The sequence below is a fragment of the Aeromonas sp. s6 genome (genome assembly GCF_040907815.1).
Taxonomy (GTDB): Bacteria; Pseudomonadota; Gammaproteobacteria; order Enterobacterales; family Aeromonadaceae; genus Aeromonas; species Aeromonas caviae.
On the sequence record NZ_JBFOCN010000119.1, the window covers coordinates 1 to 54539 of the forward strand.

The 54539-nt window shown below is 64.1% G+C and carries 57 protein-coding genes and 1 pseudogene (1 of these 58 running past the window's edge); 24 read left to right on the plus strand and 34 right to left on the minus strand.

The window, feature by feature from the left end; translation table 11 throughout:
• From AB5Y50_RS17700 to AB5Y50_RS17720, 5 genes are all read right to left on the minus strand, one after another.
• Positions 1–298: recombinase family protein (locus AB5Y50_RS17700; protein ID WP_368163135.1), on the minus strand; the 298-nt coding region annotated here is incomplete at its 3' end.
• Between the two features lie 13 nt (positions 299–311).
• Entirely contained in the window at positions 312–524 is a 213-nt protein-coding gene (locus AB5Y50_RS17705; RefSeq protein WP_010673871.1) for an Hha/YmoA family nucleoid-associated regulatory protein, read from the minus strand.
• A gap of 450 nt (positions 525–974) precedes the next feature.
• Complete coding sequence (locus AB5Y50_RS17710) at positions 975–1373, minus strand: hypothetical protein (protein WP_043163075.1); 399 nt, start codon at positions 1371–1373, stop codon at positions 975–977.
• A gap of 269 nt (positions 1374–1642) precedes the next feature.
• On the minus strand, positions 1643–1825 hold the full coding sequence (locus tag AB5Y50_RS17715; protein ID WP_040318810.1) for a hypothetical protein: 183 nt from the start codon (positions 1823–1825) through the stop codon (positions 1643–1645).
• Positions 1826–1829: 4 nt separating this feature from the next.
• Positions 1830–2387: a hypothetical protein gene (locus tag AB5Y50_RS17720; protein WP_201883624.1), complete on the minus strand. Its 558-nt coding sequence runs from the start codon at positions 2385–2387 to the stop codon at positions 1830–1832.
• Between the two features lie 78 nt (positions 2388–2465).
• Between AB5Y50_RS17720 and pmbA the strand changes: the two genes are divergently transcribed.
• Entirely contained in the window at positions 2466–3809 is a 1344-nt protein-coding gene (gene pmbA / locus AB5Y50_RS17725; RefSeq protein ID WP_319882985.1) for a metalloprotease PmbA, read from the plus strand.
• A 74-nt stretch (positions 3810–3883) separates the two neighbouring features.
• Here pmbA and AB5Y50_RS17730 read toward each other — a convergent pair.
• The 6 genes and pseudogenes from AB5Y50_RS17730 to hemC all read right to left on the minus strand — a co-directional run.
• A pseudogene (locus AB5Y50_RS17730) lies at positions 3884–4278 on the minus strand (DDE-type integrase/transposase/recombinase); the annotation flags it as partial.
• Positions 4260–4394 (minus strand): hypothetical protein, encoded by a 135-nt coding sequence (locus tag AB5Y50_RS17735; RefSeq protein ID WP_010672691.1) that lies wholly within the window; start codon positions 4392–4394, stop codon positions 4260–4262. The pseudogene AB5Y50_RS17730 and the gene AB5Y50_RS17735, both read right to left, overlap by 19 nt.
• Before the next feature lie 58 nt (positions 4395–4452).
• Positions 4453–5616, minus strand: coding sequence for a heme biosynthesis HemY N-terminal domain-containing protein (locus AB5Y50_RS17740; RefSeq protein WP_042879393.1), 1164 nt, complete (start codon positions 5614–5616; stop codon positions 4453–4455).
• Positions 5617–5626: 10 nt separating this feature from the next.
• Positions 5627–6703, minus strand: a complete 1077-nt coding sequence (locus AB5Y50_RS17745) for a uroporphyrinogen-III C-methyltransferase (protein ID WP_280094237.1) — start codon at positions 6701–6703, stop codon at positions 5627–5629.
• Positions 6700–7434, minus strand: coding sequence for a uroporphyrinogen-III synthase (locus AB5Y50_RS17750; protein WP_048208940.1), 735 nt, complete (start codon positions 7432–7434; stop codon positions 6700–6702). Before AB5Y50_RS17750 ends, AB5Y50_RS17745 begins: the two co-directional genes overlap by 4 nt.
• Before the next feature lie 46 nt (positions 7435–7480).
• Complete coding sequence (gene hemC, locus AB5Y50_RS17755; RefSeq protein ID WP_048208942.1) at positions 7481–8410, minus strand: hydroxymethylbilane synthase; 930 nt, start codon at positions 8408–8410, stop codon at positions 7481–7483.
• Positions 8411–8732: 322 nt separating this feature from the next.
• Between hemC and AB5Y50_RS17760 the strand changes: the two genes are divergently transcribed.
• The gene (locus AB5Y50_RS17760; RefSeq protein ID WP_368163139.1) at positions 8733–11252 is read left to right on the plus strand and encodes a class I adenylate cyclase; all 2520 of its coding nucleotides are present in this window, start codon (positions 8733–8735) and stop codon (positions 11250–11252) included.
• 187 nt (positions 11253–11439) lie between these two features.
• Here the strand turns inward: AB5Y50_RS17760 and AB5Y50_RS17765 are convergent, their stop codons facing one another.
• A complete protein-coding gene (locus AB5Y50_RS17765; protein ID WP_103259395.1) occupies positions 11440–12093 on the minus strand; it encodes an alpha/beta hydrolase in 654 nt (217 codons plus the stop codon).
• Complete coding sequence (gene cyaY, locus AB5Y50_RS17770) at positions 12090–12404, minus strand: iron donor protein CyaY (RefSeq protein WP_010672698.1); 315 nt, start codon at positions 12402–12404, stop codon at positions 12090–12092. The genes AB5Y50_RS17765 and cyaY overlap by 4 nt, the downstream gene beginning before the upstream one ends.
• Before the next feature lie 73 nt (positions 12405–12477).
• Between cyaY and AB5Y50_RS17775 the strand changes: the two genes are divergently transcribed.
• The 7 genes from AB5Y50_RS17775 (at position 12478) to AB5Y50_RS17805 (ending at position 17854) form a co-directional block, all read left to right on the plus strand.
• On the plus strand, positions 12478–12678 hold the full coding sequence (locus AB5Y50_RS17775) for a lipoprotein (protein ID WP_010672699.1): 201 nt from the start codon (positions 12478–12480) through the stop codon (positions 12676–12678).
• A 20-nt stretch (positions 12679–12698) separates the two neighbouring features.
• Positions 12699–13949 (plus strand): diaminopimelate decarboxylase, encoded by a 1251-nt coding sequence (lysA, locus tag AB5Y50_RS17780; protein ID WP_010672700.1) that lies wholly within the window; start codon positions 12699–12701, stop codon positions 13947–13949.
• A 62-nt stretch (positions 13950–14011) separates the two neighbouring features.
• Positions 14012–14842, plus strand: a complete 831-nt coding sequence (gene dapF, locus AB5Y50_RS17785; RefSeq protein ID WP_029313578.1) for a diaminopimelate epimerase — start codon at positions 14012–14014, stop codon at positions 14840–14842.
• Positions 14843–14921: 79 nt separating this feature from the next.
• On the plus strand, positions 14922–15602 hold the full coding sequence (locus AB5Y50_RS17790; protein WP_041212252.1) for a DUF484 family protein: 681 nt from the start codon (positions 14922–14924) through the stop codon (positions 15600–15602).
• Positions 15595–16572, plus strand: coding sequence for a tyrosine recombinase XerC (xerC, locus tag AB5Y50_RS17795; protein WP_200163889.1), 978 nt, complete (start codon positions 15595–15597; stop codon positions 16570–16572). Before AB5Y50_RS17790 ends, xerC begins: the two co-directional genes overlap by 8 nt.
• A 95-nt stretch (positions 16573–16667) precedes the next feature.
• Positions 16668–17378, plus strand: a complete 711-nt coding sequence (locus AB5Y50_RS17800; protein WP_319882986.1) for an HAD-IA family hydrolase — start codon at positions 16668–16670, stop codon at positions 17376–17378.
• 71 nt (positions 17379–17449) lie between these two features.
• Positions 17450–17854: a hypothetical protein gene (locus AB5Y50_RS17805; protein ID WP_103858871.1), complete on the plus strand. Its 405-nt coding sequence runs from the start codon at positions 17450–17452 to the stop codon at positions 17852–17854.
• Positions 17855–18005: 151 nt separating this feature from the next.
• On the opposite strand, the gene AB5Y50_RS17810 is transcribed toward AB5Y50_RS17805, so the two are convergent.
• The 3 genes from AB5Y50_RS17810 to AB5Y50_RS17820 all read right to left on the minus strand — a co-directional run bounded on the left by AB5Y50_RS17810 (position 18006) and on the right by AB5Y50_RS17820 (position 21727).
• Complete coding sequence (locus AB5Y50_RS17810; protein WP_010672706.1) at positions 18006–18776, minus strand: gamma-glutamyl-gamma-aminobutyrate hydrolase family protein; 771 nt, start codon at positions 18774–18776, stop codon at positions 18006–18008.
• 363 nt (positions 18777–19139) lie between these two features.
• Positions 19140–19949, minus strand: coding sequence for a sugar-phosphatase (yidA, locus tag AB5Y50_RS17815; RefSeq protein ID WP_041214347.1), 810 nt, complete (start codon positions 19947–19949; stop codon positions 19140–19142).
• 113 nt (positions 19950–20062) lie between these two features.
• Positions 20063–21727: a FapA family protein gene (locus AB5Y50_RS17820; RefSeq protein WP_319882987.1), complete on the minus strand. Its 1665-nt coding sequence runs from the start codon at positions 21725–21727 to the stop codon at positions 20063–20065.
• Positions 21728–22121: 394 nt separating this feature from the next.
• Between AB5Y50_RS17820 and AB5Y50_RS17825 the strand changes: the two genes are divergently transcribed.
• The gene (locus AB5Y50_RS17825; protein ID WP_221366091.1) at positions 22122–22637 is read left to right on the plus strand and encodes a metal-dependent hydrolase; all 516 of its coding nucleotides are present in this window, start codon (positions 22122–22124) and stop codon (positions 22635–22637) included.
• Here the strand turns inward: AB5Y50_RS17825 and AB5Y50_RS17830 are convergent.
• On the minus strand, positions 22634–23809 hold the full coding sequence (locus tag AB5Y50_RS17830) for a CinA family nicotinamide mononucleotide deamidase-related protein (protein ID WP_319882988.1): 1176 nt from the start codon (positions 23807–23809) through the stop codon (positions 22634–22636). The two genes, AB5Y50_RS17825 and AB5Y50_RS17830, sit on opposite strands and share 4 nt — an antisense overlap.
• 28 nt (positions 23810–23837) lie before the next feature.
• Complete coding sequence (locus tag AB5Y50_RS17835) at positions 23838–25082, minus strand: HD-GYP domain-containing protein (RefSeq protein ID WP_319882989.1); 1245 nt, start codon at positions 25080–25082, stop codon at positions 23838–23840.
• A 144-nt stretch (positions 25083–25226) separates the two neighbouring features.
• Here AB5Y50_RS17835 and metA point away from each other — a divergent pair, with 144 nt between their 5' ends.
• Entirely contained in the window at positions 25227–26174 is a 948-nt protein-coding gene (metA, locus tag AB5Y50_RS17840; RefSeq protein ID WP_010672713.1) for a homoserine O-succinyltransferase, read from the plus strand.
• Positions 26175–26180: 6 nt separating this feature from the next.
• Here the strand turns inward: metA and AB5Y50_RS17845 are convergent, their stop codons facing one another.
• Positions 26181–26699, minus strand: a complete 519-nt coding sequence (locus AB5Y50_RS17845) for a tyrosine-protein phosphatase (protein WP_010672714.1) — start codon at positions 26697–26699, stop codon at positions 26181–26183.
• Positions 26700–26848: 149 nt separating this feature from the next.
• Between AB5Y50_RS17845 and AB5Y50_RS17850 the strand changes: the two genes are divergently transcribed.
• The gene (locus tag AB5Y50_RS17850) at positions 26849–27319 is read left to right on the plus strand and encodes an Lrp/AsnC family transcriptional regulator (RefSeq protein ID WP_010672715.1); all 471 of its coding nucleotides are present in this window, start codon (positions 26849–26851) and stop codon (positions 27317–27319) included.
• A 55-nt stretch (positions 27320–27374) separates the two neighbouring features.
• Here the strand turns inward: AB5Y50_RS17850 and AB5Y50_RS17855 are convergent, their stop codons facing one another.
• Positions 27375–29339: an LTA synthase family protein gene (locus AB5Y50_RS17855; RefSeq protein ID WP_319882990.1), complete on the minus strand. Its 1965-nt coding sequence runs from the start codon at positions 29337–29339 to the stop codon at positions 27375–27377.
• A gap of 257 nt (positions 29340–29596) precedes the next feature.
• On the opposite strand from AB5Y50_RS17855, the gene AB5Y50_RS17860 reads away from it, so the two are divergent.
• Both AB5Y50_RS17860 and AB5Y50_RS17865 read left to right on the plus strand, forming a co-directional pair.
• On the plus strand, positions 29597–29875 hold the full coding sequence (locus AB5Y50_RS17860; RefSeq protein WP_039039795.1) for a DUF2442 domain-containing protein: 279 nt from the start codon (positions 29597–29599) through the stop codon (positions 29873–29875).
• 117 nt (positions 29876–29992) lie between these two features.
• Complete coding sequence (locus AB5Y50_RS17865; protein WP_103255099.1) at positions 29993–31609, plus strand: alpha-amylase family protein; 1617 nt, start codon at positions 29993–29995, stop codon at positions 31607–31609.
• 55 nt (positions 31610–31664) lie between these two features.
• On the opposite strand, the gene AB5Y50_RS17870 is transcribed toward AB5Y50_RS17865, so the two are convergent.
• Entirely contained in the window at positions 31665–32195 is a 531-nt protein-coding gene (locus AB5Y50_RS17870) for an MgtC/SapB family protein (protein WP_039039793.1), read from the minus strand.
• Positions 32196–32219: 24 nt separating this feature from the next.
• The gene (locus AB5Y50_RS17875; RefSeq protein ID WP_319882991.1) at positions 32220–33662 is read right to left on the minus strand and encodes a RimK family protein; all 1443 of its coding nucleotides are present in this window, start codon (positions 33660–33662) and stop codon (positions 32220–32222) included.
• 187 nt (positions 33663–33849) lie between these two features.
• Here AB5Y50_RS17875 and AB5Y50_RS17880 point away from each other — a divergent pair, with 187 nt between their 5' ends.
• The 4 genes from AB5Y50_RS17880 to AB5Y50_RS17895 all read left to right on the plus strand — a co-directional run bounded on the left by AB5Y50_RS17880 (position 33850) and on the right by AB5Y50_RS17895 (position 35996).
• Positions 33850–34323 (plus strand): N-acetyltransferase, encoded by a 474-nt coding sequence (locus AB5Y50_RS17880; RefSeq protein WP_319882992.1) that lies wholly within the window; start codon positions 33850–33852, stop codon positions 34321–34323.
• A complete protein-coding gene (locus tag AB5Y50_RS17885; protein ID WP_319882993.1) occupies positions 34320–34556 on the plus strand; it encodes a DUF3624 domain-containing protein in 237 nt (78 codons plus the stop codon). Before AB5Y50_RS17880 ends, AB5Y50_RS17885 begins: the two co-directional genes overlap by 4 nt.
• Before the next feature lie 42 nt (positions 34557–34598).
• Positions 34599–35345, plus strand: coding sequence for an SDR family oxidoreductase (locus AB5Y50_RS17890; RefSeq protein ID WP_103243819.1), 747 nt, complete (start codon positions 34599–34601; stop codon positions 35343–35345).
• A 225-nt stretch (positions 35346–35570) separates the two neighbouring features.
• The gene (locus AB5Y50_RS17895; RefSeq protein WP_202041283.1) at positions 35571–35996 is read left to right on the plus strand and encodes a hypothetical protein; all 426 of its coding nucleotides are present in this window, start codon (positions 35571–35573) and stop codon (positions 35994–35996) included.
• Between the two features lie 81 nt (positions 35997–36077).
• Here AB5Y50_RS17895 and AB5Y50_RS17900 read toward each other — a convergent pair whose 3' ends face one another.
• On the minus strand, positions 36078–36662 hold the full coding sequence (locus tag AB5Y50_RS17900) for a hypothetical protein (RefSeq protein ID WP_319882994.1): 585 nt from the start codon (positions 36660–36662) through the stop codon (positions 36078–36080).
• 185 nt (positions 36663–36847) lie between these two features.
• Here AB5Y50_RS17900 and AB5Y50_RS17905 point away from each other — a divergent pair, with 185 nt between their 5' ends.
• Positions 36848–38023 carry an iron-containing alcohol dehydrogenase gene (locus AB5Y50_RS17905; RefSeq protein WP_319882995.1) on the plus strand — a complete coding sequence of 392 codons (1176 nt, stop codon included), beginning with the start codon at positions 36848–36850 and terminating at the stop codon, positions 38021–38023.
• 124 nt (positions 38024–38147) lie between these two features.
• Here the strand turns inward: AB5Y50_RS17905 and AB5Y50_RS17910 are convergent, their stop codons facing one another.
• The 3 genes from AB5Y50_RS17910 to AB5Y50_RS17920 all read right to left on the minus strand — a co-directional run bounded on the left by AB5Y50_RS17910 (position 38148) and on the right by AB5Y50_RS17920 (position 40470).
• Positions 38148–38777: a glutathione S-transferase family protein gene (locus AB5Y50_RS17910; protein WP_039039787.1), complete on the minus strand. Its 630-nt coding sequence runs from the start codon at positions 38775–38777 to the stop codon at positions 38148–38150.
• A gap of 108 nt (positions 38778–38885) precedes the next feature.
• Entirely contained in the window at positions 38886–40154 is a 1269-nt protein-coding gene (locus AB5Y50_RS17915) for an aminotransferase class I/II-fold pyridoxal phosphate-dependent enzyme (RefSeq protein ID WP_319882996.1), read from the minus strand.
• Between the two features lie 139 nt (positions 40155–40293).
• Positions 40294–40470 carry a hypothetical protein gene (locus tag AB5Y50_RS17920; RefSeq protein WP_319882997.1) on the minus strand — a complete coding sequence of 59 codons (177 nt, stop codon included), beginning with the start codon at positions 40468–40470 and terminating at the stop codon, positions 40294–40296.
• A gap of 100 nt (positions 40471–40570) precedes the next feature.
• On the opposite strand from AB5Y50_RS17920, the gene sgrR reads away from it, so the two are divergent.
• The 3 genes from sgrR to AB5Y50_RS17935 are packed head-to-tail and all read left to right on the plus strand — an operon-like array spanning position 40571 to position 43497.
• The gene (sgrR, locus tag AB5Y50_RS17925) at positions 40571–42325 is read left to right on the plus strand and encodes an HTH-type transcriptional regulator SgrR (protein ID WP_319882998.1); all 1755 of its coding nucleotides are present in this window, start codon (positions 40571–40573) and stop codon (positions 42323–42325) included.
• A gap of 35 nt (positions 42326–42360) precedes the next feature.
• Positions 42361–42756: a thioesterase family protein gene (locus tag AB5Y50_RS17930; RefSeq protein ID WP_052815623.1), complete on the plus strand. Its 396-nt coding sequence runs from the start codon at positions 42361–42363 to the stop codon at positions 42754–42756.
• A gap of 30 nt (positions 42757–42786) precedes the next feature.
• Positions 42787–43497, plus strand: coding sequence for a hypothetical protein (locus AB5Y50_RS17935; RefSeq protein ID WP_319882999.1), 711 nt, complete (start codon positions 42787–42789; stop codon positions 43495–43497).
• A gap of 53 nt (positions 43498–43550) precedes the next feature.
• On the opposite strand, the gene AB5Y50_RS17940 is transcribed toward AB5Y50_RS17935, so the two are convergent.
• Together AB5Y50_RS17940 and AB5Y50_RS17945 are read right to left on the minus strand one after the other, a co-directional pair.
• Complete coding sequence (locus AB5Y50_RS17940) at positions 43551–44291, minus strand: lipase secretion chaperone (protein WP_319883000.1); 741 nt, start codon at positions 44289–44291, stop codon at positions 43551–43553.
• Positions 44288–45199: a triacylglycerol lipase gene (locus AB5Y50_RS17945; RefSeq protein WP_029313597.1), complete on the minus strand. Its 912-nt coding sequence runs from the start codon at positions 45197–45199 to the stop codon at positions 44288–44290. Before AB5Y50_RS17945 ends, AB5Y50_RS17940 begins: the two co-directional genes overlap by 4 nt.
• Positions 45200–45491: 292 nt before the next feature.
• Here AB5Y50_RS17945 and AB5Y50_RS17950 point away from each other — a divergent pair, with 292 nt between their 5' ends.
• Positions 45492–45917, plus strand: coding sequence for a hypothetical protein (locus AB5Y50_RS17950; RefSeq protein ID WP_029313599.1), 426 nt, complete (start codon positions 45492–45494; stop codon positions 45915–45917).
• 23 nt (positions 45918–45940) lie between these two features.
• Positions 45941–46555, plus strand: coding sequence for a superoxide dismutase (locus AB5Y50_RS17955; RefSeq protein WP_319883007.1), 615 nt, complete (start codon positions 45941–45943; stop codon positions 46553–46555).
• Positions 46556–46608: 53 nt separating this feature from the next.
• Here the strand turns inward: AB5Y50_RS17955 and AB5Y50_RS17960 are convergent, their stop codons facing one another.
• From AB5Y50_RS17960 to menH, 6 genes are all read right to left on the minus strand, one after another.
• The gene (locus AB5Y50_RS17960) at positions 46609–47589 is read right to left on the minus strand and encodes a vancomycin high temperature exclusion protein (RefSeq protein WP_182935162.1); all 981 of its coding nucleotides are present in this window, start codon (positions 47587–47589) and stop codon (positions 46609–46611) included.
• A gap of 201 nt (positions 47590–47790) precedes the next feature.
• A complete protein-coding gene (locus AB5Y50_RS17965) occupies positions 47791–50538 on the minus strand; it encodes a collagenase (protein WP_319883001.1) in 2748 nt (915 codons plus the stop codon).
• Positions 50539–50714: 176 nt separating this feature from the next.
• Positions 50715–52115, minus strand: a complete 1401-nt coding sequence (menE, locus tag AB5Y50_RS17970; protein WP_319883002.1) for an o-succinylbenzoate--CoA ligase — start codon at positions 52113–52115, stop codon at positions 50715–50717.
• A gap of 3 nt (positions 52116–52118) precedes the next feature.
• The gene (gene menC / locus AB5Y50_RS17975; RefSeq protein ID WP_319883003.1) at positions 52119–53048 is read right to left on the minus strand and encodes an o-succinylbenzoate synthase; all 930 of its coding nucleotides are present in this window, start codon (positions 53046–53048) and stop codon (positions 52119–52121) included.
• The gene (menB, locus tag AB5Y50_RS17980) at positions 53048–53896 is read right to left on the minus strand and encodes a 1,4-dihydroxy-2-naphthoyl-CoA synthase (protein WP_010672740.1); all 849 of its coding nucleotides are present in this window, start codon (positions 53894–53896) and stop codon (positions 53048–53050) included. The genes menC and menB overlap by 1 nt, the downstream gene beginning before the upstream one ends.
• 4 nt (positions 53897–53900) lie before the next feature.
• A protein-coding gene (menH, locus tag AB5Y50_RS17985) for a 2-succinyl-6-hydroxy-2,4-cyclohexadiene-1-carboxylate synthase (RefSeq protein ID WP_182935163.1) crosses the window boundary here: on the minus strand, positions 53901–54539 show its 3' portion. 126 nt of this gene lie beyond the right edge of the window; the window shows 639 of its 765 coding nt (coding positions 127–765); its start codon lies beyond the right edge, outside the window; it ends in the stop codon at positions 53901–53903.

Below are 54539 nucleotides of genomic sequence, written 5' to 3' on the forward strand. Positions count from 1 at the left end.
TCGTCTCTAAGTTCTGGTCCAGTACACGCAGGGTCACGCCCTTGGCTTCCAGTTGTTCCGTAATGTCCAGCAGGTCAGCGAGAGAACGGCCCAGACGGTCCAGCTTGGTGATCACCACATCGTCCCCCTCTCGGACATACCGCAGGAGTTCGGCTAGTTGCTCACGGCCATCTGTGCTGGTCCCTGATACCTTCTCTTGGTACACACGCTCACAACCGGCCTTTGTCAGCTTATCCAGTTGAACATCCAACGATTGACCGACAGACGACACACGTGCATAACCGATAACCTGTCCCATCACTCTCTCCTACTCAATCAACCAATGCCCAAGCTGTCATAGGGACTTTCCCCGCATCAAAATGCCTTCCAGCAGCTATCTCTGCTTGCCGGTGGTCAATCGCTGCGATGACCTTCAGCTCCTCTTGGAGGCCCGTAGCAGCAGCCTTATCAAGCATCCTTGGGGCAACTCTATCCAGTGACTTCCTGTCCTTGAATCGGCGAAGCCTGATAACCAAGTCATTCATGCGGAAATCTCCTTCATCTTCTTCCTATTGCTTCAACGTGAGTCTTGTCGGTGTCACGCTGTCACATTAATGTCTTTATCCTATGGGACATAGATTATGAAACAGAAATGAGACGGTCAATACCCTATGTGAAAAATCGTCACACTGGGTATACCTAATGGGACGCAGGGACAGGCAGAGAGACACAGCAGGAGGCGATAGGAAGACGCAGGGGCTCGCCTATGTGTTAGCAATGGGATGGCTTGGGGCTAGTACAAAAAGAGGCACAGACAGACGCTCAGGTGGTGAGAGAAAGAGGACAGCAGGGCTGTCTAATGGCTGGTTCTTGGGGGGTATACGGGGGGAACTCACGGGCGCTTTATCACTGAAATAGCCCTTCAGATTTTTTCCAGAATTTACCAAGGGTCAGACTCAAAGCTGACCCTAAGTAATCTTGCGCTCAAGTCCTTCTTAGAGACTCTGGATAAATTGCATGGTCTCGAATGTATTATTGCCAGTACACAAATCCGTTACTAGCTCAGAAGGCACTTCTTTGACGCTCGCATTGTACGCATTATTTTGCTCAGCAAGCAGAAGACCAAGGTTCGAGACAAAGTAAACCGAAGTCCCCACATACGCACCAAGACGATTCTTCGCGTTAACTTCGACACAGTACCCCAACTCAGTCTTTACGATGTCGCCAAATTTCGCAGAGCCAGGATCAACAAGCGTCTTTTCAACTGCCTGCATAACATCACGGTTCTTCCCAAATAGCTTGGCAAAGCTGAATGAGTCTTGGGTAGTGTAAATCGCCAGCGCGATCATAAATCCTGCACCAAGTATTGAGTAACTAATCGCTTTAGTGTTCATGCTTGCTCCGTTTTGACTGTATTCTCAGCAATTTAACCGTCTTTATCTGGCTGGTCAAAGCTAAGCGAGAGAGTCGCTGGAGTACGCTTGAAACCTCGGGCCTGTCTTCCAGCCCTGCACACGGCCAGACCTCTTGTTGACCTTCCGGTACTCACCGCCCAACAGGATCTCCCACACGCTTCCATTCTCTCCCAGCACAGGGAATACCAGCCCTTCAGCAACCCCCAGCCCAGCCTCCACGCATACCAGAGTTTTACGCTCGGTCATCATTACGTCCTCTCAAGGTATTCACACAATCGACAGTCCAGACAGTCAAAGGGGATGCCACAGGGCGACAGAGGGGCGTCCTCTCCATCTTCCTCGAACTCTTCCAGTTCATCCCACAGGAAGGGCAGCAGGATCTCCTGTAGCCACTCCTGCTTGATCGCTGGTCCTATCCCCCAAGCATCCATAGGGTCATCCCTTCATCATCGCTATGAGCTTCTGTAGGGCGCTCCTGTTGTGCTCTTGGCTGGCCTTCTGACTGGCCTCCCACTCTTCCGGTGTCTTGGTGACTCGCTTGCGGTCGAATAGGGCGAACTTATTCACAGATGAAAGAGAGGAGGCTTTATTCTTGTTGCTTTGTTTCTGTTTAGAAGAAGTCAAAGACTTACCCCGACTCCCGTGACAGGGGGTGGTGACAAGTTGATTGAAAAGTGAACGAAGGGCAGGCCCTAGCTTATACACAGAGGCAAAGTTGAAGTCCTCAACCGTGGCGTGTTTCCGGCGTATCACTTGGAAGAGGCCAGACGTCTCCAGCACCTTCAAGGCTCGTTGGACGGTACGGGGAGAACAGAACGCCTTCGCAGCGATTGTCTTGACGCGCATCACGATTGACCAGCCTTGGGCTTTGTTCAGGCTCTTGGCGAGAACTAGGGCTACCTCTTTGACTCGGGGGGTCCCGAAGGTGGACATCGGGAGCTTGGCTATGGTGGCGACAAGCTGATCGCTGTGTTGTAGAATGGGGGATGCCATTTGGTCTGCCTCATGGTATGAAAAACACTATGAGCAGTCACTTAACCAATTGATTTATAAGGTTTTACGTAAATGGTAGTGGATCAGCAAGATCAAATCCGCCAGGATCAATCCCATCTCGAGGCCGTGGTCGCCGAGGCCCTTGAGATAGCGAAAGGGCTGGGCGCCGGGCTTGCCGAAGTCTCCATCAGCAAACAGACCGGCCTCTCGGTGAACACCCGGGGCTGCGAGCTGGAAAGCATCGAATTCAACAAGGATGGCGCACTCGGCATCGCCGTCTATCGCGATGGTTGCAAGGGGTCCTCCTCCACCACGGATCTGACCAAGCCGGCCATTCGCGCCGCCGTGGAAGCGGCCATGGAGATCGCCCGCCACACCTCTCCCGATGACTGCGCCGGTCTTGCGGATGCGGATCTGCTGGCCTGGGATGCCCCGGACCTGCAACTGTGCCACCAAATCGAGCTGGATCCCCAGCGTGGCATCGCGCTGGCCATCGAGTGCGAGCGGCTGGCCCTGGGACGGGATGCCCGCATCAAGCACTCTGACGGAGCCAGTTTCTCCAGCCACCTGGGCGTCAAGGTTTATGGCAACAGCCACGGCTTCGTCAAAGGCTATGCAGCGTCCCGCAACTCCCTGAGCTGCGTACTGATCGGCGAGCAGGATGGCGACATGCAGCGCGACTACGGCTACTCCTCCAGCCGCTCCCTGGGCGGGCTGTGGAGCCCCCAGCGCATCGCTGACGAGGCGGTGGAGCGCACTGTTTCCCGCCTGGGGGCTCGCAAGATCAGCACCCGCCATGCCCCTGTGCTGTTCCACCCCGATACCGCTGCCGGTCTGTGGGGCCATCTGGTGATGGCCATCAGCGGGGGCAACCTCTATCGCAAGTCGAGCTTCCTGCTGGACAAACTGGGCAAGCAGATCCTGCCCGAGTGGCTCACCATCCAGGAGTTCCCCCACTTGCCGGGAGGACTTGCCAGCACCCCGTTCGACGGGGAAGGGGTTCGCACCCGCGACATGGACATCATCCGCAACGGCGAGCTGATGAGCTGGCTGCTCACCTCCTACTCCGCCCGCAAACTGGGCCTGACCACCACGGGCCATGCCGGGGGTATCCATAACTGGCAGGTTTCCAATACCGGCCAGGACTTCCAGGGCATGCTCAAGGAGATGGGTACCGGCCTGCTGGTGACCGAGCTGATGGGGCAGGGGGTCAACATCGTCAATGGTGATTACTCCCGCGGCGCAGCCGGTTTCTGGGTTGAAAATGGCGAGATCCTCTATCCTGTGGAGGAGATCACCATTGCAGGCAATCTAGCCGACATGTTCAGCCATATCGTGGCGGTGGGCAGTGATGAGGATGAGCGTTCCAGCCTCAAGACCGGCTCCGTACTGGTCGAGCAGATGAAACTGGCGGGGCACTGATCCCCTCCGTCCGATCTGGAATATGGTGTCTAGTCCTGAGATAGGTCTACACATTTTCAGCTAGCTTTTAGCACTCAGAACCCCCGATGCGTCACATCAGGGGTTCTGTATTTCAATGCCTGATGCGGTTGCTCCAGGTTATAAGTATCCACTGCCTTTCGCACTTTTCCCTGCCTGCGCCAGCCTCTGCAGGCTTTGCAGCAGTGACTCTCTTTTCAAGATCTCAGTGCATTTTGGTGACAGTTATGAGTATCTGTCATCAAGCATTTGACCCCGTGTTGTTCATGCAATGACTGATACAACCCCGAACAATACTGCACCTGGTGGTCCGAATGATGAATAAGCTCTCCGTGGTCACGTTGTTGCTTCAGTGTTTTCTCGATCACCATCGACTCGGCATTCATCTCTTAGTTGCCACTATTTTGCGTGAGCAGGTGTCCGTCACCTAGCTCAGGTAGAGCGGCCCTGAGTGTCATAACGCGTCTGCGTCTGTTTATAGGTGAGCTTGCCTTCTTCAATCTGCTCGACCAGGGCCAGTTTAAAAATCAGAGTAATTGTGTTGTGTTCGTTTACGCCCTGTCCCATCGAGATCTCCATCTATTCGGAGGAGAAGATGCAAACCATATTCAGGCAGATGCGCCGATCAGACGTCGGCCAGCTGCAATGCCTGGCGGTAGTACTCGTTGGCCTTGTTGGTCAGGCGGCGCTTGTCCATCACCTGGCCGAGGGCGTGGTAGAGGGCGGCATCCGGCGCCTTCGCCACTTCCTGCTCCAGCAGCCGCTGGGCTTCGTCCAGTTGACCGGCCAGCAGGCAGACCCGGGCCAGCGCCGCTTCGGCGCCCGGCTGATCCTGGATCTTTCTGAGCAGGGTCAGCATGGGCTGGTAGTCGTCCAGTTTGAGCTTGGGCAGGCGGGCGAACAGCTCGGGGGAGGGATCCTTGCGCAGGGCCTCCAGCCAGAGATCGGCGGCTTCGGCATCGGCCCCCAATCGGCGCAGGCGATCCCCGTAACTGGCCAGCAGCACGGGATCCTGGCGCTGTTTGCGGGGCAGACCCTGCCAGACCGTGCGCAGGGTGTCGAGGGAGCCGCTGGCGGCCTCCAGACGACCGCACCACGCCTGGTGCAGCAGGGCCTCTTCCTGCTGAGCGGTCAGCTTGCCCACCTTGCGCAGGGCAGGGGCGAGATCGATGAGGGCCGCCCAGTCTTCACGGGCCAGATACACCTGACGCAGCTGATCCAGCACCATGGGGTGGCGCGGGTTGAGGGCATAGATGGACTCGAGGCGACCGAGGGCGCTGTCGTACTGGCCCTGCTCAATCTGCAACTGGGTCTGGATCAGGGTCAGTGCCAGCTCTGCCTTGGGGTTCTCTTCCTGAGCTTTCTGCAGGTAGTGATCCCGGCGCACGTCATCGCCCCGGGCCTGGGCCACCCGGGCGGCGCTCAGGTAGTTGAGCAGCGGGGTGTCGCTGTTGTCTGCGCCCTTGATGAGAAGCTTCTCGGCCTGGTTGTAGTGCCCCTCGGCCATGGCCAGGGTGGCATTGACGGTTTGCAGGTTGGCCTTGCGGCGGCGGCGGGAACCGAACCAGCCCTGGGTCTTGCGGCGCAGGCCGAACAGGCGGGCCAGCACCCATTCCACGATGAGCAGGGCGCCGTAGAACAGCACCGCCAGGATCACCGCGCTGGTGACCGAGGATTCCACCGTGTAGTTGCCCAGCGAGATGAGCACATAGCCCTTGTTGCCGGAGGCTTCGGGCCCGAAGATGAGGCCCGCCACCATCACGGCGACTATGACGATCAGACGAATCATGGTCTCCTCCTCAGTTGCCGGCCAGGATGCGTTGCAGGCGTTCGGTCAGCACCTGTTCCAGCATGGTCTGGGTCTTGAACTGATCCGGGTAGTCAAACTGGATCTGCTCGCCTTTGAGCTTGTCGAGCTCGGACTGCATGTACTGGGTGGCGCTGTTGTTGGCATCGAAATACTGGGTCAGCCAGCGCTGGGCCTTCTCCAGGCTGTCGACATAGAGGGACTGCTGTTCACGATAGACGGCGAGCTGGGCCTGCAGCAGCTTGGTCTTGAGGTTCTCCCGCAGGAAGATCTCCTGCTGTGGGGAGAGCAGGGCTTCCACGGCGCCATCGCGGCGACGGATGGTGATGAAGTTTTCGGTGAACTTGACCCAGTTCTTCTTCAGGTTGCTCTGCCACTCGTCCGGGTTGGTGCTGACGGTCTGGTCGGGCTCGCTCTTGGCTTCCGGCATGCTGACGGTGGAGAGGGGCAGCAGCTCGATCTGGTCCGAGAGGGCGGCCAGCTTCAGGGTCAACCCTTCGCGATCGACCCGCGGCATCCCCTTGAGCTTGGCGATGTCTTCCGCCAGCGCCTTGCGAATGGGCATCAGGCTGGGGTCGTTGAGCGCCTTGATGCGCTCGTCGGCGTTGCCGAGCAATGTGATGGCGGAGACGATGTCGTGTTCGAGCCACAGCTTGCGGCCCGCCATGCGCACCAGGTATTCGGATTCGGCCAACATCCAGTCATTGGGGCGCTTGTCGTCCAGATCCAGCACCTTGGTCTGCAAGGCGTCCAGCGCCTCCTGCAACTGCTGCTGGCTCTTGCCGAGGGCACCGATCTGTTCGGCATCCTTGCTGCTGCCCTGCTCAATCCTGGTCATGGCGTCGGCCAGTTGCTGCTTGAGGGCTACCAGTTCGGCCTGCTGGGCAACGGCGTTCTGGTGTCCGTGCACATAGAGACCACCGGCCAGCCCCAGGGCCAGCAGGATGGCGATGCCGCCAAGCACGGTGCCAGAGCTGCCCTTCTTGCTCCCTGTCGTTCCGGGAGCGGGCTTGTTGTTGTCGGCCACGGTGGCCGCGGCACTCGGCTGGACTTCTTGCTGTTCAGTCATTCCATCTTCCTCAGTTCCAGGGCGGCCACCAGAGCCTGGTTGGATGCACCTTGGGCAATCACGATACGGGTAAAACCAGCCCCTTCTGCCATCTCGGCCACCCGGGGACTGGGCACCACCAGCAGGCGGTCATAAAGCCAGGGGTGCTGCGGGCCGGGCACCAGGGCCAGCAACCGCTGCAACAATTCGCCACTGGTGATGAGCAGGCTGTCGAGCCCGGCTGCCTGCCAGTGGCGGGTCAATGCGTCCCCGTCAAGATCGGGGTAGTGGCGCTCGTAGGTGGCACAATAGTGCACCAGTGCGCCCCGTGAGGCCAGCGTCCGGGCGATGAGATCCCGCCCGTCGTTGCCGCGCAGGATCAGCACTCGGCGGCCACTCACCCCTTGCAGTGCCGGCAGGGCCAGCAGCCCTTCACTGCGGGGATCGGCCGGGCACAGGGCCTGGATGCCCGCCTCGGCGAAGGCATCCGCACTCGCCTGGCCGACTGCAAAGTAATCAATATGTGGCCAGGTCTGACCAGTTTGCAACAGAAAATGATGTGCAAAATGAACGGCATGCATGCTGACGGCGATAACGAGGTCCGCCTCCCGCAGCATGTCACTCAGGTGAGGGAGGTCGCATCCCGGCCGGGTTTCCAGCAACGGACAGCAGAGCGGTGCATGACCCAACTGGTGCAGCATCTGCACCAGCTGGTTGGCCTGGGCGGCCGGGCGCACCACCAGGGGGACCATCAGGGGGCGCTCCGGGCAGATGACCGCGAACCTGGCTGTGCTGCACTCATGCCCGGTAGACCTCGGCCAGGATAACGTCGGCACCGGCGGCCAGCAGGCGCTGGGCCAGGGTGTGGCCCAGTGCCTCGCCCTCTGCCAGGGGGCCGCGGATCTCGTCGCGAATGACGCGGGCACCGTCCGGGCTGCCCACCAGGCCACGCAGCCATACCTCTTCTCCCTGTACCAGGGCATAGGCCCCGATGGGCACCTGACAGCCCCCTTGCAGGGCGCGGTTCATGGCGCGCTCGGTCAGCACCCGGATGCGGGTTTCGGCGTGCTCGAGCGGCGCCAGCAGGGCATGCAGCTCGTGATCGTCGAGGCGGCATTCGATGCCGACCGCCCCCTGGCCGTTGGCGGGCAGGCTCTGCTCGGGCTCGATGAAGGCGGCGATGCGATGGGCCATCTCCAGTCGTTTCAGGCCGGCGGCGGCCAGGATGATGGCGTCATATTCACCGGCATCCAGCTTGGCGAGGCGGGTGTTGACGTTGCCCCGAAGGTCGCGGATCACGAGATCAGGGCGGGCAGCGCGCAGCTGGCACTGACGGCGCAGGCTGGAGGTGCCGACCACGGCCCCTTGAGGCAGCTCGTCTATCTGGTTGAAATGGTTGGAAACAAAGGCATCACGCGGGTCTTCGCGCTCACAGATGGTGTGCAGGCCGAGTCCATCGGGGAACTCCACCGGTACGTCTTTCATGGAGTGGACAGCGATGTCAGCACGCCCTTCCAGCATGGCAGTCTCCAGCTCCTTGACGAACAACCCCTTGCCGCCGACCTTGGCGAGGGGGGTGTCGAGGATCTTGTCACCCTGGGTGCTCATGGGCACCAGTTCGACCTGCAGATCCGGATGGAGTGCCTCCAGCCGATCTTTCACAAAATTGGCCTGCCACAGGGCCAGTGGGCTCTTTCGAGTGGCAATTTTCAGGGTTCGGGCTGCCATATCAATCAGTTGTTTCATCTTTTGAGAGGAAAACGATCTTACCACCCTTTGCAGGGGCTTTCATGGCGCAGCCCGCAAAAGCGGGGCCAAGCTCAAAAACGGGGGCTGAAAATTATTTTCATTCAGCCAATAATTGATTTTAAATTATTGAAAATAAGCAATTTTATTGCTTTCCACTGATACCGTTACGAACGGGGTCAGAAATAATCCGGTGATTGTGTGCGGGCTTGTTTACCACTGCTGTTTGCATTGTTAACATGATCACACTTTTTTGACGTCTCCCCGTTTTGGTGCGTCATTTCTCTTCCCCATAGGTAGGGCATTGCTGGTTAAACTCGACACGCTGGTGGCGCGCTACGACGAACTCAATCGTCTCAAGACGCAACGAGCGCTGGATCTCATGAGTCGCTACGGGCAGCAGGTTTTCCACTTGCTGCCTGTCATGCTGCACTTCAATCACCCCCTGTTGCCCGGTTATGTGGCAGGGGATGTGCCTCATGGTATCTGGAGTTTTGTCGCCAACGAGGCCCAGCAGGCCTTCATCCAGGATCTCTGCCAGAACGCCAACTGCCAGGGCGGTCTCAGTACCCACGACAAGTCCATCCAGGGCCTCTACTCCATGGGGAGCACCTCCTCCATCGGTCAGTGCTGCCACTCGGATCTCGACATCTGGGTCTGCCACGTGGCCGGTCTGTCAAGCGAGCGCCTCGCCCTGCTGGAACAGAAGTGCCAGCACCTCTCCATGTGGGCCGAGCAGCGGGGGGTCGATCTCAACTTCTTCCTGATCCCCGAAGACAAGTTCCGTCAGCGCAACGATGCCCAGATGCAGGGGGAGAGCTGCGGCAGCGCCCAGCACCTGCTGCTGCTTGACGAGTTCTACCGCAGTGCCATGCATATCGCCGGCAAGCGGCTGCTCTGGTATCTGGTGCCGGCCGAATATGACGATCACTACGACGACTACGTCAACGGCCTGTTTGCCCACGGCAAGTTGAGCCAGGATGACTGGCTCGATCTCGGCGGCTTTGATCGCATTCCTGCCGAGGAGTATTTCGGCTCCGCCCTGTGGCAGCTCTACAAGGGGATCGACTCCCCCTACAAGGCGGTGCTCAAGTCGGTGCTGATGGAGGCCTACTCCCACGAGTATCCCAACACCCGGCTGCTGTCGGTCACCAGTCGCGACTGGTTCCAGCACAACGAGGGGATGCACTACCGCCTCGACAACTACTGTCTGATGCTGGACAAGGTGACCAACTACCTCAAGTCCATCGGCGACATGCAGCGCCTCGATCTGGTGCGTCGCTGCTTCTATCTGAAGGTGTGCGATGGGCTGAGCCATCCCAAGGAAGATCACTCCCCGGACTGGCGCCGGGAGCAGATGGCCCAGCTGGTAGCCTACTGGGGCTGGAGTCCGGAGCGCCTTTACCACCTTGATCACCGCCAGGAGTGGAAGGTCGAGGACGTCAAGGTGGCCTACGCCGAGTTGCTGGAGGCCCTGATGCAGAGCTACCGCAATCTCATCCAGTTCGCCCGGCGCAACAACATCAGCGAGTCCATCAACCCGGAAGACATCGGCATCCTGTCGCGCAAGCTCTATGCCGCATTCGAGAGCCTGCCGGGCAAGGTGCAGCGCATCAACCTCAAGATTGCGCCGGATCTCGGCGAGCCGGATCTCAGCCTGGTACAGGTACCCCACGGCCGCCTGAATCGCGCCGGCTGGTATCTCTACAAGCATTCCCTCGAACCCGCCGACATCATCGGCCGGGCGCCGCTCGAATATAACGGCTATATCAGCAAGCTGGTGGCCTGGGCCTATTTCAACGGCTTGCTGACGCCCCAGTCCCGGGTGCACCTGTTCAACCAGGGTTCGGATCTGCACATCGACAACCTGCATCAGTTCTGTCGCGATCTCTCCGGCACCTTCCCGGTCAAGTATCCCCGCGCGACCAACCTGGCTCTGAGCCGGCCGTGCGAGATCCGCCAGCTCTCCATCTTCCTGAACCTGGAGACGGACCCGTCCAGCCACTGGGTGGGGCAGGTGATCGAGTTCGATGCCAACGCCGCCGATGTCTTCTCGTTCGGTCGCAACCAGGAGTGTCTGGTGGGATCCGTGGATCTCGTCTATCGCAACTCCTGGAGCGAGATCCGCACCCTGCACTTCGAGGGAGAGGAAGCCGTGGTGGACGCCCTCACCACCATCCTCGGCAAGATGCACCAGGACGCCGTGGCCCCCGAGATGATCGAGGTGTTCTGCTACAGCCAGCACTTCCGCTCCCTGGTGCGCACCCGCTTCCAGCAGCTTGTGGCTGAATGCATCGAGCTGCGTCTGGCCCGGGACAAGCAGCAGCTTGTCAAGACGCTGGCGCTCGGCAAGGAGAAGTACGGCATCTTCTTCGAGCGGCGCGGGGTGTCGGTCAAGAAGCTGGAAAACGCCATCGACTTCTACCGTCACATCTCCCACAACAAGCTGGATCACCTGCCGCTGCGCCTCGACAAGACTCACAGCCAGCATCTGCCCGGCATCGTCGACGCCTACGCCAGCGAAGGGCTGGTGCAGTTCTTCTTCGATACCCGGGATGCAGGCACCAACATCTATATCCTGGACGAGGCGAATCGGGTGGAGATCTACCAGCACTTCGCCGGCAACAAGGACGAACTGGTACAGGGGGTGAACCGGTTTTACACCTCGGGTCACGAGCGATTCAGCAATGCGGGTCAGTTCAGCAACTTCAACCTGCCCCAGTACTACGAAATCGTGCAGGTGGGTGACAAACTCGATGTGATCCCCTACCGCAGCCAGAGCCCGCAGCGGGACACCCCAGGAGCGGCGCGGGAAGTAGGATGATGCGCTGATAACAGCACCGGCAAGATGGCAAACGGCCTGCATGATGCAGGCCGTTGTCGTATCCGTGGTGCGGGAATCAGGCGTGGAGGGGGCGCAGCCAGTGGGGGGATGCCGTCGAGCATCGTCGTCAGGGATGAAAGCAAACGGCCTGCTGATGCAGGCCGTTATCTTACCCGTGAGCCGACAATCAGGCGCCGAGGCGGGCCAGCAACCAGCTGCGAATGTCGCCCAGCTGGGGGCGGCAGATCTCGTGGCGCATGGGGTATTCGTGCCACTCGGGGCTGAGTCCCACCGCTTCCAGCCGGTTCTTGGCGTCCCAGCCCATGGAGAGGTTCACCACGTCGTCATAGATGCCGTGCATGTAGCAGATGGGCAGGGCGCGGGCCGCCTCGCTCATCTCGCCGGGCAGGGTGTTGGGCGCAGCCAGGTAGGTGGACATGCAGAGCAGGCCTGCCAATGGCACCGGATGGCGCAGGGCGGTGAAGGAGGCGATGACGCCCCCCTGGGAGAAGCCGGCCAGCACGATGCGCTCGGGGGCGAAACCCTCGGCCACCAACTGTTCGATCAGCGAGGCGATACGGGCCGCTGACTCCCTGACATGGGACTCCACGGCGCGATCCGCCGGATCCTCGAAGCTCTTGATGTCGTACCAGCCGCGCATCCGGTAGCCCATGTTGATGGTGATGGGGCGTTCGGGCGCATCCGGCAGCAGATGGCGGACGGGCAGGTCGGCGGGCAGGGCCAGCGCCTCCACCAGGGGGGCGAGGCCTGCGCCGGAGTCCCCCAGCCCGTGCAGCCAGATCACCGCATGGCGGGCACCTTCGGGATGCAGATCCGTCATGAGAAGACCACGGGCTCGCCGGCCTGGGTGGTGCAGGCCCGGGTCAGCAGGGCCTTGAGCTCGTCGCCGAAGCGGTTGTCGATCCAGCTGTCACCGCGCAGCTCGAAGTGGAAGCCGTTCTCCCGGGTGGCGACCCAGATCTGATGCAGGGGCTCCTGCTTGTTGATGATGACCTTGGTCTTGTTCTCGAAGCTCAGGGTCAGCACCCCGCCGGCGCGTTCGCAGTCGATATCCGGATACCCCTCGTCGATGGTGTCTTCCACATACTGGAAAAAGGCGTCGGTCAGGGCGTGATACTCGTGATCCTTCATCGGTTTATCCTGTTGCTTTTAACAATGTGAGTGCGATTATAGAGGGCCAAAAATTTTTTCGCAGCGAACCATTATGATTACCCAGTTCACCAAGTGCCTGTTTGCCGCGTCGCTGTCGCTCGGGTTGGCCGCCTGTGGCCTGACGGGGCCGCTCTACATGCCGCCGGCCGAACAGCCCGCACCTGCAGAGCAGACACAGCCCAAGACAGAGAGTACACCGCAAGCCGCCTCGCCTGCGACCGCTACACCGGCCTCAGAGGCCGCGCCGCAATAATCTAGGAAGGAACCGCCCCCTTGGATCACTTTAACTACGACGCAGACGGTCAGCTTCAGGCCGAACAGCTTCCCCTGCAACAGCTTGCCGACCAGTACGGCACTCCGCTCTATGTCTACTCCCGCGCCACCCTGGAACGCCACTGGCATGCCTTCGACCAGGCGGCTGGCGACATTCCCCACCTGATCTGCTACGCGGTCAAGGCCAACTCCAACCTGGCCCTGCTCAATCTGCTGGCACGTCTCGGTTCGGGCTTTGACATCGTCTCCGGCGGCGAGCTGTCCCGGGTGCTGGCGGCGGGCGGTGATCCGGCCAAGGTGGTCTTCTCCGGTGTCGCCAAGAGCGAAGCCGAGATGCGCCTTGCGCTGGAAAAAGAGATCCTCTGCTTCAACCTGGAGTCCGAAGCCGAGCTGGAGCGCCTCAACCGGGTCGCAGGCAGCATGGGCAAGAAGGCGCGGGTCTCGGTGCGGGTCAACCCGGACATCGACGCAGGCACGCACCCCTATATCTCCACCGGCCTCAAGCAGAACAAGTTCGGCATCCCCATCGAACAGGCGCCCGCCATCTACCGCAAGGCGGCGACCATGGCCCACATCGAGATCAAGGGGGTGGATTGCCACATCGGCTCGCAACTCACTGAATTGAATCCCTTTATGGAGGCGGCGGACAAGCTGCTCAAGCTCATCGACGAGCTGGCGGCGGAAGGCATCCACATCCATCACCTGGACGTGGGCGGCGGTCTGGGGGTCAACTACGGCGCCGAGCAGCCGCCGCACCCCACCGAGTATGCCGAGGCGCTCAAGCAGAAGCTGGCGGGCCGGGATCTGACCCTCTTGTTCGAACCGGGCCGCGCCATCGTCGCCAACGCCGGTGTGCTGTTGACCCGGGTCGAGTTCCTCAAACCCGGCGAGACTCGCAACTTCGCCCTGATCGACGCCGGCATGAACGATCTGCTGCGCCCCTCCCTCTACGGCGCCTGGATGAACATCATCGAGGTGGACAGCCGGGCGACCCACGAGAAGGCACTCTATGACGTGGTGGGCCCAGTGTGCGAGACCGGCGACTTCCTCGGCAAGGAGCGTACCCTGGCGATTGCCGAGGGCTCCCTGCTGGCGGTGCGTTCCGCTGGCGCCTACGGCTTTACCATGTCCTCCAACTACAACACCCGACCCCGTGCGGCCGAGGTGCTGGTGGACGGTGACCAGGCGCACCTCATCCGTGAGCGGGAGCAGTTGGCGGATCTCTGGCGTGGCGAGCACCTGCTGCCGTGATGGATGGATTTTCAGCGTTCCTCCATGTGAGAGCGTGATTAACGGTGAGACAGGAACGCGCGATGTTGATTGAGTTTTCCAAAATGCACGGCCTCGGTAACGACTTCATGGTGGTGGATGGCGTCACCCAGAAGGTGTTCTTCAGCAACGACATCATCAAGAAGCTGGCGGATCGTCACTTCGGTATCGGCTTCGACCAGCTGTTGCTGGTGGAGCCGCCCTATGACCCCGAGCTCGACTTCCACTACCGCATCTTCAATGCCGACGGCAGCGAGGTGGAACAGTGCGGCAACGGGGCCCGTTGCTTCGCCCGTTTCGTGCGTCTCAAGGGGCTGGTCAACCGGGATCGCATCGCGGTCAGTACCGCCCGGGGCCGCATCACTCTGCAGCTGGAAGGGGAGAACCAGGTCACGGTCAACATGGGGGTGCCCCAGTTCGAGCCGGGCAAGATCCCGTTCCGTGCCCAGAAGGCGGAGAAGACGTATCTGCTGCGGGCCCAGGATCACACCGTGATGTGCGGTGCCGTCTCCATGGGCAACCCTCACTGCGTCATCGAGGTGCCCTCGGTGGCCGATGCGCCGGTGGAGACCCTGGGACCCATCATGGAGCGCCACGAGCGCTTCCCCGAGCGGGTCAACGTCGGCTTCATGGAGATGGTCAACGCCAGCGAGATCAAGCTGCGGGTCTTCGAGCGCGGGGTGGGCGAGACCCTGGCCTGCGGGACCGGGGCCTGTGCGGCCGTGGTGATAGGCATCAGCCAGGGCAAGCTCAAGGAGCGGGTCACCGTCACCCTGCCGGGTGGCAAGCTGACCATCGCCTGGAAGGGACCGGGTCAGCCCGTCTACATGACGGGACCGGCCGAGCACGTCTTTGACGGCCAGATAGAGTTGTAGACAAGGAGCGGGTGATCCCGCTCCATCAACGGATCATATCGGGGCCCTTGGCCCCTTTTTCGGATGGATCAACCAAGTTATGAGCGAACTCAAACGGCAGGAATCACTGGTGGATGAAGCCACAGTGCTGGAGTACCTGGCCCGTTATCCCGAGTTTTTCCTGCGTCACGGGGCCATGCTGGACAAGATCCGCATTCCCCATGGGCAAAAGGGCACCATCTCCCTGGTGGAGCGCCAGCTGGACAGACAGCGGGAGCGCATCGAGCAGCTGGAGCAGGAGATCACCGAACTGATGGGGGTCGCCAGCGAGAACGAGCGGATCTTTCGGGTTTACGCGGATCTCTACGGGGAGATCTACGGCTGCCAGACCTTGTTCGAGCTGAGCGCCGTGATGGGCAAGGCCTTCGTCCAGCGGCTGCGACTCACCGGCCTGCGGCTCTGGCTCAATCCCAGGCATTTCCAGCTGAGCGGCCCCGAGCAGCGTTTCCTGGCGCAGGGCAAACAGCTCGAACAACTGCTGGGGCAGCGCCTGCCCGGCACGGACTACTATTTCGGCCGCCTCAACCAGAGCGAGAAGCAGGCGCTGTTTGGCAATGATGTGCTGGTCAACTCGGTGGCCCTGATGCGGCTCGGGGAGCTCGGCGTGCTGGCCTTCGCGAGCTCGGATCCCAGCCACTTCACCCCCCACAACGACACCCTGCTGCTGGGTCAGCTGGGGCGTCTGCTGCAGCTGCGTCTGCCCGAGCTGGCCCGTGGCTAAGGCAACGACCCGATCCGCTGCCAGGACGCCCCCTGCCGCCGACCCCCTGCCGGTCGCACTGGCGGGGGAGCTGAACGCCTTTATCGAATACCTGAGGGTCGAGCGCCAGCTCAGCCCCCACACCCGCAGCAACTATCAGGCCCACCTGGAAGCCATGACCGCCGAGCTGGTGAAGCTCGGGGTCGACGACTGGGCCCGGCTCGAGGCGAGCCAGGTGCGCAGTCTGGTGACCCGGATGCACAAGGGGGGGCTGGCGCCCCGTTCCCTTGCCACCAAGGTGTCGGCCCTGCGCAGCTTCTGCGACTGGCAGGTTCGCCAGGGGCGGCTCACCGCCAACCCGGCGCGGGGCATCGTCACCCCCAAGCAGGGGCGGCCCCTGCCCAAGAACCTGGACGTGGACGAGATGTACCAGCTGCTCAACATCACCGACGAGCAGGATCCGCTGGCGGTGCGGGATCGCGCCATCATGGAGCTGATGTACTCCTCCGGCCTGCGCCTTGCCGAGCTGGTGGGGCTCAACCTCGCGGACGTGAAGCTCGACGAGCGCCAGCTCAGGGTGATCGGCAAGGGCTCGCGGGAGCGGGTGCTGCCCATCGGGCGGATGGCGGTGGAGTGGTTGCACAAGTGGCTCAAGGTACGCCCCCTGCTGGCCGGTGACGAGGGGGAGGCATTGTTCGTCTCCAAGCGCAGGCAGCGGCTCTCGGCCCGCTCTGTACAGGAGCGGCTCGACGGCTGGGGCAACAAGCAGGCGCTCAATGCCCACGTGCATCCCCACAAGCTGCGCCACAGCTTCGCCACCCACATGCTGGAATCCTCCGGCGATCTGCGGGCGGTGCAGGAGCTGCTGGGGCATGCGGATCTCTCCACCACCCAGATCTATACCCACCTCGACTTCCAGCATCTGGCCAAGGTATATGACAGTGCCCACCCGCGGGCGAAGCGGGATCCGGAAACGCCGGAGGATGAGTGATGTGGTGTGCGATCTGCGGGGATGACAATCTCCGCGTCGCCCCGGTCAGGCGGGAGCTCGCAACGCCAGAGGATGAGGAGTAAAGAGGAACAGCCATGCAGTTTTACCGTCGCTGGCAGCCGGTGGCCGCCATCTCGTTCGATCTGGACGACACCCTCTATGACAACGGCCCCGCCATCGCGCGGGCGGAACAGTGGATGCTGGACCACCTGCGCAGCGAATACCTGGCTACCGCCATGCTGGACAAGCCGCGCTGGCTCGCGCTCAAGCGCCAGTTGCTGCTGGACCACCCGGCGCTGAGCCACGACGTCAGCCTGGCGCGCCAGTGGGGCATTCGCGAGGCCCTGGTGCAGGGGGGCATGGAGCCCGGGCTGGCGGAGCAGCAGGCCCGGGCGGTGTTCACCGGCTTCATGGCCGAGCGCTCGAAGATAGAGGTGAGCGAGGCGACTCACGCCCTGCTGGCTCGTCTGGCGGCGCGCTACCCGCTGGCGGTGATCACCAACGGCAACCTGGATCTGGAGCAGGCGGGTCTGGTTGGCTACTTCACCCTGGTCTGCAAGGCGGGAGCGGGAGCCAGAATGAAACCGGCGCCCGACATGTTCGTGCAGGTGCAAGAGGCCCTGGGGCTGACCCCCGGCCGCATCCTTCATGTGGGGGATCACCCGGTGACCGACGTACTGGGGGCCAGGCTGCACGGCTTTCGGGCCGCCTGGCTCAACGAGAGCGGTCAGTCCTGGCAGTCGTTGTCGCTGCTGCCGGATGTGGAGCTGGGGCAGCTGCAGGATCTGGCCACCCTGCTGCTCTGAGCTGGGGGTGAGGGACAGATTCCGTGATCTATATCTGGCAATAACAACAAGGGAGCAAGGGCGTGAAGGGAATGAAGGGTGTCATCTGGCTGGCGATCCCCATGATGCTGGCGGGATGCGATCTGGTGCAAGACCGTTACCGGATGGAGTTCAGGGACGGATCCTGGCGGGAGATCGCCATCTCCCCGTTTTCCGACGAGGCGCGCTGGCGCGAGGGGTGTGCCACCGGCGAGATCCAGGTGGACATGACCCTGCCCCTGAAACGGGGCAAGGTGGTGAATGGCCGGGAGCAACTGCTCATCGGCGGCGAGCTGTTCGAGCTGGAGGATGCCCGTCTCTATCGCGGCAACGGCATGGTGCTCGGGCAGGCCCCGGACCATATCCAGCGGGGCCTCAAGGGGCTGGATGTCTGCCGAACCCTGCGCCCTGATCGCGGGGCCCTGCCCAAGCTCAAGGGCAAGGGATTTGGCGACTAGCCCGTCTGCTGCCTGAGCGGGCGGCAGGCGTCGCCGAAGGCAGTGGGCAGCTTGATGGCGTGTGGGTTTCACAGGCCCGCCACGTCGGATGCCTCTGGGCAGCCCCCGATGTACGGGGCCCTGTCCAGGCTCAAGGGCAAGGGGTCGGCGACTAGCCGACCTGCTGCCTGAACCGGCGGCAGGCGTCGCCAAAGGCGGTGAAGAGCTTGATGGAGTGGGGGTTCTCGCTGGCTTTCCACTCCGGGTGCCACTGCACCGCCAGCAGGAAGGGGGAGAGGGCGGGTGCGTGGATCGCCTCGATCAGCCCGTCTTCGGCATGGGCCAGGGGGGCCAGCCCCTTGGCCAGCGTCTTGATCCCCTGCCCGTGGAGGGAGTTGACCGGAATCGACGGCTGCCCCATCAGCTCGGCCAGCCAGGTACCGGGCACCAGCTCGACCTGATGGCTCTCGCCATACTGCTCGTCCACCGGGTCATCCGCATCCTCCCGATGATCGTCATAACCCGGCTCGCAATAGACCTTCTGGTGAATGTCGCCTCCCAGGGCCACGTTGATCTCCTGCATGCCGCGGCAGATCCCGAGGATCGGCAGGCCACGGTCGAGGGCGGCGCGCACCAGGGGAATATCAAACAGATCCCTGTCCCTGTCCTGGGGCTTTTCCGGGGTGAGGTTCTCCTGGCCATAGAGGGCAGGATCGATGTTGGAGCCAGCACCGCTCAGATAGACCCCGTCGGCGAGGTCCAGATACTGCTCCAGATCCTCGGTGCCACAGCAGGTGGGCACCAGCAGCGGCACGCAGCCGCTGATCTCCACCAGAGGCTTGATGTATTTGTGGGTCATGACCTGGTAGGCGTGGCCACTGCGGGTCTGGGCCCCCATGGTCATCAGCACGACGGGTTTGTTATGGGAACTGGGGTTGGGCATAGGTCACCTTGGCTATCCTTGGCGGTCTCATCCTGCGCCTTGGGAAGGCCCTTGCCGCCTCGGCTCGCAAGGGCATGCCTCAAGGCATGGTCGTGGGATCAGGGTCGCGCCAGCGTGCCAGAATCGTCGGTCAGCCTTGGCAACGACAGCCTGGATCCTGCCTCCAGTCTGCCAAGGCCGTTCAATATGTCAAACAAAATGATGCGATTATGTTAACCGTTGATGCCGGGATACGGCTATGAGTCCCATTTAAAGGGGCTTGAGGGGGGATACATGGTGCGGAGAGAGATTTGATGGTGGATATATTAAACATCTGGCCGGGCGGCCGGATAGCAGAAGGGGCCCACAGGGCCCCTTGTCGACTCAGGCGTTCAGGATGAAACGTTCGATCACCTGGGCGACCCCGTCTTCATCGTTGCGCCCCGTGGTGTGCTGTGCCAGCGCCTTGATCTCGTCGGTGGCGTTGCCCATGGCGACCCCGAGTCCGGCGTAGGCGATCATGTGGTGATCGTTGCCCGCATCTCCCACCGCGATCACCTGGGAGGCATCCAGCCCCAGGTGCTCGGCCAGGGCGGCGACGCCGGTGCCCTTGTTGCTGCGCTTGTTCATGAACTCGAGGAAATAGGGTGCGCTGCGCACCACGGTATAGCGCTCGTGGAGTTCGGCGGGCAGCTGGGCGATGGCACGGGAGAGCAGGGGCTCGGGGTCAATCATCATCACCTTCATGATCTGCTCGTCGTCGGGCAGGGTGGCGAAGTCCACCAGGTTGATGGGTTGACCGATGAGGCGGGATTCGTGCTCGGTGTAGGGGCTGATCCTGGGGCTGATGAGCCCCTGGCGGACGGAGAAGCCGTGGATGTTCACCCCCAGCTCACAGGCCAGGTGGGCGATGGCACGGGCATCGCTGCCGGTCAGCAACTGGCTGCGGATGATGCGTTGCTCGGACACCTGCTGCACCAGGGCGCCGTTGTAGCAGATGACGTAGTCATCCTGGCCGGTGAGGCCCAGCTCGGTCAGGGCGGCGGTCATGCCTTCCAGCGGGCGGCCGGAGGCCAGCACCACGGTCACGCCCCTGGCGCGGGCTGCCGCGATGGCGGCCTGGGTGCGGGGGGAGATTCGGCCCTCTGGGGTCAGCAGGGTGCCATCCATATCCAATGCGATCAGCTTGTACATCTTCTCACTACCTGAGTCTGGCCGGCCCGCCCGATGGGGCCATGGGGAGGCCGAGTGTAGCGAAAATCGCCGCCGGGATCACGCCGCCTGCCGACGCGGGGGCACGTTGCCCCTCAGCGCTGGCCCTGGTAGGGGGTCAGTTGCAGCTGATCTTCCCGGATGGCGAAGTGGATGGGGCCGTGCTCGATGTCGACCCTGTTGTGGTGGTGGGCCATCTCCACCTCGACGCCGGGGAAGAGGCGCTGGGTGGCGATGATGTCCATGTTGGCCATGAGCGCCTGCAGTTCCCGCTGCGCCTCGGCGAGCTGCTCGTCCAGGCTCTTGCTCTCGTCGAACTGGCGGGTGCGCAGCGCCTTGATCTTCTGCAGGGTCTCGGGATTGCGCTTGTCACGGGGCAGTTGCAGCAGACGCAGGATGAGATCCTGCAGCTTGTCTATCTGCTCGGCGCAGGTCTGTTTGCGCTGGCGCAGCGCCAGCTCCTGCTCCTTCTGGCTGAAATAGCCACCGAGGATCTGCAACCGGGTCCGGTTGGCCGCCGAGGCTCCGAGCACCGGGGCCATGATGAGCCGATTGGCGATGTTGATGCCGCCGATGAGGTTCCCCTTGCGCATGGCGCTGTCCCCCACCTTGAGATCCTGGCCGCTGCGGCAATAGCAGTGACTGAGCTGGCTCAGGATATGGATGTCGCCATCGGCCTCCAGCCTGGCGTACTGGGCATAGCTGGCGTGGATCTCCCCCCCGGCGTTGAGGTGGCAGAGGTATTCGTCGTCCGCCAGCTTGCGCCCTATGATGCCGTTGCGCACCGTGATGGTGCCGCCGGATTCGATGTAGCCGCCCTCGACGAAGCCGCCGATCACCACGTCACCGCTGGTCTTGACGCGCATGCCGGGCATGACGTCCCCGGTGACCAGCAGGGATCCCTCGAACTCGACGTGACCGTGGCGGATGTCGACCTGCTTGACGTTGAGCACCTCGTCGACCCGCATCCCGGCACGCTCCTGACAGGGGAGCCCCGGGCGGGTCGCCAGCAGCAGGTCCGGGTCCTCGGGGGAGAGGCAGGTGCCGTCACCCGGCGTCATGGCGCTCTCCTTGCCGTGGCGGGCGGTCAGGGTCTGGCCCGTCACGGTGAAGCCGTCGATGCCCTGGGTGGCGGGGTGCCTGCGCATCAGCAACGCCCCCGCCTTGACGGTGAGCAGGGTGCCGAGGTCGCGCATGTCCACCTTGCCGTGATCCCGCTCCTGGGGTTTGAGGATCCGCTCGGCTGCGGTCTCCACCAGCCGCTCCAGGCGGGTATCCAGGCCGTGCCTGGCGGCCTTGCCGAGGGCGATGACGGGATTGAGCTGGGCACCGGGGGCCGCCTCACCCGCTGCCTGGATGGCGGCGGCAAGCAGTCGCTCGCTCACCCCCTGCTTGACCGTGCTGGCCGCCAGGGCCTCCTGCAACCGGGCCAGGGTCAGGGGCTGGCCGCCCCAGTCCGCGGTGATCTGCGCCCTGGCGCTCATCTGGTCCTTGTCCACCTGGATGAGCAGCCTGGCATCCTGGCGCCGGGCAATGGGGACTGGCGGATGCGCGGGGGCATCCGGCTCTGCGATGAGGGCGTTGAGCAGGGTGACGGCTTCGCGGATCCCCTCGCCGAGGGGTTCGTAGCGCCGACAGTTGGAGAGTCGCAGCAGGGCCAGGACGTCGCTTTCCTGGATGGGCTCGGTGAGGCCCGGGGTGATGCGCAGGCAGACATAGCTCATGTCGGCCGACAGCTGAAACCACGCTTTGCTTAACACCGGGCCCTCCTTCGTTGTCCCTGTCCGGTTTGCCCCATGCTGGGGCCTCTCCTTGCCGGCATCCAATGCCGCCGGGGCGGATCCAACGCGCAGTATTCGGGTATTTTTCCTTCCGGGTCAACGATCTGAATGCAAATGGGTGAGCCGGGTTGAGGAAATATCGGCTGACGGGAGAGGGGCAGAGCCGGCCATGCCATGGGCTCCATTGCAGTTTTTTAGCGCAATATGCTGACTTTTTGTGCTTTCGCTATCCAGAGTGTCCATCACGTTGAGGGAGGCGATGCAAATCACCTTGCCAGGCAGGAAGAGAAGGATTTTAATCTGCCGCCGCCCCAGGGCGAGGACTCTGGTCGCCACCGATCAGCCCCTTTTTCTGTCCAACCGAACGAGCCCCATGACCGCCCAAGGCCACCTGCTGTTTTCCGTCACCTGCGTCCTGCTTGCCCACAAGGTTGAACTGACTCCGGCCCTGGCCGATGCCAGCCTGTGGCACATCGTCCCCATGGCCCTGGCGAGCGCCCTGCTGCCGGATCTCGATCACCCCCGTTCCCTGCTCGGGCGGCAACTGCCCTGGATCTCGGGGCCGCTCTCCCGGCTGTTCGGCCATCGCGGCTTCACCCACAGCCTGCTGGCGGTGGGGATGGGGGTCTGGGGGCTGGCCCAGGTGGAAGCCCCCTGGTTGCTGTCGGGGGCGGTGAAGGATGCCCTCATCGTGGGCTATCTCAGCCATCTGCTGGGGGACTGGCTCACCCCCATGGGCATTCCCCTGCTCTGGCCCTGGCGTCGGCGCTTTCGCCTGCCCTGCCTGCCCCTCAAGAGCGGCGGGGGTTACGAGAGGGCCTTCTGCCTGCTGACCCTGGCGCTCGCCGGGTACTGGGTCCATGGCGGTGCAGGCTTGGCTCACTTCTAGTCCCGGGCGCCCTCCTGGCACTTGGCCGTTCGGGTCAGGGTGAGGTAGTCGGCGAGCACCGGCAGCCCCAGCAGGTGGCGGCGCAGCATGTCGAGGGCGGCGAAGGCGAGGATCCGGCGACCGCTCGCGGGATCCGGGTGGCTGACCCTGAGCGTCTGGCCGTGCAGTTGCCCGTCGGCGCAGAGCAGCAGCGGCACGCCGTCCGGCCCGGCACGGCCTATGGTGAGGCTCAGGGGGGCGGCGGGCACCGCCAGTTGAGTCAGATCGTCGCTCAGGGTGTGGCTGAAGCCGGCGGTCAGGGCCGGGTGCCCGTGACACATGGTCAGCAGGGCGCCCCTGCTCTCCCCTTCTTGCAGGTGCAGCGACCGCTCCCCCAGCAGGGCCAGGATCTGGCTGGCAGGCGCCTCGTTGCCACGTCCCACCAGCCAGGGGACGATGGCCGCAAGCAGCCTCGCCTCGGCGGCGTCCATGTCGGCGGTGCTGGCACCGTGGCCGATGAGCTTGAGCTCGATGAGAGGCATGGAGGAGCGGTAGCCCAGCTCGATGCCGGCAGGCCAGGGGGCCGCATCCAGCATGTCGCTGAGGGCGGACTCCGAGACGCCGAAGGTGTAAAAACGGCGCAGCTCGGTGTCGGTCTCTTCCCCGGCCAGCGCCTTGAGGCGGGGCATGATCTGTTCGCGCACCATCTGCTTGAACTCGAACGGCACGCCCGGGGTGAAGAAGAGCCGGCTCTGGCCGTGGCTGGCCGGGTGGCGGACCACAAAGCCGCAGGCGGTGCCCACCGGGTTGTCGAGGATCTCGCAGTCCCGGGGCAGCCAGGCCTGCTTGGTGTTGCTCCGTGCCATGGTGCGGCCCCGGCTGGCATAGCGTTCGGCCATGGTGGCGAGCCAGTCCGGGAACAGGGTCAGGGGCTGGTCAAACGCCTCGGCCGCGGCCTGGGCGGTGAGGTCGTCCGCCGTGGGGCCGAGCCCCCCGCACACCAGTACCACCTCGGCGCGGTTGGCGCTCTCCTGCAGCACGGCTGTCAGATCCGCAAGGTTGTCCCCCACGGTGGCGCGGCGGCGCACCTGCCAGCCCTGCTCCAGCAAGAGGGCACTGAGCCAGGCGGCATTGGTGTCCACCACCAGGCCGGTCACTATCTCGTCGCCTGTGCTGATGATCTCGATGCGCATGGGGACTCCTTGGGTGGGGCCAGCCCTCTCAGGGCTTGCCGTGTTCGAAGTAGTAGCTGATCCGGGTGCGGGGGTTGAGGTATTCGAACACCGCCGGGGGCAGGCGTTTGGGCTGGATCACCTTGGCGATGGTCAGCCCGGCCGCGTCGAGGTCGATGATGGCCGCCTCCTGGCGCGGAATGCGGGGGTCGTATACCAGCACGGCGGGGTAGAGCAGGCGGGAGGCGTTGACCGACATCACCAGCCCCACCTGGCCGTTGGAGAGCTGCACCACGCTGCCCGGGGGATAGACCCCCATCAGCCGGATCAGCATGCCGAGGTGATCGGCGTTGAACTGGGACTTGCGCTGCTTGTAGAGGCTGCCGAGGGCCGCGTAGGGCACCTTGGCCTCCAGGTGGCAGAGGTTGTCGTACTCGTTGATGAGGGAGACGATCTGGGTGAGGGGATCGAGCTGATCGCCCTTGAGCCCCTGGGGGCCGGTGCCGTCCAGGTACTCGTGGTGGTTCTGCACTATCTGCTTGGCTGCTTCCGGAAAATCGCTGACCAGCCCCAGCAGTTCCAGGCCGTAGCGGGGATGCTGGGCCATCAGGTTCTGCTCCGGCTTGGTCAGCGGCTCCGTCTTGCGCAGGATCTGGCTCGGGATCCTCAGCTTGCCGATGTCGTGGAACAGAGCCCCCATGCCGACCTGGCGGATTGCCTCGGCCGGCAACTTGCACTCCCGGGCGAGCAGCATGCTGAGCACGCTGACGTTGAGGGAGTGAAACTGCAGGCTGTTGCCATCATCGCTGTCAGAGACCAGGTGCAGCACCATCTCGTCCACCGAGAGGAGCTGCTCCGTCATGGCGTTGATCAGCTCCTGGGCCTCGCTGATGGCGTTGAGGGGGCGGGACTGGATCTTGCCCATGAGGTTGCGCACCTGGGCCAGGGATTGGCGGAATTGTTTCTCGCACTGCTGCAGGTCGCGGCGATAGCGCTGCAACTGCTCGATGCGCCGCAGTTTCTCCTGCTGCATCTCCTCCTGGCGGGCGACAAGACCTTCTCCCTCAATCTCATCTGCCTGGGACTGGGTCTGGCCGAGGGGCTTGGGCGGCGTGTCGCTCTTGTCGGGAATGATGGTCACCAGCTTGAGGCCAAGGCGACGAATAAGCTCGATCTCCTCCTCGCTCTTGAGCTTGAAGCTGGAGAACAGAAACGGGTGCTCGCGCCATCCCAAAGGCAGGGAGACATAATTGCCGACTTGCAGCCGTTCTACGGAGATCTTGATTCCTGTCATGGGGTTGGGCACGAGGGACACACTGAGCCGTATGCTAGTCAAAGGGCGGGGTGAATACAAAAGGTATCTGATGACAGCGGGAGCGCTTTATTATAGGCTTCTAGATGTCCAGACATATTTACCGATGCAGTACAGGGAGTCAGCATGCCGATCAAGATCCCGGACCAGTTGCCCGCCGCCGAAGTGCTGGGGCAGGAGAACATCTTCGTGATGACGGAATCCCGGGCCGTCACCCAGAACATCCGCCCGCTGCGGGTGCTCATCCTCAATCTGATGCCCAAGAAGATAGAAACCGAGATCCAGCTGATGCGGATGCTCTCCAACTCGCCCTTGCAGGTGGACGTGGATCTGTTGCGTATCGACGATCGGGAGTCGAAAAACACGCCCCAGGCGCACCTGGAGAACTTCTATCACGACTTCGAGCAGGTGAGAGGCAACAACTACGACGGCATGATCATCACGGGGGCGCCGCTCGGGCTGGTGGAGTTCGAGGAGGTGGTCTATTGGCCCCGCATCGTCGAGATCATCGAGTGGTCCCATCAGCATGTCACCTCCACCCTCTTCCTCTGCTGGGCGGTGCAGGCGGCGCTGAAAGCCTTGTACGGCATGGAGAAGCAGACCCACGGCGAGAAGCTCTCCGGGGTCTATCGCCACCACCGCCTCGACGAGCACGAGGCGCTGCTGCGCGGCTTCGATGACGAATTCGTGGCGCCCCACTCCCGCTATGCGGCCTTCGACGGGGATCTCATCCGCGCCCACACCGATCTGCAGATCTTCGCCGAGTCGGAAGAGGCGGGCGTCTATCTGGCCGCCACCAAGGATTGTCGCCAGGTGTTCGTCACCGGCCATCCGGAATATGACGCTCTGACCCTGGATGGGGAATACCGGCGGGATCTGGCGGCCGGGCTCACCCCCGTCATTCCGGTCAACTATTACCCGAACAACGACCCAAGCCAGACCCCGCGCGCCACTTGGCGTAGCCACGGTCACCTGCTGTTTTCCAACTGGCTCAACTATTACGTCTACCAGTTGACCAGCTACAAGGTGGAAGACATCGGCAAGGTCTTTACCTACCAGCAGCCCAAGGGATAGAGCCCATCAGTCCGCCCCGGCCAGCCGCCGTCCACGGGTATCGAGCCAGTGACGGTGGCAGGCCAGGGTGAAGGCCCGTGGCCGTCTGGCCCGGATGAGGGTCATGGCCTCCTGCTGGGGCAGCCCCTGGGTCATCAGCAGCAGGGCGGCCGCCAGCCCGGTACGCCCGCTTCCGCCGTGGCAGTGAATGGCAAGGTGCCGTCCCTCGCGCAGCAGGGCGAGCAGTCGGGGTTGCACCCCGGGCCAGGCCTGTTCGAAGGCGGCATCCGGAGCCTCGTCATCCGCAATGGGCAGATGGAACCAGCTCATGCCTCTGGCCTGCACCAGCTGCCCGAGAGAGAGGGGCCCGCACAGGGCCAGCTCCTCCACCGTCATCAGGGTCAGCACCCCGCCGGCACCGGCCAGCTGCAACTGGGCAAGGGCGTCGGCCATGGGGACCTGCTGGCTGCCGGGGCAGGGGGTGAGCAGGAGCTGGCCGTCGAGCCGTGGAACGTCCAGGCTCCAGAAGGGATGGGCACTGAGCATGGGGTTCCTCGTGGTGGCCGGGATCAACGGGATGGGTATCCCGCGGGTGCGGCACAGCATAGAGGGGCCGGAGGCGATGTCAATCTGCGTTGTGTTCGGCCCGGTTTACGGGCAGAGTCTAAAAAAATCGAGCGATGCAAGGAGTAGAGATGAGAAACCTGGATCAACTGGACTTGGACATCCTGGCCCATCTGTTTCGCGATGCGGGCATGACCAACAAGGATTTGGCGGCCCTGGTCGGGGTGGCGCCGTCCACCTGTCTGGAGCGGGTGCGCAAGCTGCAGCAGGATGGCGTGCTCAAGGGGGCGCACTGCGAGGTGGATTACCAGGCCCTGGGCGGTCACATCCAGGCCATGGTCTCCCTGCAACTGGCCCGTCACAGCCGCCAGATCATCGATGCGTTTCGCGACGCCATCCTGGCCCTGCCCGAGGTGATCAGCCTGTTCCACATGGGCGGCAAGGATGATTTCCTGGTGCACCTGTGCGTCTCCGATACCGAACACCTGCGCAATTTCGTCTTCGATCACTTCACCTCCCGGGAAGAGGTGGTCCATCTCGAGACCTCCCTGGTGTTCGAGCACAGGTTCAGCCGCTCGCTCCCCTGCTTCCCCCACCCCTGACGGGGCGAGCCGCAAGAAAAAACCGCCCGAGGGCGGTTTTTTTGTGGGCGGTTCCTCAGTTGAGAGCCAGCCGGCTGTCCTGCGCCGTCCGGTATAGCCCCTGCTGATAGGCCAGGCTGCCCCACAGGACCAGCCCCAGGGCGGCATCCTTCATGGCGCCCGGCTGCGGCGCCGGGGTGAGCGTCTCGGTCGCATCCTCGTAGGTGAAGCCTTCCGGCGCCCGCTCGGGCTGCAGGATCACCACATCCTTACCGCGCATCAGGGCGAAGTTCTTGTCGTATTGCATGATGGCGCGCCCCGGCCAGTCGGCGGGCATGCGGGTGAGATCCTTGCCCAGCATGGGGTAGTCGGCACTTATGCCCATGAGGGAGAGCAGGGTCGGGGCCATGTCGATCTGGCTGACGATGCGAGGGTCCTTTCTCGGTGCTATGCCGTCCCCCAGGATGACCCCCGGGATGTGGAAGCGGGGGATGGGCACCAGGCTGGCTCCCCCGACCCGGCTGTCGTGATCGGCGATGACCAGGAACAGGGTGTCCTGCCAGTAGTCCGATGCCCTGGCCTTCTTGAAGAACTCGCCGACGGCGTAGTCCGCGTACTTGGCGGCGTTGTTGCGGGTCTGCTTGGGCTGCTCGTACAGGGCGATGCGGTTGTCGGGGAACTCGAAGGGATCGTGGTTGCTGGAGCTGAACACCAGGCTGAAGAAGGGTCTGCCCTCCTTGTGCAGCGCCGCGAAGGTCTCGTTGGCCTTGGCCATCAGATCTTCATCCGAGGCGCCCCAGGATCCCTCGAACACCGGGTTCTTGAAGTCCTTCTGCTCGACGATGGTGGTGAAGCCGTTGCCGAGGAAGAAGCTGCGCATGTTGTCGAAGTGGCTCTCGCCACCATAGATGAAGCTGGTGTCATAGCCTCGCTGCTTGAGCAGGTCGGCGATGGTGAAGAAGTTGGTCTGGCTCTTGCCGAGCTTGACCACGGCCTGGGCCGGGGTCGGCGTGAAGCCGGTGAGCACCGCCTCGATGCCGCGTACCGAACGGGTACCGGTGGCGTAGAGCTGCTCGAACGCCCAACCCTCTTTCGACAAGGCATCGATGTTCGGGGTGAGCGGTAGGCCGCCGAGGGAGCCGACGAACTGGGCCCCCAGGCTCTCTTGCAGCAGGATCACCAGGTTTTTGGGCTTGCCCTGGTAGCTGGCCGTGTTGAAGGTCTGGCTCGGCAGATCGGCAGAGGTAAAATCGCCGAGAGGGCGACCGCTCTCCTCGCGGACTATGTCGAGTACCTGATGGTCAGCCATCTTGCCGTAAAACTGGCTGGCATCCTCCTCGGCCCCCATCTGCTTGATGGCAAAGAAGAGGGAGTAGGCGGAGTTGACGGTGAGGGCGTTGACCAGGGGATCGTCGGCAAAGGCCACCATGGCCGGATTCAGGGCGCGATGGCCGAGACTGGAGCGGGCGCCGAGGAAGCCGACAGCGAGGATCAGCAGGGCGAAGGCGGGGCGCCAGTACCAGCGGGGGAAGCTTAGGTCACGCACCAGGCGGCCGCTCAGCCACCAGCCACCGCCCAGTACGGCGCCGCTGAAGATCACGGCCAGCAGCAGCTCGCCCTTGCGGCCAGCCCACAGCATGGAGAGCACCTCCTTCGGATAGATGAGGTACTCCACATAGAGGCGGTTGGGGCGCACCCCGTATTCGGTGACGAAGGCGGGAGTGGAGATCTCCAGAAAGAGCATCAGCCAGAGCCCCAGGGTGAGCCAGATCCGGATAAGCTGCATCCAGAGCCGCCCCGGCGCGTGGGGTCCGGCCAGCAACTGGGTCAAGACGGCGGGTACGCCCCAGACCCAGCAGAGGGTGGCAACGTCGACGCGAATGCCTTGCAGCAGCATCTCCTGCCAGCCAGAGACGGCATCCACCCGTTCCAGTTGCCAGAGCCCCAGGCCAAGGCGGCTGACGGTCAGGGAGATGAGCGCGATCAATGAAAAAACGGCGATGGGCCAAACCGGTCCCAGCCATTGTCTGATGGTGGTCATATTGTTCCTGCAAACCTGTTTGCGCCCAGTCCCCGGGCGCATTGTTGTTATGGTGCAGGAGTATGACAGTGGCACCTGGCAAAGGTTGCATGGGCATGGGGTATAAATGGAGAGGTTGGCACGTTTTATGATTTTTTGTGACGGGATGCAGGGTTCGAAGAGAGCATAAAACGCTGGGGAAACTGTGATCCTGCTGGCACATCGAGACAAGGGTCGTGCCTATAATGGCGCCGGATTTCTCAATCGGAGCCGAAGGGATGCCGGTCTTCATCGATGTGGAATATATGCAGGGCTGGTCTCTGTTCGTGGTGCTCTCCGACGGCACCACAGGCGTGCTGGATCTCACCCCCTGGCGCGGCCAGCCGCTGTTTGCGGCCATGGAGACCGAGCGTCGCTTCGCCCGTGTCTTCATCGATGATCGCCATCAACTGGCGTGGCCCTCGGGCTTCACCCTGGCGGCCCACGAGGTCTACCACCTGATCCTGCCCATCGACGAGCGCGCCGCCTTCCCCGATCGCAACATGCATCGCTTCTGACATGCTAACTCGTTGAGTCAGGTAACGTTTTCAGTCACAGACCCGCGTCGGTCAGGTCGTTATCATGACCCCAGTGCGGCGCTTTGGGCGCCCATCCACCACAGCGGGAACATAACAATGAAACAAGGAACGTTGCGTCGTGGCGGCCTCATCGGGGCCGCCCTGTTACTGACGGCTTGCGGCAGCGGGGGAGGCGGTGGCAGCAGTGACCCCCAGCCCCCGGTGGTCAATCCGCCCCCCGCGTCGGCCAGCCGCGCCTGCTACGGCAATGATCAGCCAGCCTGCAACCTGCGCACCTACCAGGTGATGGTGGAGTCCTTCGTCGACGGCGACGGCAGCGCCAACTACGGCGTTGGCTACGGCCCCTCCCGGCACAACGGCGATCTGCAGGGGATCATCGACAGCCTCGACCACATCAAGAGCCTCAACGTCAACGCCATCTGGCTCACGCCGGTGTTTGACTCCTGCGCCGGCCAGGCCGGGGACGACCGGCTGGATGCCACCGGCTACTTCGCCTGCGACTTCTTCAACGTGGATCCCAACTTCGGCAGCAACGCCCAGCTCAAGCAACTGGTGGACGGGGCGCACCAGCGCGGGCTCTATGTCTTCCTCGACGGGGTGTTCGGCCACGTCAACAAGGTGGGGGTGAGCAAGCCTTCACCAGAGGGGCGGCTGCCTGCCCTCAAGAGCGGCGGCGCAGGCTACCCGGGCCAACTGGTGGATTACGGCCAGCCCGAGAGTCTGGCCTACTTCAAGGAGGTGGCCCGTTACTGGGTCGAGCAGTACGGCATCGACGGCTGGCGCCTCGATCAGGCTTATCAGTTGGGGCTGGATGACTGGCGCGCCATTCGCAGCGAGGTGGCCCAGGCCAGCGCGGCGCGCAAGGCCGCCGGCCAGCAGTGGGGCACCCTCGGCTACATGGTGGGGGAAGTGTGGAAGGGCGCCGACGAGATCCGCGCCCAGGCCTATGGCCCGAGCGACAACCCGGCGCTCTCTTCGGCGTTCGACTTCCCCCTGCGCTACGGCCTGGTACAGGCGCTGGCGGTGGAAGAGTCCGGCAAAGGCGGGCAGGGGGCCAGCGTGCTCGACGCCAGCTGGAACAAGGTGGAGAACTACCCGGACCACGCCATGCCCAACCTGATGCTGGGCAACCACGATCTGGTGCGCTTCGGCGATCTGCTGGAGCGGGGCAACTTCAATGGGGCGGACTACTGGCAGCGCCACAAGGCGGCCTTCAGCTTCATGGCCGCCCGCTCAGGCCCCATTACCTTCTACTATGGCGAGGAGTTTGGCGACGAGGTGCCTGGCTTTGCCAGCCAGGTGGGGGGCGACTGTGCGGCCCAGGGGCTCTGCGATGATCACGTGGCCCGCAGCGATGGCAAGGTTCCCGGTGTCACCGGCTTCGTGCCGAGCAGCGAGCAGGCCGAGCTCAAGCAGTGGCTGAGCGCTCTGCTGGCCCTGCGCGCCGCCCACCCCGCCCTCTATCAGGGGGAGCGGGTCAAGCTGGTGGCCGAGGGGAGCGTCTATGGCGACATCAAGCAGACGGCGGGCGAGCAAGTAGTCTACCTGCTCAACGTCTCCACCACGCCCCAGAGCTACGCGGTGCCGGTCGGCAAGCTGCGCAGCGGCAGCGCCCTGGTGGATCTGCAGAGCGGCGAGAATCTGGCCATCGGTGGCAGCAGCGTGACGGTGGACTTGCCACCCCTCACCGGCCGCTTCCTGCTGGTGCGCTGAGGGAGGCAGGCAACAGAAAGGGCTCCATGATGGAGCCCTTTTTCATGGTGGCGGCTTACTTCTCGATGCCGCTGCCAAGGTCGTCCCGGCGGGAAGAGACCGAGGGCTCGGCCCCGTGGCGCCAGTGTTCCAGCCGGTTGTGCACCCCGCGGCGCAGGCTCTTGAAGCTGGCTTCCAGATAGTCCACCCCCACCAGGATGGAGAGGGTGACGACGGTGAGCAGCAGCGCCTGATGCAGCATGTCCATGCCGATGAGGGCGCCGAGGGCGGCCAGCATCCAGATGGCGGCGGCGGAGGTCACCCCCAGCACCTGACCATCCCGGGTCATCATGACCCCGGCCCCGAGAAAGCCGACCCCGGTGATGAGCTGACCCAGCACCCGCGCCTGATCGGCGCCCTGAGGACTGACGGCGGCACCGATGGCGAGAAAACAGTAGGTGCCGAGCACGATGAGGGAAGAGGTGCGGATCCCCACCGGCTTGCCGCGAAGCTGCCGCTCCAGCCCCACCAGGGTGCCACACACCAGACAGACCAGGATGTTCTCCCAGCCAAGGGGCGCGATGTCCCACCACTGCATTGTCATCATATCCACCTCTGCTCGCGATGCTTGTTATCCTGTCGCGCTCTGCCCCCGGTTCTCCAGCCGCTGGCGGAAGGCCCGGGCGAGGCGCTCGTAGAGGTCCTTTGCCTCCCTGTCTTCAATATCGCCACGTATCCAGGGGTTGTCGATGATTTCCAGCAACACGCAGCCCTGACCCTGCTGGCGCAGATCCACCCCGAACAGGCCGTTGCCGAGCTGGTGCACGGCGCGGCGGGCGGTTTGCAGCACCCGCTCTGGCACGTCACTGAGGGGCAGCGCCTCGATGCGGCTCATGTCGAGGGGGTGTTTGCGGCGACGGATGCGGTTGCCGGGTTCGGGTCGGTAGCGACGGCAGGCGAACAGCGGCGAGCCGTCGAGAAAGCCGATGCGCCAGTCGAACTCGGCAGGGATCCGGCTCTGGACCAGCAGCAGGGCGGAGCGGGCCAGCCCCTCGTCCAGCAGGCGAGCGAGCTGGATGTCATCGCCGGCCATGGCGAGGTCGCGCCCCTGGGCGCCGTCGGGGATCTTCACCATCAGCGGCAGACCGAGGCGCTGCACCAGTTCGTCCACATGCTGGCGGCCGCGGCGGGTCACGACGGTGGTGGGGGGCATGGGCACGCCGCTGCGCACCATCAGCTCGTAGAGATAGAGCTTGTTGCTGCAGGCGAGGATGGCACGGGAGCTGTCGATGACCGGCATCTTGAGCTGCTCGGCACGGCGGGCAAACTCGAAGGTGTAGTGGCCGACCGCGGTCTCGGCGCGCAGCCAGAGGGTGTCGAACTCCGGCAACCGCTCGATGGCCGAGGGGGGCAGGATCTCGGCCTGGATCCCCTGGGCAGCGGCCGCCTTGATGAAACGCTCCAGCGCCAGAGCATCGCTGCTGGCGCGGCCGTCGTTGGGGTCGACCAGGATGGCGAGCTGGTAGCGTGGCGCCGTCTGCTCCTCGTCCCCCGTGCCCACCAGCGCCTGGGCGTGCTGCACCATCAGCGCCTTCTCGCTCGGGCTCAGCGCCAGCGGTGACAGGCTCTCCTGCTGACGCACCGACCAGCCGTGGCGACCGCGCTTGAGGGTCAGCTCCTGCAGCGGCAACTGGCTCAGGCCGTAGTAATAGCGGGCGAGCCCCGCCAGCTCGCTCTGTTCGCACTGGCCGAAGATGGTGCGCACCCGGATCCTGTCTTCGCTCTGCTGGGCCAGCCAGCCCTGCAATTTGCGCCACAGCTTGGCGGGAGGCTGCTGGGGCTGCAGCCGGCTGATGGCCTGCAATCCGGGCAGGCAGTGGTGGCCGCGGGCCTGGGCCAGCAGGGAGCAGTAATAACCGGCCCCCAGGTGTTCCAGGCTGCGGCAGAGGTTGATGATGCGCGGACGCCCCCCTGTGGTGGGCAGACCGTGTTGCAGGTAGGTGCGGGCGGTCAGCAGATAGTCGGCATGGCAGGGCCAGTCGCCCGGCTCCTCGACGATGACATAGGTACTCATATTTTCAGGCTCCACAGAAAGGACTGCCAGAAACGGCAGGATCCCCAGTGGGCTTCGATGCACCGACAAGCACGACAATGGCGCGAGGGGAAACAAGAGGTTACAGTGCCTAATATTCTGCCTTGGTAACTTGTGATACAAGTCGCATTTCTGGTGCTGAGGATAAATAACCGAACAAGGACTCCCCGTGTTGACCGTGCGCGCCGCCCGAGCCGATGATTTGGGCGCCATCGTGAAGCTGGAACGCTACTGTTTTCCCCCCGAGGTCGCCTTCGGCCGCAGCCGCTGGCACTATCTGCTCAATCAGGCCAAGGGGCGCACCCTGCTGCTGCAAGACGAGAAGGCGCAGGTGATGGGCTATTTGAGCGTGCTGGAGCACAAAGGCTGGGATCGTCTCATCATCCAGACCCTCGCCATCCGCTGGACCGTCCGCCGTCAGGGGTGGGCACGCCGCCTGCTGGAGCAGGTGATCCGGGAAGGGCGCGAGGCTGGCTGGGGGGCGCTTCGCCTCGAGGTCGCCGACGCCAACCCAGAAGCCAGGACCCTCTATCAGGGGCTGGGGTTTCGCCCCGGGGTACGGCTGCCCGATTATTACGGGCCCGGACAGCATGCCCACCGCCTGGTGCTGGCGCTGGGGGATGAGCGGCAGGAGCCATCATGAGTTGCGAGGATTGCCTGGCCACCGCCATCAGGGCCAAGCTCGGGCGCTGCCCGGTCTGCGCCGCCCAGACCTTTCTCATCGGGGCCGTCGGCTGGCTGGTCTGGTGGTGGTGCGGCGCCGATACCTCGGTCAACGCCCTGACCGGCCTGCTGTTTGCGCTGGGGGGCTCGGGTCTCTTCCTGCTGCATCTGGCGGTGTTCGTATGGCGAAAGCTGGGCAAACGCGACATATAACGTGCTGATTTTTCAAGAAGACAAATAACAATGGAGGTTCACATGATTGCAATGGTAACGGGCGCCTCGTCCGGCTTTGGTGAGGCCATCAGCCGCCTGCTGGTGAGCGCTGGCCACCGGGTGATCGGCACTGGGCGTCGCGCCGAACGGCTGGCCGCCCTGTCCGAGGAGCTGGGCGAGCAGTTCCTGCCGCTGGTGTTCGACGTCCAGGACAAGGCTGCCACCCGCGCCGCCATCGAGGGGCTGCCGACCGAATGGCAACAGGTGGATCTTTTGGTCAACAACGCTGGCCTGGCACTGGGGCTGGAGCCTGCCCACAAGGCAGACCTTGAGGACTGGGAGCAGATGATCGCCACCAACATCAGCGGCCTGACCCTGATCACCCGGTTGCTGCTGCCGGGCATGGTGGCGCGCAACCGCGGCCACGTCATCAACATCGGCTCCATCGCAGGGACCTATCCCTATCCGGGCGGCAACGTCTACGGCGCGACCAAGGCGTTCGTGAAGCAGTTCAGCCTCAACCTGCGTGCGGATCTGGCGGGCACGGCGGTGCGTGTCACCAACGTGGAGCCCGGCCTGTGCGGTGGCACCGAGTTCTCCAACGTGCGCTTCCACGGCGACGACGCCAAGGCGGCCACCGTCTATCAGGGGGTGCAGGCCATCCTGCCGGAAGACATCGCCAATACCGTACTCTGGATCAGCGAGCAGCCCGCCCACGTCAACATCAACAGCATCGAGATCATGCCGGTGGCCCAGACCTTCGGTCCGCTCCACATCAGCCGTCGCTGATGTCATGACGAGCCAACTTCTGTCCACAAGAGGCGCCTTCGGGCGCCTTTTTTTGATGGGTCTGGTCGCACTCGTCATGGAGTGCAGAAGGAGGCGTGCTGCGACCCCGTGCTGAACCGTCGAAAGAGGGGGGTACTCAAGTTGGCCTGCATTTTGCTGTCTCCGGCCCATGGTGGGGAAACCATCCCCGGAGCCGGCGAGGCCGGCAGTGAGCGTGGAGCCTTCATGGATATCAAACCCTATGGTCATCAACTCGCCCAGAGCGCGTCCCAGAACCGTGCCCTGGCGACCCTCAGCGACAGCGACGACAAGCAGAGCGGCTGGTCTCAGCAGGTCAGCCTCTCCAGTCAGGTGCTGACCGGCAAGGCGCAGCAGACGCTGACCTACGAGCATCTGGCCAGGAACGGCAAGAACACAGTCCTGACCGGTGGCGTCAAGGATGCGCGGGTGCAGCAGATGGTGGACAAGGCCCTGGGCTTTGATCGCAAAAAATTTGACGATCTCGAGCGTCAGCTCAAGGGGATAGCGGATGACAAGACGCTCTCTGCCGAGGAGCGCGAAACGCAGAGCAAGGACCTGGCCGCGCAGCGCGATGCCATGCTCAAGGAGGCCATGGATCGCCTCACCGGCAAATCCGCCTCCCAGGCATGATGTGATTCAAACGGCAATCTTTTGGCGTTAAAGGCAAGGGGTTGCCCCCTTGCCACGGGGCTGGCAGGCCGTGGTCAGGGCTCAGGGACTCTGGGGGGCGATGCCGATGGCGATGGCGGTGGTCTGCACGGCCTTGATCTGGTCCCCCTTGGCGATGAGGGCGAACTGGGCCGGATCCTGCACCTTGAGGGTCAGGGTGTGGTCGACCCCCTTGACCCGGATGGTATGGTGCGCCTTGTCCACGTCGATGACGTCGGCATAGATGGTTACCTGCATGCCGGCGCCGGCTGCGGGTTTCTCCCCGGCGGCCGCCTTGCCCCCTTCCACTTCCACCACCCGTTTTCTCACCCCGGCGGTGCCCTTGAGCAGGGTCAGGTCCAGCAGTTGCAGATATCTCAAGGCCACGACATCTCCCACCTTGAGCTGGGGAAGGTTGGTCACCTCCTCCCCGGCGATCAGATCCAGGGTCTGCCCTTCGGCATTTTTCAGGCTGACCTTGCGGGTGGCCAGGTCGATGGCGGTGACGGTTGCCCTGGCCGTCAGTTCTTCGGCGAGACTGGCTTGACCGGGGGCCACGGCCACATGGGTGGTGACCTCGGCGGCATAGAGCAGGGGAGGGGCACAGAGGGTGAGGGCACCCGCAATCCAGGCGTGCTTCAGTTTCATGATAGAGACCCTGTGAGTGGGAAAGGGACCCCGGGAGGGGCTTGAGGGGGCGACGAACTCGTCTTCCCGCTATCACCATAGCAAAGCCGGGCAGGAGCGCCCGGCATCGGCAGGCTGGCATCGTATTTTTGACGACAGGCTCCCGTTTTTGACCTGATGGCACGGCAGGCGCACAATTCCCCGGCATGCAATCAACCGAGGGCTCTGCCGTGTACAACTTCCAATATGCCAATCCCACCCGCATCTGCTTTGGTGAAGGCCAGATAGCCACTCTGCCCGAGCTGATCCCGGTTGGCAGCCGTCTGCTGGTGCTCTACGGCGGCGGCAGCATCAAGCAGAACGGGGTCTATGACCAGTTGACCCAGGGGCTGGCAGGTCGGGAGTGGCTGGAATTTCCCGGTATCGGCGCCAACCCCCAGTACGACCAGCTGATGGAGGCGGTGGATCTGGTCAAGCGCGAGCGTATCGACTTCCTGCTGGCGGTGGGTGGCGGCTCCGTGGTGGATGGCACCAAGTTCGTGGCCGCCGCTGCCTGCTTCGAGGGGGACGATCCCTGGGAGATCCTGCGGGACAAGGCCCCCATCAAGGGGGCGCTGCCGCTCGGCTGTGTGCTGACCCTGCCGGCCACCGGTTCGGAGAGCAACCCCGCCGCCGTGGTGAGCCGGGGAGAGGCCAAGCTCTCCTTCTACAATCCGCTGGTGCAACCGGTGTTTGCGGTGCTGGATCCCGCCACCACCTACAGCCTTCCGCCGCGCCAGGTGGGCAATGGCGTAGTGGATGCCTTCGTCCACATCCTCGAGCAGTACCTCACCTTCCCGGTGGGGGGCGAGGTGCAGGACCGGCTGGCGGAAGGGCTGTTGCAGGTGCTGGTGGACAACGGTCCGCGGGCGCTGGCGGAGCCCACCAACTACCAGGTGCGTGCCAACCTGATGTGGGCGGCCAGCCTGGCCCTCAACGGCCTCATCGGTCGCGGCGTGCCCCAGGACTGGTCCACCCACGCCATCGGTCACCAGCTCACCGCCCTGCATGGGCTGGATCATGCCCAGAGTCTGGCGGTGGTGCTGCCCTCCCTGCTGCGGGAGCAAGCGGCCCAGAAGCAGGAGAAGCTGGCCCAGTTCGCCGAGCGAGTATGGCACTCCAGCCGCGAGGACAAGGCACTGCGTATCGAGGAGGCGATCATCCGCACCGAGCAGTTCTTCCAGCAGATGGGGGTGGGTACCCGTCTCGCCGACTATGGCCTGGATGCGCGCTGCATCCCGGGGATCTGTTCCAACCTCAAGCTGTTCGGCCTGACCGCCCTCGGTGAGCAGCAGGACATCGACCCCGACAAGGTAGCCAGGATCCTTTCCCACGCGCTGTAAGTCATCCTGGCAACCATAGTGGCGCGGATCCTTTCCCTCGCCCTCTGATCACCGGCTGGCCAACGGAAAAGAGAACGCCCCGATCATCGGGGCGTTTTGCAGGGTGTCACCGGGGCACCGCCGTTTATTCGGCGCTGCGGTCCAGCTCGCGCTCCAGCGCCGCCGCCTTCTGGCGTGCCGGATAGGTGTTGAGTCGCTGCCAGTAGGCCTCAAGGTGCGGGAACTGGGCCAGCTGGCCGCTCTGGGCCAGCAGATCCACCAGGAAGGAGTTCAGGATGTCGGCGCCGGTGAGGCGATCGGCCACCAGGTAACGGCGGTTTGCCAGCACCTCATCGAGATAACCCAGCACCTTGGCGCACTCGGCTTTGGCGTAGTCCGGCAGGAAGCGCATCGGGCTGCCATCCTTGCGCACGAACATGTCGAGCAGCAGCGGCAGAATGCCGGAGCTCTCGGCGAAGTGGAGCCACTGCAGGTATTCGGGATACTCCGGGCTGTCGGCGGCCGGTGCCAGCCGGTCCGGGGCGTGGCGGGCGATCAGGTACTCTGTGATGGCACCGGATTCCGCCAGCACCCGCCCGTCAAACTCGATGACCGGCGACTTGCCGAGGGGGTGGACGGCCTTGAGCTCGGGCGGCGCCAGAAAGGTGGCGGCATCGCGCTGGTAGGCCTTGATCTGGTAGGGCAGGCCCAGCTCTTCAAGCAGCCAGATGATGCGTTGGGAGCGGGATTTGTTCAGGTGGTGCAGGACTATCATGAAAACCTCGACGCAGTGACGGAAGGCGGTGATACGCAGCGCCCCGGCAGCCGGTTCACTTATGGATGAAAAAGAGCGGGCGTGGTGCCCGCTCCTTCGTCGATTGACTCAGGCCTCCAGCGCCTGATCCAGATCCGCCAGTATGTCCTCGATGGCTTCGATCCCCACCGACAGTCGGATCATCTCAGGTTTCACTCCAGCCTTGGCCTGCTCCTCTTCGCTCAACTGGCGATGGGTGGTGGAGGCGGGGTGGCAGGCCAGGGACTTGGCGTCGCCGATGTTGACCAGCCGCTTGAAGATCTTGAGGGCATCGTAGAAGCGCACACCCGCCTCGTAGCCCTCCTTCAGGCCGAAGGAGAGGATGGCCGAGGGGCGACCGGCCATGTACTTCTCCGCCAGCGGGTAGTGGGGGTGACCCGGCAGACCGGCGTAGCTGACCCAGGCCACCTTGGGGTGGTGCTTGAGGTGGTGGGCCACCCGCAGAGCGTTGTCCACGTGGCGCTCCATGCGCAGGCTCAGGGTTTCCAGCCCTTGCAGCAGCAGGAAGGCGTTCATCGGCGCCAGCGCTGCGCCGGTATTGCGCAGCGGCACGGTGCGCACCCGGCCGATGAAGGCCGCCGGGCCGAAGGCCTCGGTGTAGACCACCCCGTGATAAGAAGGCTCGGGTTGGGTCAGCTGGGGGAAGCGCTCGGCGTGATCCGCCCAGGGGAACTTGCCCGAGTCGACGATGACGCCCCCCAGGGAGTTGCCGTGGCCGCCGACATATTTGGTCAGGCTGTGCACCACGATGTCGGCGCCGTGTTCGATGGGTTTGCACAAGACCGGAGTGGCGACCGTGTTGTCGACGATGAGCGGCACGCCGCGGGCGTGGGCGGCCTTGGCCAGGGCGGCGATGTCGACGATGTTGCCCGCCGGGTTGCCGATGCTCTCGCAATAGACCGCCTTGGTCTTGTCATCGATGAGGGCGGCGATGGCCTCGGCGCTGTCATCCTTGGCGAAGCGCACCTCGACCCCGAAACTTGGCAGCATGTGGGCGAACAGGGTGTAGGTGCCGCCATAGAGCTGGGGGGTGGAGACGATGTTGTCACCGGCGGCGGTCAGCGCCTGGATGGCGTAGGTGATGGCGGCGGAACCTGCCGAGACCACCAGGGCGGCGATCCCCCCTTCAAGGGCGGCCATCCGCTGCTCCAGCACATCGTTGGTGGGGTTCATGATGCGGGTGTAGATGTTGCCCGGTACCGCCAGATTGAACAGATCCGCCCCGTGCTGGGCGCTCTCGAACTCGTAGGCCACCGTCTGGTAGATGGGCACGGCCACCGCCTTGGTGGCGGGATCGCTGGAAAAGCCGTGGTGCAGGGCCAGGGTCGCATCTTTCATCACACACTCCTTGTTGGATGTCACCATTATGGATGGATAGACGTCCAATCTAGCAGTCCTGGCGCCGATGTAAACCACCCATTCCGGCAAAGCAATGCCGGGGGATGGGGGTGACCGGATGGCGTCGGTGACGGCAACCTCAGAGACGGCGGCGATACTCCCTGTCGTCTATCTGGTGCATGTCCCATTGCATCAGGCGGTTGAGCTGCACCATGGGATCTTCGACCAGCGTCAGAGGGCGGGGCAGGATCCTCAGGAAGTAGCGACGGAGGATTTGCTGGATCCGGTTCGGTTTGAGGGGGTTGGCGTGGCTCATGATGGTGCTCCTGTGCTGTGGTGTTCACGTTCGCCAGCAGTATTGAGCTAAAATGCGGAAGTAAAAACTGATGACTTTCAGCCAAGGGATTTCCTCTTTTATGCCTACTAGCCGCCTTTATCAGCAATTTCAACGGCTCGCCCAGCAGCTTGGCTGCGACGAGCGGGAAATCAGCCTCGCCGAGGTGGCGGACTTGCTCTGCTGCACCCCCCGCAATGCCCGCCTGCTGCTGCGCCGCATGGAAGGGCAGGGCTGGCTGTGCTGGACGGCGGAGGCAGGGCGGGGGCGGCGCTCCCGCCTCACCCTGCTCGACAACCAGGAGAGCCTGACCCGGCGCCGATTGCGGGATCTGCTGAGTCAGGGCCAGCTGGCGCAGGCGGTGCGGCTGGCCGAAGATCGCCTCGATCTGCTCACCCCGCTGCTGATCGAGCAGCTCGGCCAGGCCACCCGGGAGGGGCGCCAGATCCTGAGGGTGCCCTACTACCGGCCCCTGCCCGGTCTGTTGCCCACCGCGCCCTTGCGCCGCTCCGAAATTCACCTGAGCCGCCAGATCTTCAACGGTCTGACCCGGCGAAACGAGGAAAATGGGGAAATCGAGGGGGATCTCGCCCACTACTGGGAGTGTCTGGGCCCCTGCCATTGGCGCTTCTACTTGAGGCCGGCGGTGCGTTTTCACCACGGCCGCGAGCTGGTGGTGGAGGACGTGGCGGAGAGCCTGCTGGCCTTGCGGGATCGCCCGCTGTTCGCCCATCTGGCGCGGCTGGAGAGCCGCTGGCCGCGCACCCTGGACATCCATCTCGACAGCCCGGATCCTCTGCTGCCGCACCTGCTGGCCGAGCCGGTGGCGGCCATCCTGCCGCGGGAGCTCAAGGGGGAGGCGAATTTCGCCCTGCAGCCGGTGGGCACCGGCCCCTATCGGGTGAGCGCCAACGACCCGCTGCACCTGTGCCTCGAAGCATTTGACGACTATTTCGGGCTGCGGGCCCTGCTCGACGAGATCGACATCTGGATGCTGCCGGAGCTGGCGGAGCGGCTGGAGAGCCACGTCAGGCTGGGCAGCGACACCCCGGAGCTTGGCTCCATGCGCGGGGAGTCCGAACTGGAATCCGGCTGCTACTTCCTGCTGCAGGACGACAGATCGGCCCCTCTGCAGGACCCGGCCCTGCGCCAGTGGCTGACCCGGCTGCTCAACCCCATCGCCCTGATGGCCCGGGTGGCACCCGAGCTGCAGCGGGGCTGGACCAGCGCACTGGGCCTCCTGCCCCACTGGCGCGAGAGCCTGCCTCTTCCCGAGTCCGGCCCGGTCAGCCTGCCAGCGCGGCTGGTACTGGCCTGCTTCAACCAGCATCTGGAGTTCAACGAGTGCGCCAGCGCCATGAGCAGCCTGCTGGCAGAGCAGGGGATCCAGCTCGAGGTGCGTACCCTGGACTACGGGCGCTGGGTGAGCGGGGAGGATGAAGATGTGGATCTCTGGTTCGGCACCCTCAACCTGGAGCATGAGCACGCCTTCGCCCCTTACGCCTGGCTTCAGGGCACCCCCTTGCTGCGCCGGGTGTGGGGCGGCCAGCAGGCCCTGTGGCAGGGATTGACGCAGTGGCGCGCCCATGGTGAAGAGCCCGGCCCCCGCGCCCTGCTGGCCGAGGTGCAGCGCCAGAGCTGGTTCGTGCCGCTGTTTCACCATTGGCTGGAGCTGGAGAGCCGGGTCGGCGTGCACGGCGTGCGCATGACGGCCCTTGGCTGGTTCGATTTTCGCAGCGCCTGGTTAAAGCCCGAGCAGGTGGCGCAGGAGCCGGAAACCGGCGGTGGCTCTCACCCCCAGGCAGGGACGCTTGAGTCGGACGGGTTGGCGCGCTAGCCTGTGCGCGGTCCTACGACAAGGAGTCGACATCCATGCTGGAAATGCAGATCCAACCCCGTTTTCAAGAGACGGACGCCCTCGGCCACATTAACAACACGGTGCCGGCGGTCTGGTTTGAATCGGCCCGTGATCCCCTGTTTCGCCTCTTCTCGCCCGAGCTGGATGTGCATGACTGGCATCTGATCATCGCGGGCTACACGGTGCAATTCAAACGGGAGCTGTTCTATGGCCAGATGGTGTCGATCAAGACCGGCGTGCGGCGTATCGGTACCAGCTCCTTCACGCTCTGGCAGGAAGCCTGGCAGGGCGGCGAGCTGGCGGTGACCGCCGAGACGACCCTGATCCATTTTGACTACCGGACCCGGCAGTCCATCCCTTTGAGCGAGGCTCACCGGGAGGGACTGAGGACCTGGCTGGTAGAGAGTTAATCCGGCCTTCGGGCCCACCACAGGACACTTATGCGCACAACCGCGATCGCCCTGAGCCTCGGCTTGGGACTGGGACTCTGCTCCCTGCCTTCATTCGCCGCCTCCCTGGCCGAGCAGTTCACCCTGATGGAGAAGGGGGCCGACAGCGCCCTCGATACCCGCTTGTTCAGCCACGATGGCGTTGACATCAAGGCCTGGGTCGACGGCACGCCTGTCATCATCGCCGTGCCCATCCTGAACGAGCAGGGCAAACAGGAAGGGGAGAGCCGTTACTACTTCAAGGGCGGCAAGCTGTTCGGGGTGAAGGAGCCCGCCGCCCAGTTCGCCTTCGATGACAGTGGCAAGCTGACCCAATGGCTGGACGACAAGGGGCAGCCTGCGGAGTTTGTCAGCAAGATGAGCATGCAGCAGCGGGAAGCCTGGCTGACCAGACGGGCGGCCGAGCTGGGCGGGTTGTTTGCACCGAGCACCGCCGAGGAGAGGGCTGACAAGGGCGTCAAGCTCAAGGGGGCCGAGCTCGCCCAGTGGCTCTGCAATGGCAAGCTGATGGCGCTCGCCGGAGGTGACAAGGTGACCTTCGAGCCGGCCAAACTCAAGAGGAGTGCAGAGGGCATCAAGGGAGAGGTCTCCCTGCGCCAGGAGAAGGGGTGGCAGGATCTCTGCCTCACCTGCGAGGTGCAGGGCAACCGGGTGACTCGCCTCACCTGGCAGCCACTGCCGGGTGCCAACAAGCCGCAGTAAGGGTGGCAGCGTCAAAGAATGGGGCCCACTTGCGGGCCCCTTTTTCATGCCGGTTACTGCTCGCCCAGGGTGAGCCGGGTGAGGGTCTCCACCCGTCGCCACTGACCGGGCTCGAACCAGTGTGCCAGGATCTCCGGCTGCTGGCTGGCCCGGGCCTCGGCAGGCAGGGGCCTGATCTCGGCCAGATAGCCGGCCAGCTGCTGCTCGAACCCCTGCTGGCTCTCTGCCAGCTGGAGCAACCGGTCTGCCGCCTCCGGTCCCAACTGTTCGCGCAGTGCGGCGTCACGCCCGGCTGCGGGGAGTTGTTCCAGAGCCTGCAGATCGCCCAGCAGGCGGCTGTTGGCCTCCGCCTCCCGAAACCACTGGGGCTGCTCCGCCAGCCAGAGCTCCAGCTCGCTCGCCAGCAGCGGCTTGTCGGCATCGCTGGCCTCCGCCAGCGCCTTGCGGCGCAGGGTCCACTGCTCCATCAGCCTGTCCTCGGCAAACAGCTGCTCCTGCTCGACCGGGGTGAAGCGCTGCCTGCGCAACTGTTCGCGCTCGTCGAACAGTTTCTGCAAGCTGGCCAGGCCCGGATCCGTCGGCACCGTCAGGCTGCCCTCAGCCGCGAGAAAGGCTTCATGGCGGGCCTGCAGCGAGCCCTTGTCCGACGGTGGTGCAGCCTGCCTGACCAGAGGGGAAGCGGGCCCGGCATGTTGCGGCGAAGGGGCGGTTGCGTCAGCGGAGGGCCAATACTGCCAGCCCCCCAGCAGCAGGGCTGTCGCCAGCGGAGCAGCCATCAGCCATGCCCTGTTCATAGTCCCAGCCTCTGCAGGCGGTTGGCGTGCTGGCGATAGAGGTTGACCGGGTCGGTCTCGAACAGGTGGCGAATGCCGAACGACTGGTTCACCTCGTCCAGATGGTTCATGCGGTAGTGGGTGCCGATCACCTTGCCGAGGTGGCTGCTGCATACCCCGACCAGACCGTCACTGGGCTCCTTGAAGAAGCTGCCGGTCAGCGCCAGCGCGGGATCTACCGGATCCAGGATGTTGGTCATGGTGCCGCGCCCGCTCCAGGAGAAGTAGTAGACCCCGTTGGCGGCCTGCATGGGCCCTTCACCGCAATGCTGGCTCGGCAGCCCTTCCGGATAGCGCTGGTTGAAGCGCTGGGCGCCGGTGCTGGTGAGGGCGTCGAGGGCGGCGAGGGGATCCTGCGGCAGCTGGCTGCCCCCGGAGAGCAGCGAGATGACCCCGGACAGGGCCGAGGCGGCGGCCACCGCCAGACCTTCGGCCGCCGAGCCCGGCGTCACCTTGGCCCGCACCAGGTCGGCGATCTCCGAGCCATGGTTGACCCCGCCCACGCTGGTGGCGGAAGCGACCAACTCGGGGGCGACCGAAGCGACGTAGCGAATGGTGGGGCCACCGTGAGAGTGGCCGATGAGGTTCACCTTCTCTGCCCCCGTGACGGCGAGCACCTGCTGCACCTGCTTGAGCAGCTGTTCACCGCGCAGCTCCGAGCTCTGGGTGGCGGAGACCTGGGCCACGTAGACCTTGGCGCCATCCCGGGTCAGGGCCTGGGGGATGCCGTAGAAGTAATCGACTCCGAGCAGCTTGTCGAAACCGAACAGACCGTGCACCAGCACTATGGGGTAGCGGGTCTGGGTATAACCGGCCCCCTGACCCAGCATGGGCAGGGCGCACAACAGCATCAATAGCCATCTTTTCATCTTCACCGTCCTTGTGAAAAAACCGGCTGCATTCTGGTCGTCACCGGGCAGCCACCGGCCTCATGCCAGTACCGGCAGCATGGTGGCTGAACTCAAATGTATCTGTGGATGGGATCACTAAACCGGGGATTGCAGAAAAACCCTACCCATATGGGCAAAAAAGGCGGCACCAACTATTCCTTGTGTCTGCTCATCAAATAAGTTAAATAATAATTATTATCATTTGAGTGGTCGAGTCATGACGGGAACCTGGGTGAAGGGGTGGGTCAGTACCACCGGAGCGGACAGCAGCATGGCGCACTGGAAGGCGCAGACCCTGAGTGGCAACCGTCATTTCGATGCGGGGGAGTACGCCAGGGCGCTCGACTGCTATCAGCAGGCGCTGTGGCTTGCCCGCCAGCAGTTTGCCGACTGGCATGATGCCGACGAAGCGGTGGCGGCCCTGGTGGTGGCCCATCACAACCTGGCGGATCTGCTGGTGGCCATGACCCTGCCGGATCGGGCCGCCGACCTGTTGTGTCACATCCATGATTGCCTGCTGGCCACCAGCCAGTCCCCCACCAGTTCCGCTGCCCTGCGGGAGGCGGCTGTTCGCCACGCCCGCAGCACCCGTACCGAGCTGCTCGCCTTTCTGGGCAAACACGGTCATCACGACGGCATCCAGCGCAGCCTGGGTCAATGTCTGTGTCAGACCGGCTCTGCCCATCAACTGCATTGAGCCCAACAGGAGAGACAATGAACATGAGCCATACCCTGCCAGCCCTTCCTTACGCTTATGACGCGCTGGAACCCCATATCGATGCAAAGACCATGGAGATCCATCACAGCCGTCACCATCAGACCTACATCAACAACCTCAATACCGCCCTGGCCGATCTGCCGGAGCTGGCTGCCCTGCCGCTGGAGGCATTGCTTGCCCGTATCGACAGCCTGCCGGCCCAGGTGCAGGGGGCGGTGCGCAATCACGGCGGCGGTCACGCCAACCACAGCCTGTTCTGGCAGGTGATGAGTCCGCAGGGCGGCGGCGAGCCGGACGGCGAGCTGGCCGCAGCGATCGAGCGGGATCTGGGTGGGCTGGAATCCTTCAGACAGGCCTTTACCCAGGCGGCGTTGAGCCGTTTTGGCAGCGGCTGGGCCTGGCTGGTGGTCGATGGGCGCGGCAATTTGCAGGTGGTGAGCAGCGCGAACCAGGACAGCCCCCTGATGGAGGGGCTCACCCCCATACTCGGGCTGGATGTGTGGGAGCATGCCTACTACCTCAAGTACCAGAACAAGCGTCCCGACTACATAGCCGCGTTTTACAAGGTGATCGACTGGAGCGAGGTGGCACGGCGTTACGTGGCGGCGCTGGCCTGATCACCGGAAATACCGAGCCCAATGAAAGAGACCCGCCTGTTGGCGGGTCTCTGCTATTGAGGGGTCGGCGCACTGCCGGTTGGCGGCGCCACACTGGCGGCAGCCGGATTATCCACGGGCGTTGCCTCGCTCGGCACGGCTGCGCTGGTGGCCGGGGCACTGCTGGTTGGCATTGCTGCACTGGCGGCAGCCGGGCTATCCATGAGCGTTGCCTCGCTCGGCACGGCGGCGCTGGTGGCCAAGGCTCCGCTGGTTGCAGCCGCCGCACTGGTGGCGGTTGCCGCGCTCACTGCCGCTGCCGGTTTGGCCTTCGGCTTATGAGGGGGCGGTGCAATGGGCAGGCAGGGCTGGCTCGCGCCTATGGTGCTCAGCGCCTGGCAGGGGACCGGGCCGCCGATGACGATGGGCTCGCCGAGGAACTTGGGACCCTTGTCCAGCACGTAGAGGTCGAGCAGCCCCATCAGGCGGGCGAACACCTCGCGCACCCGGGTCTTGATGCCCTGATAGGCGCTGGGATCCACGGCGTTGAAGCCGACCGCCTCGATGCCGAAATGGCGGGCGATGAAGATGGCTCGCTCGTTGTGAAAGGCCTGGGAGACCACGGTGAAGTGGGCCTGACCGAACACCTCCTTGGCACGCACGATGGAGTCCAGGGTCCGAAAGCCGGCGTAGTCGCTGTAGATGGCGTTGGCCGGGATGCCGGCCTGGATCAGGGCCCGCCGCATTTGGCGCGGTTCGTTGTACTGCACGGTGGCGTTGTCGCCGGAGACCAGGATGTAGTCCACCTTGCCGTTGTTGTAGAGCTCGGCGGCGGCCTTGATCCGGTATTTGAAGTAGTGGTTCGGGCTGCCGCCAATCAGGTATTTGGAGGTGCCGAGCACCAGGGCGACCCGGTTGTAGGGCACCGCGTTGACGTCGTCGTAGGTGTAGTGACGGGCGTCCGAGACGGTCCACTCGCTGTAGCCAAGCAGGGCGGCGATGGAGGCCAGCAACAGGCAGAGGCAGGCGAGCAGGATCTTGGCAAACTTCTTCATGCGCGGTGCGGTTCGGGTCTGAAGTAAGAGAAGACAGGGGGTCATTCTATTACAAGTTGTTGTGGCGCGTCAGGTTTGATGGCGGCGCAGGGGCTCACTCGGGCAGAGGTTGTCGCAGCGCGCGCCAGGATCCCGGGCTTATCAAACGGCGCCATCAACAAGGGGCGGCCATGGCCGCCCCTTGTCATAGCCGTCTCGTCCTCAGTGGGAGGAGTCGTTGGCCTTGCACTCGTCGGAGTCCTTGTTGGCTTCCCACCAAGGCAGCAGCTCGCGGCCGAGCCACTGCTGGTAGGCCTCGCTGTCATTGGCAATCAGCTGGTCCAGCTCGGCTTCGAAGGTGCTCATGGCCTGCTCTCGATCCGGGTTGCGCAGGGCCTGGGCCATGGCCAGCCAGCTGGCGCTGCGACCGGTCTCGTTCAGGAAGCGGTGCACGGTGTAGGACCAGGAGTAGACCATCTCGCCGCCCTTGTCGTAATCCAGGTGCAGGATGTCGGCCAGGGCCGGGCGATCGCTGGCCGGGCGGCCGGCGACGTTGTCCAGACCGCGGGCGAAGCACTGGCCGTGGGCGACGAACTCCGCCAGCCCTTCCGACCACCAGGTGGTGCGGTTGAGCGGGTAGTGGCCGAAGCTGCCGTACTGGTTGAAGCGACCGTCCAGGTAGTGGACGTACTCGTGGCGCAGGTTCCACACCTGGAATGCAGGGCGCTTCCACTCCGCCTCGTAGGCGAAGAAGCGGGCCTGGTTACCGGGGCGAGCCGGATCCCCTTCGAGGTAGATACCGCCGTTGTCGGTGGAGACGCCGCCGAACAGGGCACTGCCGTAGCGTTTCCAGTCGGCGGAGGAGTTGAAGACCACCAGTTCCAGCGCCTCGTTGTGATCGTCCGCCACCGGCTGCCAGCCGGTTTCCATCTGCTGGTGGAACTGCTGCTCTTCGGCACCCAGTTCACGGCAGATCCCCTCGGCCTGAGCCATGGTCAGATCCTGGGCCCGCAGGCGCAGGGTCGGCGAGCAGGTGTGCTCGAACGGCAGCACGTCCTCCACCCGGACAGGGGTACAGAGCTCGGCGAAGTCACCGCTGATGCAGGCTTCGCTGGTGCGGTCCGTGTAGGTCAGGTAGTAGGTGGAGAGGGTCAGTGACATGTCTTCCAGCAGCTCCTGACTCTGCTGGCCACCGGGGATCAGGTCGTGGTGGCGAACCAGTGCGATGACGGAGTCATCCAGAAGGGTGCGATAGCCGTCGAGCTCGTTCGGGCGGGTATAGCGGGCGACCCGGTAGAGGCGGGTGTAGGCATCCAGCACGTTGTTGAGCAGGAACAGATCGGCGCCATCCCTTCCTTGCCACAACGCGAGTTCGCTCATGCCGAGGGCGTGCAGTTGCTTGCGCAGCTCGCCATCCTGCTGGCGGAAGTCGTTGGCGAAGGGATCGCTGTAGTCGCTGGCGAAGTCGAGGAAGTTGAGCAGATCGAACAGACCGGTCGCCCAGGCGTGCTGGCCGTTGATCTCGCTGGCATGGCGGGTGCTGTAGGCCAGCATCTGGTTGAACTCGCCGAGCAGGGTGCCAAAGCGGCTTTGCACTGCCGGGCTCTTGAACTGGCCGTGCAGGGCGATGCTCCAGGCACCCATGACGGCGCCTACTTCGTCGCTGGCCTGCTCCGGGAAGAGCAGCGGATGGGCGCCTAGCGCGGTCAATGCCTCGGCCAGCGCCTCGGCAGCAGCCGGGCCGTCTTCCTTGTGCTTGCCGTAGTTGTGGTAGTTGTGGGCACGCACGTATTCCAGCAGCAGCTTCATGGCCGGATGGGCCGGCTGATTGGCCGCCAGCAGGCTCTGGATGCCGCGGGACACGGACAGCAGCTTGGTGTCATCGTGACCATAGTTCTCCTGCCAGACCGGTGCGGGCTGGCCACTGGCATCCTGCACTATCTTGGCCGCGTCGGCGTCCAGCAGTTCGGTGCCCGGCAGATCCGGCTCGGAGCAGGTGCGGCCGTCGGCACGGCGACAGTCGATCTGCTCTTCCTTGCTGGCCAGCACGATGGGGCGGTTGAGCACCCGGCTCTCCTGCCACTCGGTTGTTTCCGGCAGGGTCTGCCATTCGCTGCCCCCCACCGGGTATTGATAGCCGGTGTCCTTCAAGACCACCTGCACTTCGCTGCCGGCGGGCAGGGTCTGACGGCACACCCGATAGCTGATGGTCTTGTCCCCTTCCTGACGGGTCTGGGGTTCATTGCACTCCTGCTGGGCCTTGATCTCGTCCAGCAACCAGGTGTACTGGCGCCAGACGTGCAGCTCGCTCACCTGCTTGGCGGCCTGGCTGCCCGCGATGGGCTGCAGGCGGAAGAAGATCTGCTCGAGGCGACCATCCCGTTCGTTGGGGGTCTCTTCCAGCACCTTCAATTGCTGCCAGTTTTGCGGCTGGTACTGCCATGCCTGCTCGGCGCAGCGACCTTCGGCGTTGAGCTCACAGCGATCCAGCTCCTGCTCGCTGTGACCCAGGATGACCCGCTCAGCCAGCGGCAGACGATCCTGACGCGGCGCGGTGGGGGTGCCCGCCAGCGGCTCCCAGCGGCCCTGCTTCATGCCGTAGCCATAGTCATAGCTGCTGGCCGGGACGGCCTTGCCGGCCGGTACCACCTCTTCACAGCTGAGGTAGCGGATCTGCCAGCCCTGCTCGATCTTGAGTTGCGGCTCGCCGCACTGCTGCTCTGCCAGCGCAGCCAGGTTGGCATCGCGCCAGTCGAAGCGGCGATACACCCTCAACTGCTGATAAGGGCCGTCGCTGCTGTGGGCGCTCAGTTCAAAGGTCACTTCGGTGAGACGATCCCCCAGCTGACGGCTGGATTCACCGTTGAGTTGATACTGTTGCCAGTCGGAGGGGGAGTAGTTGGCCAGCGCCGAAGTGGCGAGCAGGCTTGGGGCTGCCAGGAGCAGCAGCCGGGGAGAGAGGTGCTTCATCATGATCCCTTTGGTGGATGGAGAGGCGTGGGGACCAGAGAGGGTATTGGGCTCCAAAGGAATATCAATTGGCCAGATGGCGCAGCGAAATGATGCATTCGGGAGCAAACAACATAAAAACAGCCCCAAAGGGGGCTGTGTTGATAGCAAGGACTCCGCCCCATATGGGGGAGGCGTCACTCCTCTTGTCGCAAGCTGCGGGCGAGCAGGGTGCGGGAGGGTTTCAGATTGCCGCCGAGATCCGGCCAGGGATGCCACTGGTCCGGCACCATGAAGCTGGGTAACGACAGCCTGATCCAGGCGGCCAGTTCGGCAGGGGGGGCCGGTTCGCCGTGCCAGTCGATGAAGGCGGCGGGCCTATGCCCCCACTCGTCGCTCGGCACCGGCACCACCAGGGCCTGGGCCACGGCGGGGTGATCCACCAGCCGCTGCTCTATGGTCTCGGGCTGGATGTTCTCCCCTCCCGAGATGAAGAGGTTGTCGAGCCGCCCCTCCACCACCAGATCGCCCCCCGGAGTGAGGCGGCCCTTGTCCCGGGTGTGGAACCAGCCCTCTTCATCGAGGGGGCGCACCAGCTCGCCTTCCCTGAAATAGCCGGCAAACAGGGTCTCACCGCGCACGCAGATCTCCCCCTGGCGGATGCAGACCTCCCGCCCCGGCAGCGGGCGGCCCACCACGCCGGCGGCACAGGGTTGCCCGGTGCAGACCTGGCTGCCCATCTCGGAGAGGCCATAGCTCACCTTGGGCTCCAGCCCCAGAGCGGTCAGCCGGTTGACCAGGGGCGCCGGGATGGCGGCTCCCCCGAGCAGCAGCTCTCGCACCCGGGTGCGGGATGGGTCGAATCCCTGTGCCAGCAGGCGCCAGAGCTGGGTCGGCACCAGCGAGAGGTGGGTGATGGGCTGATCCTCGAGCCGCGCCTTGAGGGGCCGGGTGCGATCGTCCAGCACCAGGGCGGCTCCCGCCAGGAAGACCCGGAACAGGATGGCGTAACCGCCGACGTGAAACAGCGGCAGGGAGAGCAGCCAGCCGCAGGCTTCGTCCAGGGGGATCAGGGTGGCGGAACCCCGGGCCGAAGCGAGGTGGTTGGCGAGGCGGTGTACCACCGCCTTGGGGGTACCGCTGGATCCCGAGGTGAGGATCATGTTGTTCGGCTGGTCGGGTACCAGCGGGGACTCCCCATCTGCGGCCAGCTCGCCCGTGAAGTCGAGGCTGAGGGCTTGCCAGTCGCCCGCCGGGATCTCGCCTGCCGACCAGAATGCCCGGGCCTCGAGCTGGCTCGCCAGTTCGCTGTGTCTGGTTGCCGGAAAGGCGGGATTGAGGGGGCAGAAGACGATGCCGCTGCGCACGCAGGCCCAGGCCAGCAACACATCCTCCAGGGCGCCGCGCACCACGGCGGCGAGATGATCTCCTCGTTCCAGCCCGGCCCGGGCGAGCTGATTGCACAGGTTGTTGAGGCGCAGGTCGAGGCGCTGGTAGCTAAGAGGCTCCCCGCTGTGGATGGCAATGCGATGAGGGGCCTGTGTCGCCCAGCGTCGTACCGGGCAGGTTTCCTGCCGTGGGATCTGACGGGTCACCATGGGTCAGTCACGGTGAAACAGGGGGTCCACCCTGCCCGGATCGGGTTGCCCTTGCTTGTCCAGCAGATCCCTGGCCAGCCAGCGGCGGGTATCGAGGCCAGGGGCCTGATCCGGCGCCCACTCCCCTGCGAGGCGGGCGAGCTGGCCGAGGCCGAGACCGGACTCGAAACAGGAAGAGACGATCACCTTGAGCTTCAGTTCGCGAGCGCGGGCCACCAGGGCCTCGCTGTTGGCCAGGGCGCCGAGCAGGGTCGGCTTGAGCACCAGGGCGCGCAGTTGCGGGATGGGCTCCCAGGGCTTGCCCTGGGCCAGCAGTTCGTCCAGCGCCACCGGCATGCCGGTGCGGCTGGCGACGAAGGCGATGTCCTCGAAGTCGGCGCACAGATCTTCGAGGTATTCGATGCGATTCGGATCCAGGTGGCCGCAAAAGGCCCAGGCCTCCTCGCGGGTCCAGCCCTGGTTGGCGTCCAGGACCAGCTTGAGGTTGGGGCGCCGATCGAGCAGTAGCCGGATTAGCGCCAGCTCGTCGCGCATGGGGTAGCGGGCCACCTTCAGCTTGGCCTTGAGGGGGGTCTCGTGCAGCCACTGCTTCCAGTTCTTGAGCAGCTCCTGGGGGGAGCCCTGGATCAGCGGATAGGGCTCGGGCAGGGGGGCACCCTGCTCGGGCCAGCTACGACGGGCGCAGTCGAGCCCGAACTGCACCGAGGGCAGCTGTGGCGTCGGGGTCTGTCCCCGCGCCAGCTGCGCCAGACAGTCGAGGGCCTCGGCCTGGGCGTCGGCCAGGGTCTCTTTGGAAAATCCTGGCAGGGGGGCTATCTCCCCCCAGCCATCGTCGATGCGTACCAGCAGGCCCTCGCGCGCTACCTGCAACTGACCGTGAAAGGCCAGGGGCTGGGTAAAGGGCAGTTGGTAGCGGTAGAGGGCGAGTGTCATCAGGGATTCCGCTTGTATTTGGAGAAGTCGGGACGGCGTTTCTCGTTGAATGCATTGCGCCCTTCCTGACCCTCTTCGGTCATGTAGAACAGCATGGTGGCATTGCCTGCCAGCTCCTGCAAACCGGCCTGGCCGTCACAGTCGGCGTTGAGGGCCGCCTTCAGGCAGCGCAGAGCCATGGGGCTGTGTTGCAGCATCTCGCGGCACCAGCGCACGGTTTCACGCTCCAGCTCGGCCAGGGGCACGACGGTGTTGACCAGCCCCATGTCGAGGGCCTGTTTGGCGTCGTAGAGGCGGCAGAGGAACCAGATCTCCCGAGCCTTCTTCTGGCCGACGATGCGGGCCATGTAGGAGGCGCCCCAGCCGCCGTCGAAGGAGCCCACCTTGGGGCCGGTCTGGCCGAACTGGGCGTTGTCGGCGGCGATGGTCAGGTCGCACATCATGTGCAGCACGTGGCCGCCACCGACGGCGTAGCCAGCCACCATGGCCACCACGGGTTTGGGGCAGGTACGGATGTCACGCTGGAAGTCGAGCACGTTGAGGTGATGGGTGCCTTCATCGTCCTTGTAGCCACCGTAGTCGCCGCGGATCTTCTGGTCGCCGCCGGCGCAGAAGGCCTTCTCGCCGAAGCCGGTGAGGATGATGGAGCCGACCTTGTCGTCGTAGCGGGCATCGGCCAGGGCTTGCAGCATCTCTTTCACGGTACGGGGGCGGAAGGCGTTGCGCACCTGGGGACGGTTGATGGTGATCTTGGCAATGCCCTCTGGGGACTTGTGATAGAGGATGTCCTCGTAACCGGCGGAGCAGTCGTGCCACTCGACAGGGGCATAGAGCTCGGCTTCCGTCATTGCTTCAATCATGGATCTTCTCTTCTGGTTGGTGAGCCCACTCCCGCAGGAGCCGGGCAAAGGTATCGGGCTGGCTTGTGTGCAGATTGTGTCCGCCATCCAGAGCCAAGTGTTTGATATTGCAGCCTTGCTTTACCAACTGGCAAGCGAGGGCATGGAATTTGTGATCCCGGTTGCCGGAGACCCACTGCACCGGCAGCCGGGTATCCCGAAGCCAGGGGGCGAGATCCGGCTGCCGCCCCAGGGACGTGGCCCTCAGCATGGCGGCCACGGCCTTGCCGTCGTTGCCAAGGCGGCGTGCGGCCTGGCGGGTGCGGGCATCGTCGTCCAGGTCGGCGAAGACGCCCTGGCGGTACCAGTCGGCAAGCACCCGGGTCAGGGGCTCGCACTCGAAACGCTGGGCCCAGGCTTCATCGTGAGCGATGCGGGCCGCACGTTCATCGGCAGGCAGCCCGGGGTGGCAGTTCTCCAGCAGCAGGGCCTGCAACCCCGCCGGGGAGTGGCTGGCGTGATGAAGCGCGAGCCGCCCCCCCAGCGAATACCCCACCAGCCGGTAGTGGGCGATATCCCGCGCGGCCAGTTCGTCGCAGAGCCAGCGATGGGCCTCGTCAAAGCCGCTCACCCGCAGTGCCCGGTTGCGGCC

What these genes read in the sequence shown, in the direction of transcription:
- AB5Y50_RS17750 (WP_048208940.1), bottom strand. Translation starts at nt 7,434, where the DNA reads ATGGTCCCCCTGGTGGTGCGCCCGGCCGCCCAGGCCAACCAGCTGGTG.
- AB5Y50_RS17800 (WP_319882986.1), top strand. Translation starts at nt 16,668, where the DNA reads ATGCAGTTTTACCGTCGCTGGCAGCCGGTGGCCGCCATCTCGTTCGAT.
- AB5Y50_RS17835 (WP_319882989.1), bottom strand. Translation starts at nt 25,082, where the DNA reads ATGACAGGAATCAAGATCTCCGTAGAACGGCTGCAAGTCGGCAATTAT.
- AB5Y50_RS17930 (WP_052815623.1), top strand. Translation starts at nt 42,361, where the DNA reads ATGCTGGAAATGCAGATCCAACCCCGTTTTCAAGAGACGGACGCCCTC.
- AB5Y50_RS17865 (WP_103255099.1), top strand. Translation starts at nt 29,993, where the DNA reads ATGAAACAAGGAACGTTGCGTCGTGGCGGCCTCATCGGGGCCGCCCTG.
- AB5Y50_RS17965 (WP_319883001.1), bottom strand. Translation starts at nt 50,538, where the DNA reads ATGAAGCACCTCTCTCCCCGGCTGCTGCTCCTGGCAGCCCCAAGCCTG.
- AB5Y50_RS17890 (WP_103243819.1), top strand. Translation starts at nt 34,599, where the DNA reads ATGATTGCAATGGTAACGGGCGCCTCGTCCGGCTTTGGTGAGGCCATC.
- AB5Y50_RS17860 (WP_039039795.1), top strand. Translation starts at nt 29,597, where the DNA reads ATGCCGGTCTTCATCGATGTGGAATATATGCAGGGCTGGTCTCTGTTC.
- AB5Y50_RS17845 (WP_010672714.1), bottom strand. Translation starts at nt 26,699, where the DNA reads ATGCTCAGTGCCCATCCCTTCTGGAGCCTGGACGTTCCACGGCTCGAC.
- AB5Y50_RS17855 (WP_319882990.1), bottom strand. Translation starts at nt 29,339, where the DNA reads ATGACCACCATCAGACAATGGCTGGGACCGGTTTGGCCCATCGCCGTT.
- dapF (WP_029313578.1), top strand. Translation starts at nt 14,012, where the DNA reads ATGTTGATTGAGTTTTCCAAAATGCACGGCCTCGGTAACGACTTCATG.
- AB5Y50_RS17915 (WP_319882996.1), bottom strand. Translation starts at nt 40,154, where the DNA reads ATGAAAGATGCGACCCTGGCCCTGCACCACGGCTTTTCCAGCGATCCC.
- AB5Y50_RS17910 (WP_039039787.1), bottom strand. Translation starts at nt 38,777, where the DNA reads ATGATAGTCCTGCACCACCTGAACAAATCCCGCTCCCAACGCATCATC.
- AB5Y50_RS17775 (WP_010672699.1), top strand. Translation starts at nt 12,478, where the DNA reads ATGATTACCCAGTTCACCAAGTGCCTGTTTGCCGCGTCGCTGTCGCTC.
- AB5Y50_RS17810 (WP_010672706.1), bottom strand. Translation starts at nt 18,776, where the DNA reads ATGCCCAACCCCAGTTCCCATAACAAACCCGTCGTGCTGATGACCATG.
- AB5Y50_RS17885 (WP_319882993.1), top strand. Translation starts at nt 34,320, where the DNA reads ATGAGTTGCGAGGATTGCCTGGCCACCGCCATCAGGGCCAAGCTCGGG.
- cyaY (WP_010672698.1), bottom strand. Translation starts at nt 12,404, where the DNA reads ATGAAGGATCACGAGTATCACGCCCTGACCGACGCCTTTTTCCAGTAT.
- AB5Y50_RS17825 (WP_221366091.1), top strand. Translation starts at nt 22,122, where the DNA reads ATGACCGCCCAAGGCCACCTGCTGTTTTCCGTCACCTGCGTCCTGCTT.
- AB5Y50_RS17940 (WP_319883000.1), bottom strand. Translation starts at nt 44,291, where the DNA reads ATGAACAGGGCATGGCTGATGGCTGCTCCGCTGGCGACAGCCCTGCTG.
- menE (WP_319883002.1), bottom strand. Translation starts at nt 52,115, where the DNA reads ATGGTGACCCGTCAGATCCCACGGCAGGAAACCTGCCCGGTACGACGC.
- AB5Y50_RS17745 (WP_280094237.1), bottom strand. Translation starts at nt 6,703, where the DNA reads ATGACTGAACAGCAAGAAGTCCAGCCGAGTGCCGCGGCCACCGTGGCC.
- sgrR (WP_319882998.1), top strand. Translation starts at nt 40,571, where the DNA reads ATGCCTACTAGCCGCCTTTATCAGCAATTTCAACGGCTCGCCCAGCAG.
- AB5Y50_RS17960 (WP_182935162.1), bottom strand. Translation starts at nt 47,589, where the DNA reads ATGAAGAAGTTTGCCAAGATCCTGCTCGCCTGCCTCTGCCTGTTGCTG.
- AB5Y50_RS17950 (WP_029313599.1), top strand. Translation starts at nt 45,492, where the DNA reads ATGGCGCACTGGAAGGCGCAGACCCTGAGTGGCAACCGTCATTTCGAT.
- AB5Y50_RS17765 (WP_103259395.1), bottom strand. Translation starts at nt 12,093, where the DNA reads ATGACGGATCTGCATCCCGAAGGTGCCCGCCATGCGGTGATCTGGCTG.
- metA (WP_010672713.1), top strand. Translation starts at nt 25,227, where the DNA reads ATGCCGATCAAGATCCCGGACCAGTTGCCCGCCGCCGAAGTGCTGGGG.
- AB5Y50_RS17705 (WP_010673871.1), bottom strand. Translation starts at nt 524, where the DNA reads ATGAATGACTTGGTTATCAGGCTTCGCCGATTCAAGGACAGGAAGTCA.
- menB (WP_010672740.1), bottom strand. Translation starts at nt 53,896, where the DNA reads ATGACGGAAGCCGAGCTCTATGCCCCTGTCGAGTGGCACGACTGCTCC.
- AB5Y50_RS17875 (WP_319882991.1), bottom strand. Translation starts at nt 33,662, where the DNA reads ATGAGTACCTATGTCATCGTCGAGGAGCCGGGCGACTGGCCCTGCCAT.
- AB5Y50_RS17715 (WP_040318810.1), bottom strand. Translation starts at nt 1,825, where the DNA reads ATGGATGCTTGGGGGATAGGACCAGCGATCAAGCAGGAGTGGCTACAG.
- AB5Y50_RS17870 (WP_039039793.1), bottom strand. Translation starts at nt 32,195, where the DNA reads ATGATGACAATGCAGTGGTGGGACATCGCGCCCCTTGGCTGGGAGAAC.
- AB5Y50_RS17830 (WP_319882988.1), bottom strand. Translation starts at nt 23,809, where the DNA reads ATGCGCATCGAGATCATCAGCACAGGCGACGAGATAGTGACCGGCCTG.
- AB5Y50_RS17850 (WP_010672715.1), top strand. Translation starts at nt 26,849, where the DNA reads ATGAGAAACCTGGATCAACTGGACTTGGACATCCTGGCCCATCTGTTT.
- AB5Y50_RS17710 (WP_043163075.1), bottom strand. Translation starts at nt 1,373, where the DNA reads ATGAACACTAAAGCGATTAGTTACTCAATACTTGGTGCAGGATTTATG.
- AB5Y50_RS17920 (WP_319882997.1), bottom strand. Translation starts at nt 40,470, where the DNA reads ATGAGCCACGCCAACCCCCTCAAACCGAACCGGATCCAGCAAATCCTC.
- AB5Y50_RS17720 (WP_201883624.1), bottom strand. Translation starts at nt 2,387, where the DNA reads ATGGCATCCCCCATTCTACAACACAGCGATCAGCTTGTCGCCACCATA.
- AB5Y50_RS17740 (WP_042879393.1), bottom strand. Translation starts at nt 5,616, where the DNA reads ATGATTCGTCTGATCGTCATAGTCGCCGTGATGGTGGCGGGCCTCATC.
- yidA (WP_041214347.1), bottom strand. Translation starts at nt 19,949, where the DNA reads ATGTACAAGCTGATCGCATTGGATATGGATGGCACCCTGCTGACCCCA.
- AB5Y50_RS17805 (WP_103858871.1), top strand. Translation starts at nt 17,450, where the DNA reads ATGAAGGGTGTCATCTGGCTGGCGATCCCCATGATGCTGGCGGGATGC.
- menC (WP_319883003.1), bottom strand. Translation starts at nt 53,048, where the DNA reads ATGACACTCGCCCTCTACCGCTACCAACTGCCCTTTACCCAGCCCCTG.
- AB5Y50_RS17955 (WP_319883007.1), top strand. Translation starts at nt 45,941, where the DNA reads ATGAGCCATACCCTGCCAGCCCTTCCTTACGCTTATGACGCGCTGGAA.
- AB5Y50_RS17735 (WP_010672691.1), bottom strand. Translation starts at nt 4,394, where the DNA reads ATGGGACAGGGCGTAAACGAACACAACACAATTACTCTGATTTTTAAA.
- AB5Y50_RS17900 (WP_319882994.1), bottom strand. Translation starts at nt 36,662, where the DNA reads ATGAAACTGAAGCACGCCTGGATTGCGGGTGCCCTCACCCTCTGTGCC.
- AB5Y50_RS17895 (WP_202041283.1), top strand. Translation starts at nt 35,571, where the DNA reads ATGGATATCAAACCCTATGGTCATCAACTCGCCCAGAGCGCGTCCCAG.
- AB5Y50_RS17790 (WP_041212252.1), top strand. Translation starts at nt 14,922, where the DNA reads ATGAGCGAACTCAAACGGCAGGAATCACTGGTGGATGAAGCCACAGTG.
- AB5Y50_RS17945 (WP_029313597.1), bottom strand. Translation starts at nt 45,199, where the DNA reads ATGAAAAGATGGCTATTGATGCTGTTGTGCGCCCTGCCCATGCTGGGT.
- AB5Y50_RS17935 (WP_319882999.1), top strand. Translation starts at nt 42,787, where the DNA reads ATGCGCACAACCGCGATCGCCCTGAGCCTCGGCTTGGGACTGGGACTC.
- hemC (WP_048208942.1), bottom strand. Translation starts at nt 8,410, where the DNA reads ATGGCAGCCCGAACCCTGAAAATTGCCACTCGAAAGAGCCCACTGGCC.
- AB5Y50_RS17905 (WP_319882995.1), top strand. Translation starts at nt 36,848, where the DNA reads ATGCAATCAACCGAGGGCTCTGCCGTGTACAACTTCCAATATGCCAAT.